This is a genomic window from Streptomyces sp. NPDC058683 (genome assembly GCF_042716195.1).
Taxonomy (GTDB): domain Bacteria; phylum Actinomycetota; class Actinomycetes; order Streptomycetales; family Streptomycetaceae; genus Streptomyces.
In genome coordinates this window covers 52750-107683 of the sequence record NZ_JBHXSK010000009.1, presented here as the reverse complement: position 1 = coordinate 107683, position 54934 = coordinate 52750, and the positions used below count along the sequence as shown (strand labels likewise).

At 71.5% G+C, this 54934-nt stretch carries 56 protein-coding genes (1 of these 56 cut by a window edge); 28 read left to right on the top strand and 28 right to left on the bottom strand.

Features of this window, described 5'->3' with window-relative positions; all coding sequences use genetic code 11:
* Positions 1–75, bottom strand: the beginning of a protein-coding gene (locus ACFWXC_RS11875) for a TetR/AcrR family transcriptional regulator (protein WP_384476927.1). The gene continues 507 nt to the left of window position 1, outside the view; only the first 75 of its 582 coding nucleotides appear in the window; its start codon is at positions 73–75; its stop codon lies off the left edge, out of view.
* 115 nt (positions 76–190) lie between these two features.
* On the opposite strand from ACFWXC_RS11875, the gene ACFWXC_RS11870 reads away from it, so the two are divergent.
* Positions 191–1387, top strand: coding sequence for an MFS transporter (locus ACFWXC_RS11870; RefSeq protein WP_384476924.1), 1197 nt, complete (start codon positions 191–193; stop codon positions 1385–1387).
* Positions 1388–1444: 57 nt separating this feature from the next.
* Here ACFWXC_RS11870 and ACFWXC_RS11865 read toward each other — a convergent pair whose 3' ends face one another.
* Positions 1445–2191, bottom strand: coding sequence for an AraC family transcriptional regulator (locus ACFWXC_RS11865; RefSeq protein ID WP_384476921.1), 747 nt, complete (start codon positions 2189–2191; stop codon positions 1445–1447).
* A 54-nt stretch (positions 2192–2245) separates the two neighbouring features.
* Here ACFWXC_RS11865 and ACFWXC_RS11860 point away from each other — a divergent pair, with 54 nt between their 5' ends.
* The 3 genes from ACFWXC_RS11860 to ACFWXC_RS11850 all read left to right on the top strand — a co-directional run bounded on the left by ACFWXC_RS11860 (position 2246) and on the right by ACFWXC_RS11850 (position 5448).
* Positions 2246–3472 carry an MFS transporter gene (locus tag ACFWXC_RS11860; RefSeq protein WP_384476918.1) on the top strand — a complete coding sequence of 409 codons (1227 nt, stop codon included), beginning with the start codon at positions 2246–2248 and terminating at the stop codon, positions 3470–3472.
* A 392-nt stretch (positions 3473–3864) separates the two neighbouring features.
* Entirely contained in the window at positions 3865–4629 is a 765-nt protein-coding gene (locus ACFWXC_RS11855) for an SDR family oxidoreductase (RefSeq protein ID WP_384476915.1), read from the top strand.
* A 228-nt stretch (positions 4630–4857) separates the two neighbouring features.
* The gene (locus tag ACFWXC_RS11850; protein ID WP_384476912.1) at positions 4858–5448 is read left to right on the top strand and encodes a hypothetical protein; all 591 of its coding nucleotides are present in this window, start codon (positions 4858–4860) and stop codon (positions 5446–5448) included.
* A gap of 265 nt (positions 5449–5713) precedes the next feature.
* Here ACFWXC_RS11850 and ACFWXC_RS11845 read toward each other — a convergent pair whose 3' ends face one another.
* The gene (locus tag ACFWXC_RS11845) at positions 5714–6799 is read right to left on the bottom strand and encodes a dipeptidase (RefSeq protein ID WP_384476909.1); all 1086 of its coding nucleotides are present in this window, start codon (positions 6797–6799) and stop codon (positions 5714–5716) included.
* Entirely contained in the window at positions 6796–8109 is a 1314-nt protein-coding gene (locus ACFWXC_RS11840) for an amidohydrolase family protein (protein WP_384476906.1), read from the bottom strand. Before ACFWXC_RS11840 ends, ACFWXC_RS11845 begins: the two co-directional genes overlap by 4 nt.
* Before the next feature lie 245 nt (positions 8110–8354).
* On the opposite strand from ACFWXC_RS11840, the gene ACFWXC_RS11835 reads away from it, so the two are divergent.
* The 4 genes from ACFWXC_RS11835 (at position 8355) to ACFWXC_RS11820 (ending at position 12514) form a co-directional block, all read left to right on the top strand.
* Positions 8355–9116: an IclR family transcriptional regulator gene (locus tag ACFWXC_RS11835; protein ID WP_384476903.1), complete on the top strand. Its 762-nt coding sequence runs from the start codon at positions 8355–8357 to the stop codon at positions 9114–9116.
* A gap of 5 nt (positions 9117–9121) precedes the next feature.
* Complete coding sequence (locus ACFWXC_RS11830) at positions 9122–10069, top strand: ornithine cyclodeaminase family protein (RefSeq protein ID WP_384477304.1); 948 nt, start codon at positions 9122–9124, stop codon at positions 10067–10069.
* A 255-nt stretch (positions 10070–10324) separates the two neighbouring features.
* On the top strand, positions 10325–10723 hold the full coding sequence (locus ACFWXC_RS11825) for a MarR family winged helix-turn-helix transcriptional regulator (RefSeq protein WP_384477301.1): 399 nt from the start codon (positions 10325–10327) through the stop codon (positions 10721–10723).
* 72 nt (positions 10724–10795) lie between these two features.
* A complete protein-coding gene (locus ACFWXC_RS11820; protein ID WP_384476900.1) occupies positions 10796–12514 on the top strand; it encodes an MFS transporter in 1719 nt (572 codons plus the stop codon).
* A gap of 146 nt (positions 12515–12660) precedes the next feature.
* On the opposite strand, the gene ACFWXC_RS11815 is transcribed toward ACFWXC_RS11820, so the two are convergent.
* On the bottom strand, positions 12661–13929 hold the full coding sequence (locus ACFWXC_RS11815) for an MFS transporter (protein ID WP_384476897.1): 1269 nt from the start codon (positions 13927–13929) through the stop codon (positions 12661–12663).
* A 274-nt stretch (positions 13930–14203) separates the two neighbouring features.
* Here ACFWXC_RS11815 and ACFWXC_RS11810 point away from each other — a divergent pair, with 274 nt between their 5' ends.
* Positions 14204–14812, top strand: coding sequence for a TetR/AcrR family transcriptional regulator (locus tag ACFWXC_RS11810; RefSeq protein WP_384476894.1), 609 nt, complete (start codon positions 14204–14206; stop codon positions 14810–14812).
* A 75-nt stretch (positions 14813–14887) separates the two neighbouring features.
* On the opposite strand, the gene ACFWXC_RS11805 is transcribed toward ACFWXC_RS11810, so the two are convergent.
* Both ACFWXC_RS11805 and ACFWXC_RS11800 read right to left on the bottom strand, forming a co-directional pair.
* On the bottom strand, positions 14888–15322 hold the full coding sequence (locus tag ACFWXC_RS11805; RefSeq protein ID WP_384476891.1) for a Fur family transcriptional regulator: 435 nt from the start codon (positions 15320–15322) through the stop codon (positions 14888–14890).
* 116 nt (positions 15323–15438) lie between these two features.
* Positions 15439–15645: a DUF2180 family protein gene (locus ACFWXC_RS11800; RefSeq protein ID WP_384476889.1), complete on the bottom strand. Its 207-nt coding sequence runs from the start codon at positions 15643–15645 to the stop codon at positions 15439–15441.
* 260 nt (positions 15646–15905) lie between these two features.
* Here ACFWXC_RS11800 and ACFWXC_RS11795 point away from each other — a divergent pair, with 260 nt between their 5' ends.
* The 6 genes from ACFWXC_RS11795 (at position 15906) to ACFWXC_RS11770 (ending at position 23354) form a co-directional block, all read left to right on the top strand.
* On the top strand, positions 15906–16625 hold the full coding sequence (locus ACFWXC_RS11795) for a GntR family transcriptional regulator (RefSeq protein WP_384476887.1): 720 nt from the start codon (positions 15906–15908) through the stop codon (positions 16623–16625).
* Positions 16622–17614: an ADP-ribosylglycohydrolase family protein gene (locus ACFWXC_RS11790; RefSeq protein WP_384476884.1), complete on the top strand. Its 993-nt coding sequence runs from the start codon at positions 16622–16624 to the stop codon at positions 17612–17614. The genes ACFWXC_RS11795 and ACFWXC_RS11790 overlap by 4 nt, the downstream gene beginning before the upstream one ends.
* Positions 17615–17710: 96 nt before the next feature.
* Positions 17711–19189, top strand: a complete 1479-nt coding sequence (locus tag ACFWXC_RS11785; protein WP_384476881.1) for a purine-cytosine permease family protein — start codon at positions 17711–17713, stop codon at positions 19187–19189.
* Positions 19186–20154 carry a PfkB family carbohydrate kinase gene (locus ACFWXC_RS11780; RefSeq protein WP_384476879.1) on the top strand — a complete coding sequence of 323 codons (969 nt, stop codon included), beginning with the start codon at positions 19186–19188 and terminating at the stop codon, positions 20152–20154. The genes ACFWXC_RS11785 and ACFWXC_RS11780 overlap by 4 nt, the downstream gene beginning before the upstream one ends.
* A 179-nt stretch (positions 20155–20333) precedes the next feature.
* The gene (locus ACFWXC_RS11775; protein ID WP_384477298.1) at positions 20334–21689 is read left to right on the top strand and encodes an RICIN domain-containing protein; all 1356 of its coding nucleotides are present in this window, start codon (positions 20334–20336) and stop codon (positions 21687–21689) included.
* 237 nt (positions 21690–21926) lie between these two features.
* Positions 21927–23354: an alkaline phosphatase family protein gene (locus ACFWXC_RS11770; protein ID WP_384476876.1), complete on the top strand. Its 1428-nt coding sequence runs from the start codon at positions 21927–21929 to the stop codon at positions 23352–23354.
* An 86-nt stretch (positions 23355–23440) separates the two neighbouring features.
* Here ACFWXC_RS11770 and ACFWXC_RS11765 read toward each other — a convergent pair whose 3' ends face one another.
* Together ACFWXC_RS11765 and ACFWXC_RS11760 are read right to left on the bottom strand one after the other, a co-directional pair.
* Entirely contained in the window at positions 23441–25348 is a 1908-nt protein-coding gene (locus ACFWXC_RS11765; protein WP_384476873.1) for an FHA domain-containing protein, read from the bottom strand.
* A 290-nt stretch (positions 25349–25638) separates the two neighbouring features.
* Positions 25639–27276, bottom strand: a complete 1638-nt coding sequence (locus ACFWXC_RS11760; RefSeq protein WP_384476870.1) for a purple acid phosphatase family protein — start codon at positions 27274–27276, stop codon at positions 25639–25641.
* Between the two features lie 202 nt (positions 27277–27478).
* Here ACFWXC_RS11760 and ACFWXC_RS11755 point away from each other — a divergent pair, with 202 nt between their 5' ends.
* Entirely contained in the window at positions 27479–27952 is a 474-nt protein-coding gene (locus ACFWXC_RS11755) for a carboxymuconolactone decarboxylase family protein (RefSeq protein ID WP_384476867.1), read from the top strand.
* Between the two features lie 82 nt (positions 27953–28034).
* Here the strand turns inward: ACFWXC_RS11755 and ACFWXC_RS11750 are convergent, their stop codons facing one another.
* Positions 28035–28481, bottom strand: a complete 447-nt coding sequence (locus ACFWXC_RS11750) for a cupin domain-containing protein (RefSeq protein WP_384476864.1) — start codon at positions 28479–28481, stop codon at positions 28035–28037.
* Positions 28482–28644: 163 nt separating this feature from the next.
* On the opposite strand from ACFWXC_RS11750, the gene ACFWXC_RS11745 reads away from it, so the two are divergent.
* Positions 28645–29547, top strand: coding sequence for an RNA polymerase sigma-70 factor (locus ACFWXC_RS11745; RefSeq protein WP_384476861.1), 903 nt, complete (start codon positions 28645–28647; stop codon positions 29545–29547).
* A gap of 138 nt (positions 29548–29685) precedes the next feature.
* The gene (locus tag ACFWXC_RS11740; protein ID WP_384476858.1) at positions 29686–30432 is read left to right on the top strand and encodes an SDR family oxidoreductase; all 747 of its coding nucleotides are present in this window, start codon (positions 29686–29688) and stop codon (positions 30430–30432) included.
* A gap of 197 nt (positions 30433–30629) precedes the next feature.
* On the opposite strand, the gene ACFWXC_RS11735 is transcribed toward ACFWXC_RS11740, so the two are convergent.
* Positions 30630–30971 carry a hypothetical protein gene (locus ACFWXC_RS11735; protein ID WP_384476855.1) on the bottom strand — a complete coding sequence of 114 codons (342 nt, stop codon included), beginning with the start codon at positions 30969–30971 and terminating at the stop codon, positions 30630–30632.
* Positions 30972–31308: 337 nt separating this feature from the next.
* On the opposite strand from ACFWXC_RS11735, the gene ACFWXC_RS11730 reads away from it, so the two are divergent.
* Positions 31309–31998 (top strand): alpha/beta fold hydrolase, encoded by a 690-nt coding sequence (locus ACFWXC_RS11730; RefSeq protein WP_384476852.1) that lies wholly within the window; start codon positions 31309–31311, stop codon positions 31996–31998.
* Positions 31999–32169: 171 nt separating this feature from the next.
* Here ACFWXC_RS11730 and paaE read toward each other — a convergent pair whose 3' ends face one another.
* From paaE to ACFWXC_RS11685, 9 genes are all read right to left on the bottom strand, one after another.
* The gene (gene paaE, locus ACFWXC_RS11725) at positions 32170–33270 is read right to left on the bottom strand and encodes a 1,2-phenylacetyl-CoA epoxidase subunit PaaE (RefSeq protein WP_384477295.1); all 1101 of its coding nucleotides are present in this window, start codon (positions 33268–33270) and stop codon (positions 32170–32172) included.
* 11 nt (positions 33271–33281) lie between these two features.
* A complete protein-coding gene (gene paaD / locus ACFWXC_RS11720) occupies positions 33282–33797 on the bottom strand; it encodes a 1,2-phenylacetyl-CoA epoxidase subunit PaaD (RefSeq protein WP_384476849.1) in 516 nt (171 codons plus the stop codon).
* Positions 33791–34621, bottom strand: coding sequence for a 1,2-phenylacetyl-CoA epoxidase subunit PaaC (gene paaC / locus ACFWXC_RS11715; protein ID WP_384476847.1), 831 nt, complete (start codon positions 34619–34621; stop codon positions 33791–33793). Before paaC ends, paaD begins: the two co-directional genes overlap by 7 nt.
* A gap of 9 nt (positions 34622–34630) precedes the next feature.
* Entirely contained in the window at positions 34631–34921 is a 291-nt protein-coding gene (gene paaB / locus ACFWXC_RS11710) for a 1,2-phenylacetyl-CoA epoxidase subunit PaaB (RefSeq protein ID WP_384476844.1), read from the bottom strand.
* Positions 34918–35889, bottom strand: coding sequence for a 1,2-phenylacetyl-CoA epoxidase subunit PaaA (gene paaA, locus ACFWXC_RS11705; protein WP_384476841.1), 972 nt, complete (start codon positions 35887–35889; stop codon positions 34918–34920). Before paaA ends, paaB begins: the two co-directional genes overlap by 4 nt.
* Positions 35890–36041: 152 nt before the next feature.
* Positions 36042–36893 (bottom strand): 3-hydroxyacyl-CoA dehydrogenase family protein, encoded by an 852-nt coding sequence (locus ACFWXC_RS11700; protein WP_384476838.1) that lies wholly within the window; start codon positions 36891–36893, stop codon positions 36042–36044.
* Positions 36890–37054, bottom strand: coding sequence for a hypothetical protein (locus tag ACFWXC_RS11695; protein ID WP_384476836.1), 165 nt, complete (start codon positions 37052–37054; stop codon positions 36890–36892). The genes ACFWXC_RS11700 and ACFWXC_RS11695 overlap by 4 nt, the downstream gene beginning before the upstream one ends.
* A complete protein-coding gene (locus ACFWXC_RS11690) occupies positions 37051–38271 on the bottom strand; it encodes a thiolase family protein (RefSeq protein WP_384476833.1) in 1221 nt (406 codons plus the stop codon). Before ACFWXC_RS11690 ends, ACFWXC_RS11695 begins: the two co-directional genes overlap by 4 nt.
* Positions 38271–38456 carry a hypothetical protein gene (locus tag ACFWXC_RS11685; RefSeq protein WP_384476831.1) on the bottom strand — a complete coding sequence of 62 codons (186 nt, stop codon included), beginning with the start codon at positions 38454–38456 and terminating at the stop codon, positions 38271–38273. Before ACFWXC_RS11685 ends, ACFWXC_RS11690 begins: the two co-directional genes overlap by 1 nt.
* 93 nt (positions 38457–38549) lie before the next feature.
* On the opposite strand from ACFWXC_RS11685, the gene paaI reads away from it, so the two are divergent.
* The 4 genes from paaI (at position 38550) to ACFWXC_RS11665 (ending at position 41582) form a co-directional block, all read left to right on the top strand.
* A complete protein-coding gene (paaI, locus tag ACFWXC_RS11680) occupies positions 38550–38978 on the top strand; it encodes a hydroxyphenylacetyl-CoA thioesterase PaaI (protein ID WP_384476828.1) in 429 nt (142 codons plus the stop codon).
* Entirely contained in the window at positions 38978–40324 is a 1347-nt protein-coding gene (paaK, locus tag ACFWXC_RS11675; RefSeq protein WP_384476826.1) for a phenylacetate--CoA ligase PaaK, read from the top strand. The genes paaI and paaK overlap by 1 nt, the downstream gene beginning before the upstream one ends.
* Before the next feature lie 42 nt (positions 40325–40366).
* On the top strand, positions 40367–40846 hold the full coding sequence (locus ACFWXC_RS11670; protein WP_384476823.1) for a GNAT family N-acetyltransferase: 480 nt from the start codon (positions 40367–40369) through the stop codon (positions 40844–40846).
* A 73-nt stretch (positions 40847–40919) separates the two neighbouring features.
* On the top strand, positions 40920–41582 hold the full coding sequence (locus ACFWXC_RS11665) for a DUF5701 family protein (protein WP_384476820.1): 663 nt from the start codon (positions 40920–40922) through the stop codon (positions 41580–41582).
* Positions 41583–41636: 54 nt separating this feature from the next.
* Here ACFWXC_RS11665 and ACFWXC_RS11660 read toward each other — a convergent pair whose 3' ends face one another.
* A complete protein-coding gene (locus tag ACFWXC_RS11660; protein ID WP_384476818.1) occupies positions 41637–42695 on the bottom strand; it encodes a glycoside hydrolase family 5 protein in 1059 nt (352 codons plus the stop codon).
* A 257-nt stretch (positions 42696–42952) separates the two neighbouring features.
* Between ACFWXC_RS11660 and ACFWXC_RS11655 the strand changes: the two genes are divergently transcribed.
* The gene (locus ACFWXC_RS11655) at positions 42953–44059 is read left to right on the top strand and encodes a LacI family DNA-binding transcriptional regulator (protein ID WP_384477293.1); all 1107 of its coding nucleotides are present in this window, start codon (positions 42953–42955) and stop codon (positions 44057–44059) included.
* Positions 44060–44137: 78 nt separating this feature from the next.
* Here the strand turns inward: ACFWXC_RS11655 and ACFWXC_RS11650 are convergent, their stop codons facing one another.
* Positions 44138–45703 carry an FAD-dependent monooxygenase gene (locus tag ACFWXC_RS11650; protein WP_384476815.1) on the bottom strand — a complete coding sequence of 522 codons (1566 nt, stop codon included), beginning with the start codon at positions 45701–45703 and terminating at the stop codon, positions 44138–44140.
* A gap of 71 nt (positions 45704–45774) precedes the next feature.
* The gene (locus ACFWXC_RS11645) at positions 45775–46425 is read right to left on the bottom strand and encodes an NADPH-dependent F420 reductase (protein ID WP_384476812.1); all 651 of its coding nucleotides are present in this window, start codon (positions 46423–46425) and stop codon (positions 45775–45777) included.
* A gap of 74 nt (positions 46426–46499) precedes the next feature.
* Between ACFWXC_RS11645 and ACFWXC_RS11640 the strand changes: the two genes are divergently transcribed.
* Complete coding sequence (locus ACFWXC_RS11640; RefSeq protein WP_384476810.1) at positions 46500–46868, top strand: winged helix-turn-helix transcriptional regulator; 369 nt, start codon at positions 46500–46502, stop codon at positions 46866–46868.
* 47 nt (positions 46869–46915) lie between these two features.
* Positions 46916–47872 (top strand): GlxA family transcriptional regulator, encoded by a 957-nt coding sequence (locus ACFWXC_RS11635; protein ID WP_384476807.1) that lies wholly within the window; start codon positions 46916–46918, stop codon positions 47870–47872.
* Between the two features lie 64 nt (positions 47873–47936).
* On the opposite strand, the gene ACFWXC_RS11630 is transcribed toward ACFWXC_RS11635, so the two are convergent.
* The 5 genes from ACFWXC_RS11630 to ACFWXC_RS11610 form a co-directional block, all read right to left on the bottom strand.
* Positions 47937–49802: an MFS transporter gene (locus ACFWXC_RS11630; protein ID WP_384477290.1), complete on the bottom strand. Its 1866-nt coding sequence runs from the start codon at positions 49800–49802 to the stop codon at positions 47937–47939.
* Positions 49803–49914: 112 nt separating this feature from the next.
* A complete protein-coding gene (locus tag ACFWXC_RS11625) occupies positions 49915–51120 on the bottom strand; it encodes an NAD(P)/FAD-dependent oxidoreductase (RefSeq protein WP_384476805.1) in 1206 nt (401 codons plus the stop codon).
* Positions 51117–51326, bottom strand: coding sequence for a ferredoxin (locus ACFWXC_RS11620; protein ID WP_384476802.1), 210 nt, complete (start codon positions 51324–51326; stop codon positions 51117–51119). Before ACFWXC_RS11620 ends, ACFWXC_RS11625 begins: the two co-directional genes overlap by 4 nt.
* Positions 51327–51361: 35 nt before the next feature.
* On the bottom strand, positions 51362–52603 hold the full coding sequence (locus tag ACFWXC_RS11615; protein WP_384476799.1) for a cytochrome P450: 1242 nt from the start codon (positions 52601–52603) through the stop codon (positions 51362–51364).
* A gap of 83 nt (positions 52604–52686) precedes the next feature.
* Positions 52687–53175, bottom strand: a complete 489-nt coding sequence (locus tag ACFWXC_RS11610) for a MarR family winged helix-turn-helix transcriptional regulator (RefSeq protein ID WP_384476796.1) — start codon at positions 53173–53175, stop codon at positions 52687–52689.
* Positions 53176–53354: 179 nt separating this feature from the next.
* Between ACFWXC_RS11610 and ACFWXC_RS11605 the strand changes: the two genes are divergently transcribed.
* Entirely contained in the window at positions 53355–53765 is a 411-nt protein-coding gene (locus tag ACFWXC_RS11605) for an ATP-binding protein (protein WP_384476793.1), read from the top strand.
* Between the two features lie 126 nt (positions 53766–53891).
* Entirely contained in the window at positions 53892–54887 is a 996-nt protein-coding gene (gene gap / locus ACFWXC_RS11600; protein WP_384476790.1) for a type I glyceraldehyde-3-phosphate dehydrogenase, read from the top strand.
* The last annotated feature ends 47 nt before the right edge of the window (positions 54888–54934 follow it).

Sequence of the window (54934 nt, the reverse complement as noted above, 5' to 3'; positions counted from 1 at the left end):
CACCTCGAGGGCCGCATCCAGAATGCGCTCCTTGCGTCCGGGGTCGTTCGGGATCTCGCGTCGTGTGCCGGTCACGCCCTCAATCTGCCATGGGTTGACCGGCACAGAGTGTGTACGGATGTACAGGCCAGTGTGTACATTCGTACAGACTCTTCCACGGACCCATCGGGCACATCTGGAGCCACCAGCCATGACCGCCGACCTCGCCCGGCGCCGTACCGCCGTCTTCGTCCTGTTCTTCGTGCCCGGCCTGACCATCTCCTCCTGGGTCACCCGCACCCCGGACGTGCGGGACATGCTCGGCGCCTCCACCGCGCAGATGGGTCTGATCCTGTTCGGGCTCTCGGTCGGCTCGATGGCCGGGATCCTGTGCTCGGGCGCGCTGGTGGCCCGCTGGGGTGCCCGGCTCGTCGTCCTCGCCGGGACGTCGGCGATCGCCGCCGGTGCCGCGCTGATCGGCATCGGGGCCGCCGCCGACGCGGACCTCGGCGTGGCCCTGGGCCTCGGGCTGTTCGGTCTCGGCATGGGTGGCGGCGAGGTGGCCCTCAACGTCGAGGGCGCGGAGGTGGAGCGGCTGCTCGGCCGCTCCACGATGCCCGCCATGCACGGCTTCTTCAGTCTCGGCACCGTGGTCGGCGCGGTCGCCGGCATGTGTCTGACCGCGGTCGGCTTCCCCGTGCTCGTCCATCTCGTCACGGTCGCAGGCGTGGTCCTGGCCGCACTCGCCCTGGTGATCCGGAGCGTCCCCTCCGAGGTGGGCCGGCGGACCGCCGCCGAGCGCCGCGAGCCGGGCACGGCACGGGCCGCGGTGTGGAAGGACCCCACACTGCTGCTCATCGGCTGTGTCATCCTCGCCCTCGCCATGGCCGAGGGCACCGCGAACGACTGGCTGCCGCTGGTCATGGTGGACGGTCACGGCTTCGACGCGGCGCTGGGCTCGGCCGTGTACGCCGTGTTCGCCGCCGCGATGACCGTCGGACGCTTCGCCGGCGGGCGGTTCGTCGACCGGTTCGGGCGGGCGGCCGCGCTGTGCGGGAGCGCGCTCGTCGGGGCCGCGGGACTGGCCCTGGTGATCTTCGTCGACAACCAGGCCGTAGCGGCCGCCGCCGCCGTCCTCTGGGGCCTCGGGGCGTCCCTCGGGTTCCCTGTCGCGCTCTCCGCGGCGGGCGATTCCGGCGCCGACTCCGCCGCCCGGGTCGCACTGGCGGCGACCGTCGGCTACGTCGCCTTCCTGGTGGGCCCGCCCTCCCTCGGTTACCTCGGTGAGCACTTCGGCCTGCGGCACGCCCTCATCCTGGTGCTCGCCCTGGTGGTGGCCGCCGTCTTCGCCACGCCGGCCGCCCGTTCGCCGCGGCAGGCACGGGAGGCGGAACCGGCGCGCGGGTGAGGCGCGCGGGTGAGGGCTGACACCGGCGAGGGCCGCCGATCCGCGGTCGGTCCGCCGTCACTGCGCCGTCGGATGGGAACCCGGGGTGTGGCCGAAGGCCCGCCGGAAAGCGTCGATGAACGCGCTGGCCGACGACCAGCCGCAGGCGTGGGCCACCGCCGTCACCGGGGTCCGGTCGGCGAGCAGGATCAGCGCGTGGTGGAGGCGCAGCTGGGTGCGCCACTGCGGGAAAGTCATTCCGAGGTCGCTGCGGAACAGCCGGGACAGGGTGCGGTCGCCGGCTCCGACGGCACGGCCGAGTTCCTTGAGCGTGCGGCCGTCGGCCGGGTCGGCCTGGAGGATCGCGCACACGTCGCGCAGCAGGGGTGCGGTGGGGGTGGGCAGGTGCAGTGGCTGTTGCGGTGAGGCCCGCAGCTGGTCGAGCAGGACGGCGCGCAGCCGGGCCCGTTCGGGGCTGTCGTCGTCCTCGCCGCGGGTGTAGGCGATGATCAGCTCGCGCAGCAGCGGGCCCACGGCGAGCACGGTCGGGGCGTCGAGCGCGAGGGGGTTCTCGGTGGCGGGCAGGCCGATGAAGTGCAGTTCGAGTTCGCCGTAGGCCCGGTGTGCGTGGACGGTGCCGGCCGGCACCCAGATGGCGCGGTTGCCGGGGGCGACCCAGGAGCCCGCGCTGGTCGTCACGGCCACCACGCCCCGGCCGGCGTAGGCGATCTGGTGGTCGTCGTGCCGGTGCGAGTCGATGGCGTGGCCGGCGGCCAGCCAGCGGGTGCGGGTCGGGGCGGTGGCCTCGTGGCGGATTTCCGTCATTGCTTGGCAGATTAGCGGAAGTGCGACAGGCCGTCGGGCTCGGAGCATGGCGGGGTGCGAAGGAATACATCGATCACTCTGCTGTCCGCCGGCCATGCCTGTGTCGACATCTACCAAGGTGCCGTGGCGGCACTGCTGCCGTTCTTCGTCTCCGAGCGCGGCTACTCCTACGCGGTCGCCTCCGGTGTCGTACTGGCGGCGTCCGTGCTCTCCTCGGTGGCGCAACCGCTGTTCGGGGTACTGACCGACCGCTGGCCGATGCCCTGGCTGCTGCCGGTCAGCACCCTGCTGGGCGGTGCCGGTGTCGCGCTGAGCGGGGTGAGCGGCTCCTACCTGCTCACCCTGGTGTTCATGGCGCTGTCCGGGATGGGGGTGGCCGCCTACCACCCCGAGTCCGCCCGGGTCGCCCGTATCGCCAGCCGCGGCAGCCACAACGCGATGGGGGTGTTCGCCACCGGCGGCAACATCGGCTTCGCGCTGGCCCCGCTGATGGTGGGCGCCGTCGTCGGCGCGGGCGGGCTGCGCTGGACACCGGTCCTCGTGATACCGGCGCTGGCCGGTACCGCGCTGTGTCTGCCGGTGCTGCGCACGTTCCGCGCCGACAAGGCCCTCGGCACCGCCGCGCCGGTGCCGGCCGGGAGCGACGACGTCCCGTCCTTCGTACGGCTGTCCCTGGCCGTAGTGTTCCGGTCGATCGCGTTCGTGGGTCTGAGCACCTTCATCTCGCTCTACGCCGAGCAGCGCACGGGCGGTGGCACCGCCGCCGGCACCGCGGCCCTGACGGTGCTCTACCTCGGGGGCGCGGTCGGTTCCGTGCTGGGCGGGTCCCTGGCGGGCCGCTGGAACCGGGTGACCGTCTCCCGCTGGTCCTACGTGCTGGCCGTGGTGGCCGTCGCGGGTGTGGTGTGGGTGCCCGGCCCGGCCCTCTACCTGTTCGTGGCGCTGACGTCGGTCGCCTTGTATGTGCCGTTCTCGCTCCAGGTGACACTCGGGCAGGACTACCTGCCCTCGCGGATCGGCACGGCCAGCGGGGTCACCCTCGGCCTCACCGTGAGCATCGGCGGCCTGGCCGGCCCCGCCCTCGGCAGCCTGGCCGACGCCACCTCCCTGCAGACCGCGCTGGCACCGCTGGTCCTGATGCCGGTGCTGAGCCGACTGCTGTTCGGCACCCTGCGCGAGCCCGGCGGGCCCCGGCCACGCGACACGACGCCGAGGACCGGTAACGGAGACGGCACCACCGCCGTCCCGACCGCACCGGGACACCGCTCACCGAATCCGTGAGCCGTGAGCCGTGAGCCGTGAGCCGTCGATCAGTCTGGAGGAAACGGCGGTTCTGATCGAGGTGCTCGAAGTTGCACGCCCACGACCACCCGTGCCGGATGTTGCCAGGCGAACTGATGGGGCAGCGGTCGCTGCAGACCACCCACCAGAGCCCTCTGAAACGGATGATGCGGCGCCACGAGGGGATTCCCCCTCACGCTGCGGGCCGGCGGCCATGGACGGCGCTGACCGGTCACTTGCCGCGCCTGACGTGGTGAGCGGTTTGTTCCACCGGTGATCGGATCGTTCAAGATGCGCGGTCCCTGCCGCGGTGACCTCATGGGGTACGGCATGGCCTTCGCGGTCCGTCGGAGCCGTGCCGTCCCCGTTCGAAACACCGCAGGAGGGCTGTCATGGTCAGTACCCCGGACAGGACACTCAATGGCAAGGTCGCCTTCGTCGGCGGCGCGTCCCGCAACCTCGGCGGGCTGATCAGCACCACTCTCGGCGCGGAGGGCGCCCTGGTCGCGGTGCACTACAACAGCGACTCCTCCCGGGCCAAGGCCGAGGACGTCGTCGAGCAGATCAGCAAGGGGCCGGGGAAGGCGTTCGCGGTCCAGGCCGATCTGACGAGGGTCGCCGAGGTGGAGCGGGTCTTCGACGAGGTCGTGAACCGGTTCGGCAGGCTCGACTACAGCATCAACACCGCCGGCATGGTGCTGAAGAAGCCGCTGACCGAGATCGCGGAGGAGGAGTACGACCGGATGTTCGCGGTCAACTCCAAGGCCGCGTTCTTCGTGATGCGCGAGGCCGCCCGCAGAATCGAGGACGGGGGCAAGATCATCACGATCGTCACCTCGCTGCTCGCCGCATACACGGGCCTCTACTCCACGTACGCGGGCAGCAAGGCGCCGGTCGAGCACTTCACCCGCGCCCTGTCGAAGGAGCTGTTCGGCCGGAACATCTCGGTCAACAACATCGCACCGGGTCCGATGGACACCTCGTTCTTCTACCCCGCCGAGGACGACGACTCCGTCGCCTACCACAAGTCGTCCGCGATGAACGGCGATCTCACCAAGCTCGAGGACATCGTCCCGTGGGTGCGGCACCTGCTGACCGACGGCTGGTGGGCCAACGGGCAGACGATCTTCCTCAACGGCGGCTACACCACTCGCTGACCCGGATCGGCCCGGGGGCTGCCACGTCATCTGGCCGCCCCGGGCCGTTCCCGTCCGCAGCACACCAGTTCATCCGGAGGCTCCCCAGGCCCACCGAGCTCACCGACCCTGCCGTGGCCGCGTCGGGTGTAGTTCCCTTCGGAGAAGGGCCGACCTGGAATGGACTCCCCCTGATCGCATGGCGGCCCTACGCTTGCCGCTCCAGCGCGATCTCCGGAGGTGTGCGCGATGTCCCGTCCGCTTGACGGGCATGTCACGGGCTCCCTGAGCCATCGGACCGGCTACGGCCCGGTGGGCGACAACATGGTGGAGTTCCGGTACCAGCTCTCGGGCGAGACGACCTTGATCCGCCCGGACGACGGCCAGGCGGCCGGCGTGGTCCGCATGCGCTGCCCGGCCTGCGACAAGGCCCTCACCTACCGGGTGTACAGCATCCGCACGACCCGTCGGCGGCAGGCGTTGTGGTGGGCGCTGACCGCGTTCGCCGTGGCACTGATCATCGGTGGGGTGGTGCTCGCGACCACACTTCCCGATGAGGGCGTGAGCGACGTCATGGTGCACATGGTGGTGTGGTCGGTCATCGGCGGGTTCGTCGCCGGGGTCGTTCTGATCCAACTGGCCTGGGGCGAGTTCGGGGTACGTGGGCACCGGACCGGATGGCCGATCATGGCGAAGCACAGGTTCGAGCTCGCCCCTTCCGACGACGACAAGCCCGCCCTGCATTGCGACCGGTGCGGACACCGTGAGGTGATGGAGAGCGACGGATACGACGCATACTCGGCCGCCAAAGCCCGCCTTCGACAGCACACTTGCATCTGACCCGGGCCGGATCGTCCTGGGTGCCCCTCGGGGACGCGTCGAGCTGGGGAAACGCCCTGTCAGGTGATGGTGGCGCGGTCGGTTCTCCACCGTGGGAGTGGAGGAGGCTGCGCTGGCAGAGGAATTGGAGGCGGGGGCGCGGCTACGGGTGACGCGCGAGACGGTGCAGATCACGGAAGCGCGGCCACAGCCGATCGAGAAGCACACCCGAGCCGCAGACTCCGAACTCCGCCGGCCCCACCCTGCCGGAGGTTGAGGAACGAGCTCAGGCTGTCCAGACGCGGTCGGCGTAGTCGAGGAAGTTGTGGCCGAGGATCTTCTCGATGCGTTCGGAGCGGTAGCCGCGTTTCTCCAGGAGGCGGATCAGGTCGCGGAACTGGTCCACGCCGCGCAGGTCCACGACGAAGGGGTAGGTGTCGGCCCGTTCGCCGGCCGCGCCGACGCCGGCCGCCCGGCGGGCGGCGACGTGTTCGGCGAGGGTCGCGCGATAGGCGTCGAGGTCATCCACGGCGGTGACGCTGCCGTCGGTGCCGATGCCGACGTGGTCCTCGCCGCAGACGTCGACCGCGTGCACGACGTGCTCGACGACGTCCGCGGCGGTGGCGTGCCCGGTCGGGTTGAGGAAGGGCATGAAGTAGATGCCGACGAAGCCGCCTCGGTCGGCGACCAGACGGAGTTCCTCGTCCGTCTTGTTGCGCGGCAGGTCGGTCAGGGCGCGGCAGCCGGTGTGGTTGATCGAGACGGGCTGCCGGGAGTGCCGGGCCGCGTCCAGGCAGGTGTTCTCCCCGCTGTGCGAGAGGTCGACCATCAGGTGGTGGTCGTTGAGCGCTTCGACGACACGATGGCCGAAGGGGGTCAGGCCGCGGTTGGCGGTGGCCATGGAGCCGTCGCCGAGGTGGTTGGCCTGGTTGTAGGTGAGCTGGACGACCCGTACGCCGGCCTCGGCGAAGCCGGCGACGCGGGTGTCGACGAGGGCGGGGTCCTCGCCGACGGCCACGGCGTTCTGGAAGCCGTAGATGACGCCGATCCGTCGCTCGCGGTGGGCGCGTCGGATGTCGTCGGTCGTACGGACCTTGATCAGGTCGGCCGGGTGGGCGTCGAGGATCCCGTCCCAGACGGCTATCTCGTCGAGCGTGTGCTCGTACGGCGGCAGGTCGCCCATGGTGTAGCCGAGGGTGATGTTGACGGCGGTCAGACCGGAGGCGTGGGCGTCGGCGATCGCCCGCGCGTCGACGGCGAGTTGACCGCTGGACGGGTTGAGCTGGGTGGCCACGGCTCGGGCGGCGGGAGTGTTGGGGTTGTCGAGCTGCCCCAGCGCGTTGACGATCATCGGGTGGGCGACGGCGGTCACTGGGCGTCCTTCTCGAAGTCGGCGCGGTCGAAGCGGCGGCCGCGTTTCACGGTGAGGGTGAGGGTGCGCAGGTTGGCGATGTCCCGGAGCGGATCCTCGTCCAGGACGGCGAAGTTGGCGAGCTTTCCGGCTTCGACGCTGCCCATGTCCGCCTCGGTGCCGGCGGCCCTGGCCCCGACCAGGGTCGCCGAGCGCAGGACGTCGGCGGCGGGGATGCCGCAACGGTCGACGAGGAAGGCGAGTTCGCCGTAGAGGGCCGGGAAGGGGTCGTCGGGGTCGGTCTCGTGGTCGGTGCCGGTGCAGAGGTCGACTCCGGCCCGGTGTGCCTGGGCGGTGACGGCGGCGGCCAACTCGGCGTTGCGGCGGGCCCGTTCCGCGGATTCGGCGGTGTCTCCCCGGAGTTCGTCGCTGGTCCACATGGACGCGGTGGCGTCGAGGACGGTGCCGCGGCGGCGCATCTCGGTGAAGAGGGCGGCCAGTTCCGGGGCGTCGCCCGTGGTGAAACGGTCGTGGTCGACGCGGGGTTTGGTCTTGTAGCTGCTCAGCGGCTCGGTGGGGTCCTCGAAGGCGAGCAGGGTGACATGGGAGACGCTGTCCACACCCGCGGCGACGACCTCGCCGGGAGCGGCCGGGAAGACGGTGGCGTGTGCCCAGACGGCGATGCCCTGACGGTGCGCCTCGGCGGTGACGGCGGCGACGGTCGCGGCGTCCAGGTCGGCGTAGACCTTGATCGCGGCGGCGTGGGTGCCACGGGCCAGAGCGACGGCGATCGTCAGGTCGGTGTCCGGGGTGACGGCCTGCATCCAGGGGACGGCACCGGGTACGGCGCCCCGGGAGACCTCGTGGGTGCGCGGGTCGTCGAAGAAGGACGGCCCGGCCATGAGCGCCGCGTAGCGGATGTCAGGGCCGGGGATCTCGCCGACCAGGGTGGCCCGGGCGAGGTCGCCGATGTGCCGCAGGTCGTCGGCCATGTCACGGACGGCGGTGACCCCGCTGTGCACCAGGCGCCGGAGCACGGCCTCGGCGACGGGCCGGTCGGGCGGGGTGGCCAGGTGCTGGTGGGTGTCGATCAGGCCGGGGACGACGAACCGCCCGTCGAGGTCGACACGGGGTGCGTCGGCCGCGAGCGGGGGCAACGGGTCGCCGTCACCGGTGACGGTGTGGATCCGGGCGCCGTCCGTGACGATCGTGGTGTTCGGGCGGGACCGGTCGCCGGTGCCGTCGAAGAGGGTGGCACCGCGGTAGACCGTGAGGGTTCCGCGGGGCGGTGCGGCCCAGGGGGTCGGGGCGCCCGGGGGCAGGTCGGTCATGGTCACCTTCGGTCCGGGAAACAGCACGTTGTTACGCTGTAGGTAACAGCTGTATCGTGTAATGAAAACGCAGGTACTGTACTCCGCGGTCGGCGGATCGCCGCAAGGACCCGAACCGGACAGGACGCGGGACGGGACGCCGGGCAGGACCCTGGACGGGACGCCGGAGAGGCCACCGCACAGGACGCGGATCAGGACACCCCGGTCCGTGGCCGCACCGTGGACGAGAGGGAAGAACCGCTGTCATGCCCGTCGCACCCCGTACCGCGACACCGCCCCGGTCGGCCGTGGACAAGGCGCTCGACCTGGTCGAGGCCGTCTCGCGCGCACCGCACCCGGTGCGGCTGACCGATCTGGCCGCCGAGGTGGGCCTGCACCGCGCCACCGCCTACCGGATCCTGCTGGACCTGGTCCGCCGGGGCTGGGTGCTGCGGGCCGGGGACCGCTATCTGCCCGGCGCCGCGGTGCTGCGGATGTCCGCCTCGGCCGCGGGCAACTCGCTGACCGCACTGGCCCGTCCGGTGCTGGAACGGCTGTCCGCCGCGACCTCGATGATGGTCAACCTCCAGGTGCTGGAGGAGGGCGGCGCCCGGGTGATCGACGTGGTCAGGCCCGAACGGCTCGCCATGATCAGCCATTTGCGGGGCGAGCTGCTGCCGGTACGGCGGTTCGCCGGGCCGCTGGCCCTGGTCGCCGCGCTCGAACCGGAGGCGAGGAAACGGTGGTTGGACGGGCTGCCGGAGGACGCCGAGGACGTGGCGCGGGAGTTGGCCGAGGTGGAGCGGACCGGTGTCGCCGTGGAGCACGGCCGTAACGACAAGCTGGTCGCGTCCGTGAGCCGGGCGGTGGTGCCTGCTCCGGGTGCTCCGGTGTGCGCGCTGACGGTCGTGGGACCGGATGCCGAGTTCGACGGGCCGGAACTGGCTTCCGTGGAGCGGGAGTTGCGCGCGGCCACGGACGAACTGGTGACGGCCCTCATCGCCGACACGCCCGGGGCCGGCCGGTGAGCGGGATGCTGGTGCTGGACCGTCGGCAGACGGCTGCCGCGCTGCGACCAGACGCCGTGCTCGACGCGGTGGCCCGGGCGCTCGTGGCAGTCGCCCACGACGAGGTCTCCGCCCCGCCCCGCATCGCCGCCCTGACGCCGGCCGGCCTGCTCGGCGCGATGCCCGGTTACGTCCCGGGGCTCGGGCTGGCCGCGAAGCTGGTGACCGTGACCGCGGATCCCGGCCACCTCGGACGCGGTTTCCACCGGGGGCTGGTGGCGCTGTTCGACGAGCACGACGGGCGGCCGCTGGCACTGGTGGACGGCGAGTCGCTGACCGAGGTCCGCACGGCGGCGTCCGCCACGCAGAGCGCGCTGGCCCTGGCCGCCCGCCCCGGTCTCGGCCGGGTGGCGGTGGTGGGGACGGGCGCCCAGGCGCGCGCCCAGCTGGCCCTGCTCGCGGCGGTGCGGCCGGAGGCCGAGGTGACGGTGGCAGGCCGTGATCCGCAGCGGGCCGGTGCGGCAGCCGAGTCGTATCCCGGCGCGCGGGTCGCCGCCGGTATCGAGGACGCGGTACGCGAGGCCGATGTGGTGTTCTGCTGCACCGGCGCCACCACTCCCGTGATCCGCCGTGAGTGGCTCGCTCCCGGCGTCCATGTCTCGTCGGTCGGCGGCTCCCAGGGGCCCGAACTGGATCCCGGCACCGTAGGGGACGCGGCCCTGTTCACCGAGTGGACCGGTGCGGCCACCGCACCGCCACCGGCGGGCGCCCATGAGCTCCAGGACCTCTCCCCCGGCCGGACGGTGACCCTCCTCGGGTCCGTCCTGGCCGGCGACCACCCGGGGCGGGACGGTGACGCCGACGCCCTCACCGTCTTCAAGTCCACCGGTCACGCGGCGCTCGACGTGGCGGCGGTCCGGGTGGCCTACGACGTGGCGCTCGAACAGGGGTGGGGAGTGCGCGTGGATCTGTGACGGGCGGGGCCGCTCGCAACGGCAGCCGCCGGCCGGGGAAGTGACACCGTCCCATCCGCGGACTCGGCCGGCACCGCCCGTCCCGGCAGGAGTTCCCCCCGACCCGGGCGCTCCCCGGCAATCCTCCGATCCAGACCCTTTGTTTCACCGTACATCTAGATGCATAGTTCCGTTATGGAGAACCGGGTCGAAGATCGGGGCGCCTCCGGCGGGCCGGCGGGTGCGGAGGGCCCCGCGGGTTCGGCGGAGCAGTTGATGATCGCCGTGGAGCAGCTGGTGCGCCATGTGCGGCACAGCGTCACCGCCGGCGGTCTGAGCACCGCCGCCTCCGCCACGCTGGCCCGGCTGGGCCGGGAGGGTCCGCTGCGGCTGACCGAACTGGCCCGAGCCGAAGGCGTCTCGCAGCCGGGGATGACCCAGCTCGTCGGCCGGCTGGAGCGCGCGGGACTGGTGGCGCGCAACGCCGACCGCACCGACGGCCAAGGCGTCCTCGTGGAGATCACCGGCCTCGACGTCTTCCGGCAGCGGCGCGCCGAACGCTCCCACGCCCTCCAGGAACTGGTCCAGGAGCTGACCGAGCCCGAACAGCGGGCCGTGCGGCTCGCCCTGCCCGCCCTGGCCCGTGCGATCGAGGAAGGCCGGGCCCGCGGCTGACCCCTCCTTGCCCCTCCTTGCCCATCCCCGAGGGGCTGTCCCGTCCGTCCGCATCCGGAGAGAGGACCGTTGATGAGTACTCCGCACCCGAGAACCGCGAGCCCGTTCAGGCAGCCGAAGGCCGTGTGGGCCGTGGCGTTCGCCTGTGTGATCTCGTTCATGGGCATCGGCCTGGTGGACCCGATCCTGCCCGCCCTGGCCCAGAGTCTGCACGCCTCCCCCAGTCAGGTCTCGCTGCTGTTCAGCAGCTATCTGATCGTGACCGCGGTCGCGATGCTGATCGTCGGCTGGGTGTCCAGCAGGATAGGCGCCAAGCGCACCCTGGTCGCCGGGCTCGCGATCATCGTGGTGTTCGCCGCGCTCGCCGGCGCCTCCGGCTCGATCGACGGTATCGTCGGTTTCCGCGCCGGGTGGGGACTCGGCAACGCCCTGTTCATCGCCACCTCGCTGGCCGTCATCGTCGCCTCGGCGAGCGGCGGATTCGGCGGCGCGATCATCCTCTACGAGACCGCCCTGGGCCTCGGCATAGCCGTCGGCCCCCTGCTGGGCGGCGAGTTGGGGGCCATCAGCTGGCGGGGTCCCTTCTTCGGCGTGGCCGTTCTGATGGCGATCGCGCTCGTCGCGACGCTGGCGTTCGTGCCGTCGCTGCCCAAGCCGGAACGCCGTACCTCACCGCTGGCGCCGATCGCGGCGCTGCGCCACCGCGGTCTGCTGACCATGGGCATCATGGCCCTGCTGTACAACTGGGGCTTCTTCACGATGCTCGGCTACGCGCCCTACCCGATGGAACTGGACGCCCATCAGCTGGGGCTCGTCTTCACCGGCTGGGGCCTGCTGGTGGCCGCGTTCAGCGTCTTCTTCGCGCCGCGTCTACAGGCCCGGTTCGGCACCGCGCCGGTGCTGTACGCCAACCTCGTCGGCCTCGGCGCGGTGATGGCCGTCATCGCCGCCGGGGTCGACACGCCGACGGTCGTGATCGTCGCCGTCATCGTCAGCGGCATCTTCATCGGCGTCAACAACACCCTCACCACGCAGGCGGTGATGGTGGTCTCGCCGGTGGAACGTCCGGTGGCCTCCTCCTCGTACGGCTTCCTGCGGTTCATCGGCGGCGGCCTGGCCCCGTACGTCGCCGGCAGGCTCGCGGACGCCACCGACCTGAGCGTGCCGTTCTATCTGGGCGCCGGCACCTTCCTGCTGGCGATTCCGGTCCTGGCCAGCGGGCACCGGCTGCTGCGCGAGGCGGAGACCCGCCTCGGCGGGGAGCCGGTCGTCCCGACCCTCACCCCCGTCGGGCGGCGGGTTCCGGCCGGCACGGGTCCGGTCGTCGTGGCGGTGGGCAACCACGAACGGGCCGCCACCATCGTCGACGCGGCCGCCCGGCTCGCGCGGGACACCGCCAGCCCGCTGGAGGTGGTGCACGTCCAGCAGACCGCCGTCGTCGAGGAGCAGGCGGCGGACACCGAGACCGCCGAGGAGGCCCGGGCCGCCGTGACCGCCCATCTGGACCGGCTCGCCGCCCAGGGGTTCGCCGCCACCGGCCAGGTCCTCGACAGCGTCGGTGATCACGCCGCCGCGGGGCGGGTGCTGGCCCGGCACGCCGCCGAGGTCCATGCGCGTGCCATCGCCGTCGGGCGTTCGCCGCGCGGTCCGCTCGCCCAGTTCGCCGACGGCAGTCTCACCACCGCGCTCGCGCACGCCGCGACCTGCACGGTCGTCCTCGTCGACCCGGCCGACGCGCCCCTGCAGCTGACGGCGTCCACCCTCGCGGAACTGCGCGACACCCCGGCCTGATCAGGCGATCCGGCCGGCCCGGCCCATCGGGACCTGACCTCCCGGCCTGCCCCAGTCCCCCATGAGTGCCTCACCGCAGGGGCCGCGCCTCCGGCTCCGGTCCGGTCGGCACCGCCCGTGGGTGCCCGGTAGCACGGGCCGGTGGGTCAGGTCGCGGGGCGGTGGTCCTCGACAGCACGCTCCGGGCCGATCTCAGAGGTGGCCGAAGCGGTGGCCACGGACACGTGGCCCGCCTCGCCGCCGCCCTGGGAGGTGATCACCTTCGAGGGACGGTTGCCGCGGTCCAGGATGCCGCCGGTGACGGCCAGCGCCAGGCCTGCCATCGCGAGGGCCGCACCGACCAGGTTGGGGGCCGCCCAGCCCCAGCCCGCCGAGATGACCACGCCGCCGAGCCAGGCACCGGCCGCGTTGGCCATGTTGAAGGCGGAGTGGTTGGAGGCGGCCGCCATCGTCGGGGCGTCCTTCGCGTTCATCATCAGCAGCATCTGGACGGGTGTGGTGATGAGCGCGCCCATCGCGCCGATGAAGGTGACCGTCACCAGCGCCGGCACCGTGCTGTGGACGGTGAAGTAGAACGTCACCAGAGCGGCCGCCAGCAGGATGATCCCGGCGTACAGCGTCGGGCGCAGGGCCCGGTCGGTGAGGGGACCCGCCGCCAGGGTGCCGAGGGTCATGCCGACGCCGTAGAGGGCGAGGACCACGGTCGTCGAGGAGTCGGAGATGCCGGTCAGGTGCGTCAGCATGGGGACGAGGTAGCTGTAGACGGCGAAGAAGCCGCCGAACCCGACGACGGCGGTGGCCAGGCCGATGAACACCTGCCGGTTGCCCATCGCCCGCAGTTCCCGCCGGATGCCCGCCTGCGGGCCGCGCGGCTGGTGGGGTACGAGGAGGGCGAGCGCGGCGAGCGCGACGAGGCCGATGACGGCGACCCCGCAGTAGGCGTACCGCCAGCCCAGATGCTGGCCGAGGGCGGTACCGGCGGGCACGCCGACGATGTTGGCGATGGTGAGCCCGAGGAACACGCTGGAGACGGCGCGTGCGGCGCGCTCCGGGGCCACCAGCCGGGAGGCGACGACGGCGCCCACGCCGAACAGCGCGCCGTGCGGCAGTCCGGCCAGGAAGCGGGCGGCGAAGAGCAGGCCGAAGTTCGGGGCGAGCGCGGACGCCGTGTTGCCCACCACGAACAGTCCGGTCAGCAGGAGCAGCAGTCGCTTGTGGGACACCCGTGCGCCGATGCCCGTCAGCACGGGGGCGCCGACGACCACGCCGAGGGCGTAGGCCGAGACGAGGTTGCCGGCGTGCGGCACCGACACACCGACCCCGTCCGCGATCTGGGGCAGCAGGCCCATGGTGGCGAACTCGGTGGTGCCTATTCCGAACGTGACGACGGCAAGGGCCAGTAGAGCCAATGGCATGGTGGGTGAGCGAACCTTTCGGGGACGGTGGTCCGGGGACGGGGAGCGGAACGGGACCGGGAGCTGTCTTCGGCCTCCGGGGCCCGTCGCGCCGAGCACCCTTGCCCAGCACACCCCAAGAACGTTGCAGCGAGCTGGACCGGGTGTGCATTCCGCGATCGGCTCAAACAGCAGGGTGACCTGCGTCACCACGGCCTGCGGGGTCGGTTCGGTCGTCTTTTTGGCCTGGATGCGCTGATCAGAATCCGTAGCATGGTCGTGCTATGAAGGACGGGTGCCGAAGATCGTGGATCCCGAGCAGCGTCGCCGCGAAGTGGCGGAGGCCGTCTTCCGGGTCGTGGCCCGCGGCGGCATCCAGGCGGCCACCCTCCAGCACGTGGCCGCGGAGGCGGGGCTCGCCGTCGGCTCCGTACGGCACTACTTCGACAGCCACGCCGAGCTGCTCTGCGTCGCGGCCCGCGAGATGGTGCACCGCGTGGAGGCTCGGGTGCTGACGCGGCTGGAAGAGCAGAGCCACGGTGAGGATCCCCGCCGTTTCGTGGAGGCGATCGCGAGCGAGTTCCTGCCGCTCGACCCGGCGCGCGCCGACGAGACGGCGGTCTGGCTGGAGTTCTCGGTGGCCGCGCGTACGCACCCCGCCCTGGCCGCGATCGCCACCGAACTCCACGACGGACTGCGGGACATCAGCGGCCGGCTGCTGCGCCGGCTGGATGTGGCCGACCCGGTGGCGACGGAACACCTCGCCGCCGTCCTCGACGGCCTCGCCCTCAACGCGGCGCTCCACCCCGACCGTCTTGACCCGGACACGGTCCGCGCGGTCCTGCGACACCATGTGACGCAGCTGCCCGGCGCCCGGCGGGACGGAGCCGCGGACGCGCCCTGAACAGGGGCCGCCCGCAGGCCCGTCGGCGTCAGTCGCGGTCCGGGCGGACGGCGCGTCCGGCCACCGGCGGCCGCTTCAGACGCCGATGGCCTTCTGGCACTCCGCACACAGTCCCCACCAGGTGATCTCGGCCTCGTCGACGGCGAAGCCCAGGTCCTTCTCGGGCGTGAGACAGGGCGCCGCGCCCACACTGCAGTCGACGTCCTCGATCCGACCGCAGCGGCGGCAGACGAGGTGATGGTGGTTGTCGCCGACCCGCAGCTCGTACCGGGCAGGTGAGCCGGCGGGCTCGATACAGCGGACGAGCTCCGCCTTCGCCAGGTCTTCCAGGACGTTGTACAGGCCCTGCCGGGAGAGTCCGCCGGCCGCGGCCGGGTCCGCGCCGATGCGCGCCTCGAGGTCCGCCGCGGTGGAGTGCGGATGACCCTGCAGCGCGGTCAGCACCGCCCGGCGCTGGGCCGTGCTGCGCAGCCCCTTGCGCTTGAGCAGGTCACCCACCAGCTGCTCCATGGTCACTCTCCTCCGCAGATCCGGGCGGCGCTTCCGCGCGGGCACAGTGCCGGCGCGGCCCACGATACAACCCAGAGTTGACTCGGTCAGATCTGGGCGGACGCCCCTAGGAGCCCCTAGGAGGCTTCCGCCGTGCGGCAGGAGCCACAGACGAGACGCCGGGCGGGGCGGACGCTCGTCATGGGGATCACGCCGATCGGCCGCTGGACGGTCGTCCGCAGGATCCGCGAGTGGTCGGCACAGGTGAAGAGTCCGCAGCGGGTACAGGCGCCGATCCCGGTGGTGTCGTTACGCCCGTCCTGGGCGCAGTCGTAACAGTGCATGGTGCTTCCCGAAGAGAACTGGCCCACTCGCCTTGCGAAGTGGGGTGCGTGGTTTCCGCATCCCGCCGACGCCGCACTGCGCACCCTCGGGCAGTTGGAAGGCGTTTCCGGCCGGGATGGCCATGTGCCGCGACGAGCGTTCGCTCCCTGGGCACACGTCGAACATAGCCCGCCAGTTTTGACAGAGTCAAGTCTAGAGTGAGAAGAGAAATCGTCCGGGGGGTCTGGACCGCCCGCACTTGTTCACCTACTGTCTAGACATGCCTGGACAGGTTCACAAGCACCATCGCATCGCCCGCGTCCTCGCCGACGAGATCCGCGCCGGGGTCCATGCCGACGGCAGCCGGCTCCCCGGGGAGCACGCGCTCACCGAGCGGTTCGGCGTCAGCCGGACCACCCTTCGGCAGGCTCTTCAGGTTCTCGGCGACGAGGGCCTCATCGCCACCCACGCGGGGATCGGCTCGTTCGTCACCTTCGACGGGACGCCGATCGACAACCGCCTCGGCTGGACCCGGTCCCTGGCCGAACAGGGCACCGAACTCACCACCGAGATCCTCCGCTTCGAGGAGGTCGCCGATCCGGAGCTGGCCGCGCGGCTGGGGCTCACGTCGCACGCGTTCATCGCCCTGGACCGGGTCAGACGGCTGCCCGACGGGCCGGGCGTGTCGCTGGAACGCAGCCGGGTGCCGGCCAGCGGGAGCCTGGCCGGGCTGCCCGAGCGCGGTCTCGACGGCGGTTCGCTCAGCCGGGCGCTGATCGCGGCGGGCCGGATCACCGACTCCGGCGAGGGAGTCGTCTCGGTGCGCGGGCTGGCGGCGGACGAGGCGGTCGTACTGCACCGCTCCCCCGGTGAGTCCTTCCTCCGCCTGGACCAGGTGTACCGGGCCGCCGACGGCTCGGTCGTCGAGCAGGTCAGCAGTCTGCTCGATCCCGCCCACTTCGAACTGCACGTCCGCTCGGGCCATGGAGGCCGCTCGTGACCGACCGACTCGACCGCGCCCTGGGCGCCTTCTACGGACTCGCCCTCGGTGACGCCCTCGGCATGCCCACCCAGGTGATGTCCCGGGAGGACGTCGTCCGGGTCTACGGCACCCTCACCGGCTTCGAGGCCGCCCGGCCCGACAATCCGGTGAGCGCGGGCATGCCCGCCGGGTCCGTCACCGACGACACCGAACAGGCCGTCATCGTCGCCCGGCTCATCGACGAGGGCCACGGGCGGATCGATCCGCTGCGCCTGGCCCATGAACTGCTCGACTGGGAGAAGGAGATGAAGGCCAAGGGGTCCTTCGATCTCCTCGGTCCGTCCACCAAGGCCGCGCTGGACGCGGTGGCGCGTGGGGTCTCCCCCCAGGAGGCGGGCCGCAACGGCACGACGAACGGCGCCGCGATGCGCGTCACCCCGGTAGGGATCGCCTTCGCCGCCGAGCCGCTCGACACGTTCGTCGACCGGGTCGTGGAGTCCTGCCAGGTCACCCATGACACGACGATCGGCATCGCGGGCGCGGCCGCCGTGGCCGCCGCCGTCAGCACCGGAGTGGGCGGCGGCTCGCTCGATAAGGCCGTCACCGCCGCCGTGACCGCCGCCCGCGCCGGTGCGCGGCGCGGGCACTGGATCGCCGGAGCGGACATCGCCGCCCGGATCGAGTGGGCCTGGGAGCTGGTTCGGGACCTCCCGGAGGCCGAGGCCCTGGACCGTGTGGTCGCGCTCGTCGGCACCAGCGTGGCGAGCCAGGAGTCGGTGCCCGCCGCCTTCGCGGTGCTCGCCCTGGCCGACGGCGATCCCTGGCGGACCGCGCTGCTAGCCGCCAACCTCGGCGGCGACAGCGACACCATCGGCGCGATCGCCGGGGCGGTGGCCGGTTCGGTCGCCGGGCTCTCCGCGCTGCCCGCCGAGGCCGTACGGACCCTTCGAACCGTCAACTCCCTCGAACTGGAGCCTCTGACGGCCCGTCTGCTCACCTTCCGCTGATTCATCCGCCCTCACCAGGGGAGCGCGTCCCGTGCGCCGCCCTGGATCACGACACCGCCCGTCCTTCCGCACCGCACCCTGCAAGGAGGTTCCGTCATGGCCGTTTCGAAGACGAACGATCGCGTCGGTGCCATCGAGACCCGCGGGATCGAACCGGTCCCCGACAGTGAGCGCCACGGCCACGCCGGCCAGATGTTCTGGACCTGGTTCGCCGCCAACATCAGCATCCTCGGACTGCCGCTCGGCGCCACCCTGGTGGCCTTCCGCGGCCTGGACATCTGGCAGTCGGTGCTCGTCGCCGTCCTCGGCTCGTTCGGCTCCTTCGCCCTGGTGGGCGCCCTGAGCCTGGCGGGCAAGAAGGGCGGCGCCCCGGCTCTGACCCTGTCCCGCGCGGTCTTCGGGCAGCGCGGCAACGCGGGTCCGACCCTGATCACCTGGCTGAGCCGGGTCGGCTGGGAGACCATCTCCACGACCACCGCGGCCTACGCCCTGCTGGCCCTGCTCGACACGGCGTTCGGCATCCGACGGAACACCGTGCTCACCCTTGTCTGCCTCCTGGTCTTCATCGCCTGCACGCTGCTGATCAGCGGCCTCGGCCATGCCACCATCATGTGGATCAACAAGTGGGCCACGGTCGTCTTCGGCCTCCTCAACCTCATCGTGATGGGCTTCCTGATCTCGACCGTCGACTGGAGCAAGGTTCTCGACGCCCCGGCGGGGCCGGCCAGCGCGGTGGTCGCCGGCGTGGGGTTCATCGCCTCCGGAACCGGCATCGGCTGGGCCAACGCCGGTGCGGACTACGCCCGTTACCTGCCCCGCGCGATCCCGGGCCGGCGGCTCGTGGTGGCCTCGGCCTTCGGCGCGGGCATCCCGCTCGTGCTGCTGATCTCGCTCGGCTCGCTGCTCTCCGCGGGCGACCGGACGCTGGCCACCGCCTCCGACCCGGTCGCGGCGATCAACGCGATGCTGCCGACCTGGATGGCGATCCCGTACCTCGTCGCGGCCTTCGGCGGACTGCTGATGTCGAACCACCTCTCCACGTACTCCGCGGGGCTCACGATGATCACCCTCGGCCTGCGGGTGCCGCGCGCCTACGCCGTCGGCATCGACGTCGTGGTCATGTTCGCCGGCGGTATCTACTTCATGCTGATCGCCGACGACTTCTACGGCCCGTTCTCGACCTTCCTGACGCTGCTGGCCGTGCCCATCTCGGCCTGGATCGGTGTGGTCGCGGTGGACTCGCTGCGCGGCCGAACCTACGACCCGCAGGCCCTGATGGACACCACCCGCTCCAGCGCGTACTGGTACACGGGCGGCCTGCGCCTGCCCGCCGTGCTCGGCTGGGCCCTCGCCATCGTGGCCGGCCTGCTCTTCACCAAGGCGTCCACCAGCGCGGCCGACGTCTGGTTCGCGGGCCCGCTCTCCGACACCTGGTTCGGCGTCAACGGCCTCGGCTGGGCCGTCTCGATGGCCGTCGCCGCCGGGGTGTACGCACTCTTCGGCCGACGCGACACCCCGGTCCCCGCCGGCGGCGGCGAACCCGCCTCCGCGCGCCTCCAGGGAGCCGGACGATGACCGGCCGGGTGGTCCTCGCCGGGAACGTGATCGCCGATCTGGTGATCGAGGTGCCCGCGCTGCCGGAACGCGGCGGCGACGTCATCGGCACCCGGACCGAGACGACCGCCGGCGGCGGCTTCAACATGCTGGTCGCGGCCCGCCGTCTGGGCACGGAGGCCGTCTACGCCGGTCTGCACGGCACCGGACCGCACGGCGACCTGGTCCGCGCGGCGCTGGCCGCCGAGGGCATCGGGACGCTGCTGCCCGCCCGCACGGACCGCGACACCGGCTTCACGGTGGCCCTGGTCGACTCCGGCGGCGAACGCACCTTCGTGACCAGCTTCGGGGCCGAAGCAACCCTGGCCCCGGCCGACACGGCCGCCGTCGCGGCATACCTGCGCCCCGGTGACCTTCTCCAGCTCTCCGGTTACGGGCTGGCCCTGCCGGGCAACGGCCCGCTGCTGTCCGGCCTCACCGCCGCGCTGCCCGCCGGGATCACTCTCTGCCTCGATCCGGGGCCTCTGGTCGCCGACATCCCCGAGAGCGTCCTCGCCCCCGTCCTCGCACGGACCGACTGGCTCAGCGCCAACGCCCGCGAGGCGCGTCTCATGACCGGGCACGAGGACCCCCGCTCCGCGGCGGCGGCTCTTCGGCAAGGACTGGCACCGGGGGCCGGTGTGCTCGTACGGGCCGACAAGGACGGCTGCTGGCTGGCCGCCCCCGGTCAGCCGCCCGCGCACGTACCGGGGTTCCCGGTCACGGCGGTCGACAGCAACGGCGCGGGCGACGCCCACGTCGGTGCGTTCCTCGCCCTGCTCGGCCAGGGGCTCGACCCGCTGACGGCGGCACGCGGCGCCAACGCGGCGGCGGCCTACGCGGTGACCCGGCGCGGCCCGGCCACGGCGCCCGGCCGGGCGGAGCTGGCCGCGTTCCTGGCCGGCGACCCCCTCGCCGAGGCGATCTCCGGCACCGGGGACCGCTGAGACGCGGCGGCGCATCCTGACGGTACCGGCCGGCGACGAGGTGGCTGACATATCGTCATATCCCGTTGCGGGGCAAGGAATTCAATCAGGACCACTGGCGCAGCACACGTCCCACCAGATATCTCATGCCTCTGACAGCGTTGGCATCTCGTGTCAGAGTGAAGGGAAATCCCGTGCGACTGCGCCCCCTGCGCGTCCTGTGTTGTTCCGCCGTCCTCGCCCTGTCGGCACCGGCCCTGCTGCCGGGCACCGCCTCGGCAGCCGTCCCCACCGCCTCGGTCTACCTGCAGAACTTCGTCACCGGCCGCAACGCGGCCGACAGCGGTGGCACCGTGGCGGCCCACAACCCCAAGGGCAACGAAGACCACCAGCAGTGGACGGCCGTCGCGGTCGGCGGCGGCTATCAGCTCCAGAACGCCGACGAGTCCGGCACCTGCCTCGGACGCAGCGGCACCGCCGCGGTGACCGCCGCCTGCGGCGCGGACGGCACCACCTGGAGCATCACGGCCGGCGCCGACAGCACGTACACCGTCGCCGCCCCCGGCACCTCGCAGTACCTCACCGGCTCCGCCTCGGACTCCGGCGCCGTACAGCTCGGCTCCGGGGGCGACCTCGCCCGCTGGTACCTCACCCCGGTCTCCTACGCCACCACGGCGATGCCCTCCGCCGACACCCGCACCCTGGACCAGGTCACCTTCCTGACCGCGCACAACGCCTTCGCCAACGGCTCCGACGGCAACTTCGCCTCGTTCCCCGTCAACCTGTTCCCCAACCAGAACTACGGCATCAGCCGGCAGCTGTCCGACGGCGTGCGCGGCTTCATGCTCGACGACTACACGGTCTCCGGCCAGGCCGTGCTCTGCCACAACAGCTGCGACGGCGTGAGCAACCCCGTCCCGCTCGCCACCGACCTCCAGCGCATGGTCGACTTCCTCAAGGCCAACCCCGGCCAGTTCGCCACCGTCTTCCTGGAGGACTACGCCTCCTCCGACGTCCTGAAGTCGTCCCTGGCCTCGGTCAACGGCCTCTCCGACGTGCTGTACCGGCCGGACCAGGAAGGCGTGGCCGCCAAGGGCTGGCCCACGATGGCCGACCTCGCCGCCCGCGGCAAGCAGCTGCTGATCTTCAGCGACCGGACCCGGGCGAGCGACACCGCCAACGGCTGGACCACCCGCGACACCTTCGGCGTCATGTACCAGCGCGAATGGACCGTGGAGAACTACTGGTCCATGGGCGGCGGCCTCGGTGACTCCGACTGGTCCTGCTACAGCCGCTGGGGCACCGACAGACCCCTCACCACCGACTCGGCGGCCTTCCACCCGCTCTTCGTCATGAACCACTTCCGGGACTACCCGATCAGCTCCACCGCCGCCACCGACAACGGCAAGCTCCTCAACCGCGCCCAGAACTTCTGCACCCCCGCCGCCCGCAAGAAGCCCAACTATCTCGCCGTGGACCGTTACGACACCGGGTCACCGACCCCGCTCACGACCGTGGGCTCCCTCAACACCTACATCCTCACGCCGGGCCAGTGACCCGACTCATGTAGCGGCCACCGTTCTTCAACGGTCGGCAACACCCGTGCGACGAAGGGGTGTTGTAGGTAAACGCCTGGCCAACTCCTTCCGTGCGTTGGCCCGGAGTTCATCAGCCGCCCCTGATGCACCCCACCTCCTGGAGCCCACAGTGAACGGCGGCCCGTCCTCACGGCCGGGCCTGCCGTCACTCCCGCAAAGGTTCTCGCCCCCCGAGGACCTGAGAATGGAGCATCCATGGCCGAGTTGACCCGTCGCAGACTCCTGGGCTCCGCCGCCGGCGCGCTCGGCGGCGCCGCGGCCCTCTCCCTGCTGCCGCCCAGTGTCCAGCAGGCCGTCGCCGCCGGACCGCCGAAGAACAGCTCCCTGCACGACATCGAACACGTCGTCATGCTGATGCAGGAGAACCGCTCGTTCGACCACTACTTCGGCACTCTCTCCGGTGTCCGCGGCTTCGCCGACCCGCACGCGCTGAAGCTGGCCAACGGGCGGTCCGTCTTCTACCAGCCCGACGCCGTCAACCCCAAGGGCTACCTGCTGCCCTTCCACCTCGACACGCACACGTCGAGCGCCCAGGCCATCCCGTCCACCAGTCACGCCTGGTCGGTGCAGCACCAGGCCTGGAACAACGGCAAGATGGACCAGTGGCTGCCCGCCCACCGCAAGGCCGACGGCGTCAACGGCCCGTATGTGATGGGCTACTACACCCGCAAGGACATCCCCTTCCAGTTCGCCCTCGCGGAGACCTTCACCATCTGCGACAACTACTTCTGCTCCGTCTTCGGCCCCACCTGGCCCAACCGGCTGATGTGGATGACCGGGAGCATCGACCCGGGCGGCACCCAGGGCGGCCCGATCATCAGCAACGTCGCGCCCACTCCGTACCGCTGGACCACCTACGCCGAGCGCCTCCAGGCGGCCGGCGTCAGCTGGAAGGTGTACCAGGAGGAGGACGACTACGGCACGAACATGCTGGAGCAGTTCGCGACGTTCAAGAACGCGCAGCCCGGCTCCGACCTGTACGAGCGGGGCGTACGCCCGCAGCCGCACGGCACCTTCGAGGACGACGCCCGCAACGACCGCCTGCCGACGGTGTCGTGGATCTGCCCCACGAGCTACCAGTCGGAGCACCCGAACTACCTGCCGGCCGCCGGCGCCGACTACGTGGCGTCCAAGATCGAGGCGATCGCCTCGAACCCCAAGGTGTGGCGCAAGACCGCGTTCATCCTGAACTACGACGAGAACGACGGCCTGTTCGACCACGTGGTCCCGCCGACCCCGCCCGCGGGCACCAAGGACGAGTTCATCCAGGGCCTGCCGATCGGCGGCGGCTTCCGGGTCCCCGCCATCATCGTCTCCCCCTGGACGGTGGGCGGCTGGGTCGCCACCGAGGCCTTCGACCACACCTCCGCCCTGCAGTTCCTCGAACGCTTCACCGGTGTCGAGGAGTCGAACGTCAGCGACTGGCGCCGTGCGACCTTCGGCGACCTCACCTCCGCCTTCCGGTTCCGCGACGCCCGTCCGCGCCCGCCCCGCCTCCCCCACAACACGGCCGAGCAGCTGGCGAAGGCGAAGAAGGAGGTCGCCACCCTCCCCAAGCCCACGCTCCCGCAGGCCGACCAGAGCTACCCGCACCAGGAGAAGGGCCACCGCCCCCACACCTGACCGCCATCGCACCCCGCCGCCGTGGTCGGCGGCGGGGTGCCAGGCGAACGGGCCGTCCGTTCGGCGCGCGCCGAACGGAGTACGTTCTACGGCTTGGCGGCCGGCTCCAGTGCGCCCACCGCCGCGGCGGCCGCGGACGAGTCCTCGCCGTAGAAGATGTCGATGTCGACCTCTTCGCCGCCCATCGTCAGCGTGTCCCAGGCGCCGCTCAGGACGAGCATGCGCAACGTGGCGGGCTGCAGGGTGCGCAGGCGCTCCAGGATCGCCTCGTCGTCCGGCATTCCCTCCAGCCGGAGGGCCAGACGCGCACGGATGGCCTGCATACGCTCCAGCAGCGTCTTGGTGTCCGCCTCACGGTCGGGCTCGTCGGGGATCCCGTCGATGCCGTGGCCGATGATGTCCTTGATGGCCCAGGTGACACCCTGGTCGTCGGTGGTGACCATCGCCTTCCAGGCCCGGCTCTTGTGCCGGTACTGGAGCATCGACATGGCCGCCTCGTGCCGCAGGAAGTCCGCGTCCCGGAACGGCCGCCCGTGCCACGCCCCGTTGAGGGACCGGGCCAGCGAGATCGCCGAAGCCAGACCGCTGTTCAGGCCGCGGCCCGGCCAGAAGTGGATGGCGTTGGCCGCGTCCCCGAGGAGGAAGCCGTAGGTGCCCGGGGAGTTGGCGGTGGGCGGCAGCAACTCGGCGGAGAAGCGCGGGCGTTGCACCATGTCGAGGCGGAAGCTGGTGACCGCCGACAGGTCGTCGGACTCGACTCCGAACAGCGCCAGCCCCTCGCGCACCCGGCGCCACAGCGGTGAGCCCTTGACCAGCGCGGGCAGGAACAGCGTGCCGTGCGTCGCGCACTGGAAGTCGCCATGCTCGTCGCGGTCCATCAGGCACGGCCGGGAGGCGATGCACTCCTCGAAGACACGGCGGACCGGGTCGAGTCCGATGACCTCCGCGGCCTCGGCGTCGGTCAGCCGCATGTTGAGGAAGCCCTCGCCGCGCAGCGAGTTGAGGAGGAAGCGGTTCTGGGCGACGGTCAGCAGCACCGCCATGGGGTCGGTCAGGCCGGACTTCACCCGCAGGCCGAGGACGACGTCCTGCAGGTGGCGGCCGTCGAGGGAGTAGATCGACTCGTCGGCCTTGCCGAAGCGGGCGGCGAAGCGGTCCCGGGTGCGCGAGCGGCCGCCGTCGCAGATCGCCAGCACATGCTGGGTGGCGAGCGCCTCCTGCTGTTCCTCCGCGGTGAACCGGGCGGGTATCAGCCGGATCCGGTCCCGCTTCTCGTTCGCCAGCTCCAGCAGCCGGTCCTCGATGTAGGCGATGCGCATGTTGCGCGGGTGGTTGTCGCCGACCGAGTCCGGACCGGAGGGCCACATCTCGGTGAAGTGCTCCGGTTCGAAGAGGCGCTCCCGGACCTCCTCCGGCCAGGCGAGGTACTGGCGGCTCTGCACGGTCACCACCTGCAGACGCCGTACGTTGCCCTCGTCCGGGCCCTTCCAGACGACGTTCCGGCCCTGCTTGCGCCACCTGCCGTCGTAGACGGTGACCTGCACCTGGGGGCCGAGGAAGTGCTCGAGGAGCAGGGCCAAGGACAGGCCGACCGGGCCACCGCCGGCCACGGTGACGCGCAGGACGGGCCCGCTTTCGCTCTCCTGGGCGCCGTGCGTCACGGAGCGCGGGAGGGAGAGCGCCATCATCGTCTCCATGGCGTCCGCCACCTCGAAGCGGAACTCCTGGTCACCGAGGGAGATCTCGTCACCGGGCTGCAGCAGCCGGGACTCGACTTCCTCCCCGTTGACCAGAGTGCCGTTGCTGCTCTCCAGGTCACGCAGTACGTAACCCTTGTCCTCGTCGAAGACGATCTCCGCATGGAAGCGGGAGACGCTGAGGCTGGAGATGACGACGGTGTTCTCCGAGTTGCGCCCGAAGGTGACGCGGGTGTCCAGGACCGGGATGCGCTCCCCCGCCAGCAGACCTTCGAGTCCGACCAGCACCGGTGCCACGGCACTTCCTTCCACAAGCTTGTCATGTTGTTGAACCGGGACACCGATCATGCGCTACAGCGCGGCAGTTCCCAAAGCGGCGTGCGGGTCTGTCCGCCAATCGCCCCCCACCGGGGAGCATATACTTGCTTAGCCAAGTATTTCCAGTGCGCGCTTCGGTACAATCCCTGCCGATCTGGCGGGAGTTCGTCGGTTTTCGGCCAGTGTGGAAGCCGCCGCAGGAAAGCCGCGAACGGGCCGGGCGGATGCCGCCCGGCCCGCGTTTCCCTGCCGGCCCGTCAGGCTCAGGGTCAGTGGCCATGGCCGTCGGAGCGCTTGCGGTGCAGGGTGAAGTTCTCGAAGACGGACAGTTCGCCGTTCGGCTTGTTCACGTTGTAGTACGTGACGTGCATCCGGGTGGTGTCACCAGGGTGCCTGCCGGGGTCGACGGTGAAGGCGGCGAAGCCGTAGGGGTGTTCGGTGTCCCGGACGCCGATCCAGACCGCCTCCTCCTTGGTGTAGGTGGAGGTGCGCTTGCCGTTGAAGCCGGGGGTCGCCGACACGGACGTGATCACCTTGCCGGTGCCGTCCTTGAAGAAGCTCTGGTTGGTGGTGCCGGAGACTCCGCCGCCGCCGAGGATCATGTGCACGGTGCCGAGGCCGGTGTCGATGTCGTCGGTGGCCGTCGAGACCGGGTTGGGGGTCAGCGTCTCGGTTCCGCCGACCACTCCGCGGACGGCCAGGGAACGCTCGTAGTTGTGCTCGTGGCCGCACAGCACCAGATCCACGCCGTACCGGTCGAAGAGGGAGCCGTACTTCTGGCGCAGGCCCAGGTCGGCGCCGTTCGCGTCCGTGGAGCTGACCATGACCTGGTGCATGGCGACGACCACCCAGTCGATGTCGCTCGACGACCGGGCCGCCTTCAACTCTTTCTCCAGGAAGGAGAGTTGACGTCCCCCGGAATAGCCGTTGATGTAGACGTCGCCGCCGTCCTGGAGGCAGTTGTCGTCGTTCTGCAGCACGATCACCCGGACGGAGCCGGTCATGAACGCGTAGTAGAGACCCGCGAGTTCGGCGTCGGTCTCGGTGGACGGAAGGGAGAAGTAGGCCTGGTAGGCACCGAGCCCGATCGGACCGTTGGCCTTCTCGATCTCATGGTTGCCGGCCGCCGGCATCCAGGGGCGGAAACGGGCCGAGCGGGTGTTGTTGGTGAAGAAGTTGTTCCAGGTACGCACCCGGTCGACGTCCAGGTTGGCATAGCACAGGTCGCCGTTGAGCAGGTGGAAGAGCGGGGCGACCTGCTCGATGCCGGTGACGATGTCCTTCGACGCGGGAGTGGAGTTCGCGTCGAGCCCCACCGTGCCGTTCGCCGCCCAGGTCACCTGCGGAGCGGACTGGTCGCCGAAGCTGGTGAAGGTGACCGGCCGGCGGCCCTGCGGAGCCGTGCGGAACGTCCCGCTGTCGGGGGTCGCCCCCTCGTGCGTGGCGAGGTAGAGGTAGTCCATGTCCGGGGTGAGCCCCTTCAGCAGGGCGTGGTGGACGTAGACGGTGCGGTTGGAGGTGCCGTCGACGTAGGTGACGGTCTGGGCCTTCTTGCTGGATCCGAAGCCGTGCTCAAGGGTGCCGTAGCGCACGACGGGCTTGGTCACCGGACGGTCCGTGATCCACGACACCGTCATCCGGGTGCGCGGGTCCGCGCCGAAGGTCAGGTGCAGGCCCTGGACCGGAGGCGCTCCGGAGGAGTCCGCGGTGAGGTGGAAGGCCGGTGCGGCGAGCGGTGCGGCCTGTGCCGTACCCGCGCCGAGCAGCCCGGTCGCGGCGGCGCCCGCCCCCGCGGTCCCCAGCAGGCCCAGCGCGTGCCGCCGGCTGAACCCCTCCGAACCTCCCTCCGGATCCCCCGCCGATCTGCCCTCTGACCCAGCCCAACTGCCGCCACATGAACACCACATGGCCACCTGGCCGTCACACGTCAGGCATAAGGCCGCCAAGACCGACACATGCCGTCGTCTTTACCGGCAGCCGCCCTGGCCTTGACCAATCCGCCAATCCTGGACCCATCGGGTGAGACCCACATCACACAGGACTTCCTGTCACACATGGCCGGCCGCTCCGGTCATTGGTGTGTATCCGCTACACGGCAAGGAGATCATCGTGGAATCGCGTCTCGACTACTTCGGCCACCCGCTCGCGGGGAAGGTGCTGAGGCACATCAACTCGGCCGGCAAGGCCGTCTCGGACTCGACGCTGCCCACCGCGGTCCAGGAGCTGGTGAAGATCCGCGCGAGCCAGATCAACGGCTGCGGTTTCTGCACCGACATGCACACCAAGGACGCCGCCGCCGCCGGGGAGACCACGCAGCGCCTCAACCTGGTCGCCGCCTGGCGTGAGGCGACGGTGTTCACCGAGGCGGAGCGCGCCGCGCTGGAGCTGACGGAACAGGGCACCCGGATCGCCGACGCGGCCGGGGGCGTCTCCGACGAGGTGTGGGGCAACGCCGCCAAGCACTTCGACGAGGAACAGCTCGTCGCCCTGATCTCCCTGATCGCCGTCATCAACGCCTACAACCGCATCAACGTCATCAACCAGCAGCCCGCCGGGGACTACCAGCCCGGCCAGTTCGGGTGACCGACGCCCGCCACCGGGGGCCGGCCGCGCCTTCTCCTCGCTGCGGAGGGGAAGGCGAAGGCGCGGCCGGTCCACCGTCCCGTCAGTCCGTGGTGGGACGCGGGGCGCGCAGGTGGGCCCGCTCGGCCAGTTCGCTCTCGTCGACCAGCTCCAGCATGGGCTTGCCCGCTGCGCACATCATGGTCACGACGAACCGGGTCCGCGCATCCGAGAGAGCGTTGCCGTCCTGGTAATGGATCACATCACCACCCGGCTCCCAGAACGTCCCGCCGGCTTCGACCACCCGCTCGGACTCGCCCTCCAGCTCGAACCGGACGGCGCCCTCGAGGACGTACCCGAACGCGGGTCCCGAGTGGCGGTGCGGCGGCGTTCCCGGGTCTCCGGGCTCCCACTCGACATAGATGGTCATCGCCGAGGCCCCCTCGGGGACGGTGATCGGTGCGGCGTCCTGCAACACCGTCACCGCCGTCTTCCACCCCTCCGGACGGGGCTGCCCGCCGGGCCCGTGCGCTGCGTTCCTGTCCGACATGGTCTGGCACCTCCATGGATTCGTCGTCCCTCGGTACCGGCCTTCGCCACCGATGACCGGGTACACGGTGGATCTCTGCAACGGTGGGAACGGTTTATACCGTTCCGTGCCGTTCTGCGCGGTGCCAGCTTGTAGCATGATGATCCAACTCTGGAGGACATCGATGCGCGGCGGTGAGAACGGGGACTCGGGCTCCCTCGACCAGGCGACGAAGGACTTCCTCGGGGCGCGTCCCCAGCTCTTCGGTATCGCCTATCGGTTGGTCGGCAGCGCCGTGGAAGCGGAGGACATCGTCCAGGAGGCGTGGGTGCGGTGGCAGAACACCGACCGTGCCGGCATCCGCGAGCCGGCCGCGTTCCTGGCCACGGTCACCACCCGGCTGGCGATCAACTTCACCCAGTCCGCCAGGGTGCGTCGAGAGTCGTACGTCGGCCCCTGGCTTCCCGAGCCCGTCAACACGAGCTTGGACCCGCAGCTGGGCGCGGAACGCGCGGAGGCCCTCGACATGGCGGTTCTCCTCCTCCTGGAGAAGCTGAACCCCGTGGAGCGGGCCGCGTACGTGCTGCGGGAGGCGTTCGACTACACGTACGGGCGGATCGCGGACATCGTGGAGACGAGCGAGGCCAACGCGCGCCAGCTGGTGAGCCGTGCCCGCAGGCGTCTGGCGGCGGAGCGCCGGGAACCGGTGGACTCCACCGAGCACCGGCGTTTCCTGGAGGTGTTCCTCGCGGCGGCGCAGAACGGCCGTCTGTCGGTGCTCGAAAAGGTCCTCACCGAGGACGTGGTCAGCTACTCCGACGGCGGCGGTATCCGCGGGGCGTCCAAGATCCCGGTCCTGGGGCTCCCGCATGTCTCCCGGTACCTGGTCGCCTTCGCGCCGCGGTTCTGGCCCCAGGCGGACGTTCGCTGGGTCGAGGCCAACGGCCGGCCGGCCGTCCTGATCTCGGCCGACGGGCACGCGGTGGCGCTGCTGTCCGTCGACGTGTCGGCACGCGGCATCGAACGCATCATGTGGGTGATGAACCCGGCCAAGCTGGCCCCCTACGTGGCGTCGCTGGACGGCTGAGTCCCTCGCCCAACAGGCCGCACCCGGACGCGGCATCGGATGATTTTCCTCGTTCTCCCGGACGGGCTGTCACAGGCGGAGGAGCTGCCCGGTCTCTTCTGGTGCAGACACCAGAAAATCTCCGAGAGGAATTCCGTCATGAAGGTCGTCGTGATCGGTGGCACCGGGCTCATCGGCTCGAAGCTGGTCGGCAGGCTAGGTGAGCACGGGCACGAGGCGGTCGCGGCCGCGCCCAGCACCGGCGTCAACACCCTCACCGGCGAGGGACTGGCCGAGGTCCTCCAGGGCGCCTCGGTCGTGGTCGACGTGTCCAATTCGCCCTCGTTCGAGGACCGGGCCGTCCTGGACTTCTTCCGCACCTCCACGGCCAACCTCCTCCAGGCGGAGGCCGACGCCGGCGTGCGGCACCATGTGGCACTGTCCGTGGTGGGCACCGACCGGCTCCAGGAGAGCGGATACTTCCGGGCCAAGAAGGCCCAGGAGGATCTGATCAAGGCGTCCGGCATCCCGTACTCGATCGTCCACGCGACCCAGTTCTTCGAGTTCGCGAAGGGGCTGGCCGACGGGGTCACCGAGGGCGACACCGTGCGCCTGCCGGACGCCAGGATCCAGCCCCTCGTCTCCGACGACGTGGCCGCGGCCGTGGCCCGCGCCACGGTCGGCGCGCCGGTCAACGGCGTGGTGGAGGTCGGCGGCCCCGAGGCGTTCCAGCTCGAGGAGTTCATCCGGATGGCGCTGGACGCGACGAACGACCCCCGCAAGGTCGTCACGGACCCGGAGGCGCGGTACTGGGGTGCCGAGCTGCGGGAGGACACGCTCCTGCCCGGTCCGGACGCGAGCCTCGGCGAGGTCAGGTTCACGGACTGGCTCGCGGGGCAGCGCTAGGCGTCGACGGGTGGCGGCTCCCGTGAGGAGGAGGACGGGGGCCGCTTCCCGGCCGCCGAGCGCACTCGAGAACTCCGGGGCGTGCGCTAGCCGGCTGTATGGGGGCCCGTGCTCACCGGCTGTGTTCCGGTATTCCTGCTCGTGCCGAGTCGGACGGTGCCTTCCCCGTCAGGCCGGGACCGGCCGAGACCTGGGGCTTACGACGCGCCGACCAGCACCACGGTGACGCACAGCGCCATCGCCGCGGTGATCAGGATCATCGCGGTCAGCGTCCCGCGCAGCCAGTGTCCGAAGCGGGCGCGATGCCGCTGTTCCACCACGTCGATGCTCGCGGCGATGTGCTCCGTCACCATGCGGGCCACATAGCTCTGTTCCGCGAGATACCAGCGTTCGATGTCCGTCCTCTGGTCCTGCGTCAGTCCCGGCTCCTGCGCGGTGAAGTCCGCGACCCGCTGACGTGCCGCTCGCAGATGGGCCTGCCGGTAGAGGAAGTCCTGGATGTCGGTCAGGCCGCGCGCGGCCTCCTCGTTCGTGTCCATGGTGTGCTCCCCAGGTGAGGCGGCGGCTGTCCGGCCGGTCACTGTGGTACGGGCGCGGTGTACGCGCGTCAGCGCCGGGGAGGAGAGCAGCGCGCACGAACGGTCGGGCCGGAACTGGTCGGGCCGGCGATCTCGCGAACGCCGCGCAGAGAGCTGGAGCAGGCAACGTGAACGACCAGCGTGGCAACATCCGCGTGAAGCCGCAAGGGCACCGGCACAGCGGGCGGCCGGCGTGGTCCCCACGAAGAACTACGTCAATTGAAGGAGTCGGTCCCGGCGGTGGCCGTCTAGCTTTCTTCGCGTGGCCGCGACGGTCGGCCACGCCGAGGGAGAAGCCATGAGCGCGGAATCGCGGAACGTCGTTCTCGTCCACGGAGGCTTCGTGGACGGATCCGGCTGGCAGGGGATCTACGACGTCCTCAAGCGGGACGGGTACAACGTCAGCATCGTCCAGAACCCGACGTTGTCGCTGGAGGGGGACGTCGCGGCGACGCGGATGGTCCTCGACGCGCAGGACGGCCCGGTCGTCCTCGTGGGCCACTCCTACGGTGGTGCCGTGATCTCCGAGGCGGGCAGTCACCCGAAGGTCGCGGCGCTCGTCTACATCGCCGCGTTCGCGCCCGACAAGGGTGAGTCGGTGAGCACGCTCATCGCCGACCCGCCGCCCGGCGCTCCCGTGCCGCCGATCCTGCCGCCCAGGGACGGCTTCCTGTTCCTGGACCGCGAGAAGTTCGCGGACTCCTTCGCCGCCGACGTGCCCGCCGAACTGGCGGCGTTCATGGCCGACTCGCAGGTCCCGTGGGGCCTCGACGCCCTCAACGGCGCCGTGTCGGAGCCGGCCTGGCGGGTGAAGCCCAGCTGGTACCTCGTCGCCACCGACGACCGTATGATCCCGCCGCCGGCGCAGCGGGCGATGTCGGAGCGTGCGGGCTCGACGGTCGTCGAGGTTCCCGGCAGCCACTCCGTGTACGTGTCACGGCCGGACGCGGTGGCCGACCTGATCAAGCAGGCCGCCGCCGGTCACTGACCCCGCGGCGTCCGGCGTGCGGCCGGGATCCGGGCAGCCCCTGCGATCCCGGCCGCACACCGTATGCCCGGGGTGGCGCCGCGGCGCAGGGTGCGGACGCCGTAGGGAGACGCGCAGGGCCGGTGCCGCCGGCACCGGCCGGCTCCCGCAGGCACTCCTGGTCCCGGTCGGTCAGCTGTCGTAGTCGACCGTCAGTTTCTCGGAGACCGGGTACGTCTGGCAGGTCAGCACATAGCCGGCTTCCACCTCGGCCGGTTCGAGGGCGTAGTTGCGGCGCATGTCCGCTTCGCCGTCCGTGATCCGTGCACGGCAGGTGCCGCAGACGCCGCCCTTGCAGGCGAAGGGGAGGTCCGGGCGGATGCGGGCGGCGGAGTCGAGGAGTGCGGTGCCGCGCGGAAGCAGGGTGGTGGTGGAGCGGCCGTCCAGGGTGACGGTGACCTCGCTGGCCGGACCCGTCGCCGCCGCCTCCTCGTGGCGGAGGGGTTCGATCGGCTCGTCGGCGTAGAAGAGTTCCTGGTGGATCCGCCCGGCGGGGACGCCCAGCCCGGCCAGGACCTGCTGGGCGTCGAGCACCATGCCGTGCGGGCCGCACAGCCACCAGTGATCGGCGGCGGGGACGTCGATCAGTCCCGAGACGAGGGCGGCCAGACGGTCGCCGTCCAGGCGACCGGAGAGGATCTCGGCTTCGCGGGGCTCGCGGGACAGGACGTGGGCGAGGTGGAAGCGGGTGCGGTACTCGTCCTTCAGGTCGGCCAGTTCGTCGGCGAACATCACCGTGTCGGTGCGCCGGTTGCCGTAGAACAGCGTGACCCTGGAGCGGTCGTCGGCCGCCAGGACCGACTCGGCGATGGACATCATGGGGGTGATGCCCGAGCCGGCCGCAATCAGCACATGGTGGCCGGGCACCGTGAGGTCGGGGGTGAAGGCTCCGGTCGGGGCCATCACCTGCACGGTGTCGCCGGGCCGTACCTCGTGGACCAGCCAGGAGGAGAAGAGGCCGCCGGGCACCTCCCGGACGCCGATGCGGGGCGGTGCGCCGGCGGGCGAGCAGATCGAGTAGGAGCGCCGCTCGTCGCGGCCGTCGATCTCGCGGCGCAGGGTGAGCGACTGGCCGGGGCCGAAGGCGAACTCCTCCGCCAGGGCGGCGGGGACGTCGAAGGTGACCGCGACGGCGTCCTCGCACAGGCGCTGGACGGCGGCGACGCGCAGGGGATGGAAGGCTGGGCGGCGCCGGCGTGCTGTCGTCGCGGGGGCACCGGCGGTCGGTGCCATCAGCTCTGCCATCAGATCTCCTTGACGTACTCGAACGGCTCGCGGCAGGCCAGGCACCGCCACAGCGCCTTGCAGGAGGTGGCCGCGAAGCGGGAGGTCTCCTCGGTGTCGGCCGATCCGCAGCGCGGGCACGTGACCGTGCGCCGGGTCGGTGACAGGTTCAGCGGGACGGGACCGGTGGGGTGCCGCGGCGCCGCCCCGGGCGGGGCGATGCCGTGTGCGGCGAGCTTGCGGCGCCCTTCGGGGGTGATCCAGTCGCTCGTCCACGGCGGGTCGAGGACCGTACGGATCTCGACGCGGTCGAAACCGGCGTCCCGCAGGCGCGCGGCGACCCCGGCCCGCATCTCGGCCATGGCGGGGCAGCCCGAATAGGTGGGGGTGAGGCCGGCGACCACCGTGCCGTCGCCCTCGACCGTCACGGTCCGCAGCACACCGAGGTCGGCCAGGGTGAGCATGGGAAGTTCGGGGTCGGGGACCTGTTCGGCGATCTGCCGGGCCCGCCGGACGTCGGACAGGAGGGTCACCATGTCGCCTCCGGGTGCGCGCGGGCCACGCTCTGCAGCTCGGCCAGGAGCGGGGCGAGGTGTGCGGTGTGTCCGCCGTGCCGGCCGTGACCGGGCAGGGCCGTGGTGTGCGGCACGGGGAGTCCGGCCGCGTCGAGGACCTGCTGGAGATCGGCGAGGACCGCCTCGCGCACGTCCTGCGCGGCGAACAGTTCCTCCCAGTAGGGAGCCTGCGATTCCAGGGCGGTCAGCATGCGCGCGTGGGACTCCTCCGTGCCGTCGCCCAGGCGTACGACCCATTCGGCGGCGTACTGCCGGTGGTAGGTCAGCTCCTTCACGCCCTTGGCGGCGATCGCGGAGAGCACCGGGTCGGGTGCGGCGGCCAGTTCGGTGAAGTGGGCGAGGCGCCAGCTGGCGAAGACCAGCAGCCGCAGGACGGAGAAGGCGAAGTCGCCGTTGGGGAGTTCGGCGAGGCGTACGTTGCGGAAGTCGCCGGCGTCGCGGAAGTAGGCGTAGGCGTCCTCCGTACGGCCGGTGCCGTCCGTCTGGCCGCAGCGCGCGTACAGCAGCCGTGCCTGGCCGAGCAGGTCGAGCCCGATGTTGGCCAGCGCCACCTCCTCCTCCAGCTCGGGCGCCCGGGTGACCCATTCGGCGAGCCGCTGGGCCAGGACCAGGGCGTCGTCGCCGAGCGCCAGGCACTGGGCGGCCAGTGCGGCGGCGTCGACGCCCTCGGGTACGGCGGTGTCGACGCCGTACAGCGGGTCTTCGAAGCCGGTGCCGAAGGCCCAGCGGGCGTCGCCGTCGTCGTGGCCCTCGGCCAGCGACAGGTAGACGTGGTCGTCGCTCATCACCGGCTCCTAGATGTGCGGGACATCGTCGGGGATGTCGTAGAAGGTCGGGTGCCGGTAGACCTTGTCGGCGCTGGGGGCGAAGAAGGGGTCCTTCTCGTCCCGGCTGGAGGCGGCGATGTGGTCCGAGCGCACGGCCCAGATGCTGACGCCCTCGTTGCGCCGGGTGTACAGATCGCGGGCGTGGGTGAGGGCCATCTCGTCGTCCGCGGCGTGCAGCGATCCGACGTGGACGTGGTTGAGGCCGCGCTTGCCGCGGACGAACACCTCGTACAGGGGCCAGTTCTCCGAGTCGCTCATGCGACTGCCTCCTTACGTGCCCGGGCAGCCTGCTTGGCGGCGTGCGCGACGGCGGCCGCACGCACCCAGGCGCCCTCCTCGTGGGCCTCGCGCCTGCGCTGCATCCGCTGTGCGTTGCACGGGCCGTTGCCGCTGATGACTTCCTTGAGTTCGGAGAAGTCGGGGGTGCCGAAGTCGTGGCGGCCGCGCTCCTCGTTCCAGCGCAGTTCGGGGTCGGGCAGGGTGACGCCGAGCTTGGCCGCCTGGGGCACGGTCATGTCGACGAAGCGCTGGCGCAGTTCGTCGTTGCTGTGCCGCTTGATCTTCCAGGCCATCGACTGCGCGGAGTTGGGCGAGTCGTCGTCGGGCGGTCCGAACATCATCAGGGACGGCCACCACCAGCGGTCCACCGCGTCCTGCACCATCTCCCGCTGGGCGTCGGTGCCGCGCATCATGGTCATCAGCAGCTCGTAGCCCTGCCGTTGGTGGAAGGACTCCTCCTTGCAGATCCGCACCATCGCGCGGGCGTAGGGCCCGTACGAGCTGCGGCACAGGGGGACCTGGTTGCAGATGGCCGCGCCGTCGACGAACCAGCCGATGACCCCGACGTCCGCGAAGCTGGGCGTGGGGTAGTTGAAGATCGACGAGTACTTCTGGCGGCCTTCGAGGAGGCGCTGGGTGAGCTCCGCCCGGTCGATGCCCAGGGTCTCGGCGGCGGAGTACAGGTACAGGCCGTGGCCGGCCTCGTCCTGGACCTTGGCGAACAGGATCGCCTTGCGGCGCAGCGAGGGCGCCCGGGTGATCCACTCGCCTTCCGGCTGCATGCCGATGATCTCCGAGTGCGCGTGCTGGGCGATCTGCCGGACCAGAGTCCTACGGTAGCCCTCCGGCATCCAGTCGCGCGGTTCGATCCGCTGGTCGCGCGAGATCGTCGTCTCGAAATGGGACTCCAGGTCGTGCTCGGCGTCCCTTCCGGCCGCTTCAGTCATCTCCACCCACTCCCTACCGACCATTCGTTCGGTTCATCATAAGGTATGCACTCCCTGATCTGGCAAGGGCCGCACCGGATCGGCGTCCGGCAGAAGACGGCCGCCGTCCCGCCCGGGGACGGCATGCGCGGCGATACGGCGGCCCGCGCCGGTCACCAGATGTAGAAGCCCTGGCCCGTCTTCTGTCCGAGTTCGCCGCGGGCCACCTTGTCGCGCAGCAGTCGCGGCGGGGCGAAGCGGTCACCGAGGGTGGCATGGAGGTGTTCGGCGATGGCGAGCCGGACGTCGAGTCCGACCAGGTCGGTCAGGCGCAGTGGCCCCATGGGGTGCTTGTAGCCGAGACGCATCGCGTCGTCGATGGCCTCGGGGGCGGCGACGCCCTCCTCGACCATGCGGATCGCCTCAAGACCCAGGGCCAGGCCGAGCCGGCTGCTGGCGAACCCGGGCGAGTCCTTGACGACGACGTCCTGCTTGCCCAGCGCCCTGGTCCACTCCAGAGCGGCCCGGACGGTGTGTTCGGCGGTGTCGGGGGCGACGACGATCTCGACCAGCGCGGAGGCGGGCACCGGGTTGAAGAAGTGCATTCCGAGGAACCGGTCCGGCCGCTTGAGGACGGCGGCGAGGTCGGTGACCGACAGCGAGCTGGTGTTGGTGGCCAGGACGGTCGTGTCGCCCACGGCCTCCTCGGCGGCCTTCAGGAGGCGGGCCTTGAGCGCCGCGTCCTCCGGTACCGCTTCCACGACCAGTTCGGTCCCCGGCGGCAGGGCGTCCACCGTGGGTACGACGGTCACCCGGCCGGCCACCCGCTCCGCGGGCTCGCTCAGACGGCCGCGCTCCCCGGCCCGCCGCAGACTGCCGCCGATCCGCTCCAGCGCCGCGGCGGCGGCCTCCTCTCCACTCTCCACCACGGTCACGGCGGAACCGGCGGTGGCGAAGGACTGGGCGATCCCCGCGCCCATCCGGCCGCCGCCGATGACCGCGACGGTGTCGGGTGCCGATGTCATGCGGGACTCCTCTGTCCAAGAGAACGTGTCATGCGGTCCTCGCCGAGCATGCGGCCGCTGATGCCGGCGCGGGCCTCGGGGCGGTTGCGGGCGACGACGACCCGGTCGGCCCGCCCCGCCACCACCCGCGTGTCGTACGCGGATGACAGAGAGGTGGTCACACCCGCTCCACCAGCAGCGCGACGCCCTGGCCCACGCCCACGCAGAGCGTGGCCAGGCCGCGGCGGCCGTTCTCCCGTTCGAGTCGGCCGAGGAGGGTCAGCAGGATGCGGGCGCCGGAGCAGCCGAGCGGATGCCCGAGGGCGATGGCGCCGCCGTCGGCGTTGACCTTGCCCTCGTCGAGCTTGAGACGGCGGATGACGGCCAGGGCCTGCACGGCGAACGCCTCGTTGAGTTCCACGGCGTCCAGGTCGCCGGTCCCCCAGCCGGCCCGGGCCAGCGCCTTCTCGGTGGCGGGGACCGGGCCCAGCCCCATCAGGTTGGGCTGCACGCCCGCGGAGGCCGAGGCGACGATCCGGGCCCTGGGGGTGAGTCCGTAGCGCTCCACCGCCTCGGCGCCGGCCACCATCAGGGCCGCCGCGCCGTCGGACAGCGGGGAGGACGAGCCGGCGGTGACGACGCCGTCCTCGCGGAAGACGGTCCGCAGGGAGCCCAGCTTCTCCAGGGTGGTGGCGGGGCGGGGGCCCTCGTCGCGGGTCACCTCGCCGTCGCGCACGGGGACGGGGACGATCTCGCGGTCGAAGCGGCCCGCCTCCTGGGCGGCCACGGCCCGCTGGTGGCTGCGCAGGGCGAAGGCGTCGGACTCGGCGCGGGTGATGCCGTCCAGGGCCGCAACCTCCTCCGCGGTCTCGCCCATGGACAGCGTGACCTTCGCCGTCTCCGGTCCGGCGTCCTGCGGGACGACCCGGTCGGCGGCGGTGAAGCGCGGGTTGGTGAACCGCCAGCCCAGAGCGGTGTCGTGCACCTGCCCCGGCTTGGCCCACGGGGTGCCGGGCTTCTCCATCACCCAGGGCGCCCGGGTCATCGACTCCACTCCCCCGGCGACCACCAGGTCCGTCTCTCCGGCCCGGATCGACTGGGCCGCCGAGGCCACCGCCGTCAGGCCGGACGCGCACAGGCGGTTGACGGTGTAGCCGGGCACGGTGTGCGGCAGCCCGGCGAGCAGCACCGCCATCCGGGCCACGTCCCGGTTGTCCTCGCCCGCCTGGTTGGCGGCTCCGAGAATGACCTCGTCCACGGCCTCGCCGGGCACTCCGGCACGCCGGACGGCTTCGGCGACGACGAGGGCGGCGAGGTCGTCGGGGCGTACGCCGGCCAGGGCACCGCCGTAGCGGCCCTGCGGGGTGCGGGCCCCGTCGATCAGGTAGACGTCCGGCATCAGGCGGCCTCCTCGGCTGCGGTGGGGACGGAGCGGCGCGACCGCAGGGCGGCGAAGACGAGGGAGACGGGCCCGAACCACTCGCGGGACCGGTGGCCGCGGCTCGTGACGGCGTCCGCCGCACGCCCGGTCAGCGGGCGGTGACGCGCGAAGTGGCCGGGTCCCTCAGGGGTCTTGCGCGGCATGCGGTGCACCTCTTGACATGCGGAGGGCTTGCTGGATTACTTGACCACACCGCACGCTAACCGAATGTTCGGTCGGTCCACAAGGTGGTGGAAATGACGACCCGGGTACCGGATACGACGCCTGGCCCCGTCGAGACGATGTTCGCCGCGGACGAGGCGTCACGAGGGCTCGGCATCGAGCTGCTCGAGTACGGCGAAGGGACCGCCGTACTACGGATGACCGTGACGTCCTCCCAGGTCAACGGGCACCGGATCGCCCACGGCGGCTATCTCTTCCTCCTTGCCGACACGGCGTTCGCCTGTGCCTGCAACAGCCACGGCCCCGTGACCGTCGCCGCCGGCGCCGACATCGACTTCATCGCGCCCGCGTACGAAGGTGATGTGCTGGTGGCCACGGCGCGGGAGCGCGTTCGGTTCGGCCGCAGCGGTGTCTACGACGTGAGCGTTGTGCGCGGAGACGAAGTGATCGCGGAGTTCCGCGGGCGCAGTCGCACCCTCCGCGCGCGGATTGAGGAGCCGTGATGAGCAGCGAAGTGATCGCGCCCGAGCCGAGGGCCACCCGCCGGGGAGAGCCGCTTCCCGAGGCACTCCTGGACGACGCCGAGCGGATGTCCCGCGAGGAGCTGACGGCGCTCCAGCTCACCCGGCTGCGCGCGACGCTGCGGCACGCCTACGACAACGTGGAGCTGTACCGCAAGAAGTTCGACGCGGCCGGCGTGCGGCCCGAGGACTGCCACACCCTCGCGGACCTCGCCCGCTTCCCCTTCACGACCAAGGCGGACCTGCGGGACACCTATCCCTTCGGCATGTTCGCCGTCCCGATGTCCGAGGTGCGGCGCGTACACGCCTCCAGCGGCACCACCGGCCGCCCTACCGTGGTCGGCTACACCGACAACGACCTGTCCATGTGGGCGGACGTCGTCGCCCGCTCCATCCGGGCCGCCGGCGGCCGGCCCGGGCACAAGGTGCACATCTCCTACGGCTACGGCCTGTTCACCGGCGGCCTGGGGGCCCACTACGGCGCCGAACGCGCCGGCTGCACCGTGATCCCCGCCTCCGGTGGCATGACCGCACGCCAGGTGCAGATCATCCAGGACTTCCGTCCCGAGATCATCATGGTCACGCCCTCCTACATGCTGACCCTGCTCGACGAGTTCGAGCGTCAGGGCATCGATCCCCGCTCCACCTCCCTTGAGGTCGGCATCTTCGGCGCCGAGCCCTGGACGGAGGAGATGCGTCGTGAGATCGAGGAGCGCCTGGACATCCACGCGGTCGACATATACGGACTGTCCGAGGTCATCGGCCCGGGTGTCGCCCAGGAGTGCGTGGAGACCAAGGACGGGCTGCACGTGTGGGAGGACCACTTCCTCCCCGAGGTCGTGGACCCGCTGACCGACGAGGTGCTGGCCGAGGGCGAGAGCGGCGAGCTGGTCTTCACCTCGCTCACCAAGGAAGCGCTGCCCATCGTCCGTTACCGCACCCGGGACCTGACGCGGCTGCTGCCGGGCACCGCGCGTCCCGGAATGCGCCGGATCGAGAAGATCACCGGCCGCTGCGACGACATGATCATTCTGCGTGGGGTCAACGTCTTCCCCAGCCAGGTGGAGGAGATCGTGCTGCGGACGCCCGGCGTGGCCCCGCACTTCCAGATCCAGATCACCCAGCGGGGCCGGATGGACCACATGACCGTCCGCGTGGAGGCGCGGCCCGACGCCGGTGCCGCCGACCGCGAGGCCGCCACGAAGGCGATCGTCCAGGGTATCAAGGACGGCGTCGGGGTCACCGTGGAGGTCGCCGTCGTCGACCCGGAGACCCTGGAGCGCTCGGTCGGCAAGCTCCGCCGGGTCAAGGACCTGCGCAAGGGCTAATACGCTGGCGGGCGCACCGCCGGGGTGCCTACTCTCCTGCGCATGCCCGAGCTGCACCTGCTCCGTCCGGACCACGCCCCGGCGCTCCTCGCCTTCGAGCAGGAGAACCGTGCCTATTTCGCGGCGACCATCCCCGACCGCGGTGACGACTACTTCGCCCGGTTCGAGGAGCGGCACCGCGCGCTGCTGGCCGAACAGGAGGCCGGGACCTGCTACTTCCACCTGCTGGTCGGGGAGGCGGGCGAGGTGCTGGGGCGGTTCAACCTGGTCGACGTGGCGGACGGGGGCGCCGACCTCGGCTACCGGATGGCACAGCGGGCCGCGGGACGGGGACTGGCCACCTCGGCCGTGCGGGAGATCTGCGGCCTCGCCGCCACCCGGTACGGACTGACCGACCTGCGGGCCGCGACCACTCTCGACAACGCCGCGTCCCGGGCCGTACTCGCCCGTGTCGGCTTCACCGTCACCGGCGAGACACGACTCTCCGGCCGCCCCGGTCTGACGTATCTGCGCCGTCTGTAGGGATGCGCGGGAACATTCCGGCGGGCCGCCTCGTTGCCTCGGGGCCGATCCCGTCCCCGACCCCGGGAGCATCGTGCCCGAATCCGCGTCCGTCACCGCCACCGCACTCCCCGCACTCCCGTCCCTCGGCACGCAGGCCGAGCGGCTCATCGAGTCGGGGGCGCACGAGATCGCCGGACTGTCCGCGGCCGAGGTCCGCGCCGTCGCCTCGGCTCCTGCCGAGGACGATGCCCTGCTCGCCGTCCACCCGGAGCACGCCCCCGCCTCCGCGCTCGCGCCGCTGCTGCGGCACGGCGGCAGGCCGGGGTTCGTCGTCACCGACATGACCGATGCCGACCTCTTCGCCCCGCTCGACACGATCACGCTGCCCGACGCCCCGCTCTACGTCCTCACCGGCCTCGACCGGGGCGACGGGATGGCGAACCGGAGCCCTGACGAGGCGCTGCCCGCGCTCACCGCGCAGGACCGCACGCCGCTGCTGCTCAGCGAGGGCATCCACTGGGTGCTGCAACAGCCCGCGGTCCTGGAGCGCAACCACTGCTTCATGACGATCGGTTCGCGGCTGCGCAAGGCCAACGGGGCGCTGGACTCCCGCACTCCGGCTATCTGGATCAGCAACGGCACCGGACGGGACGGCCGTGAGCGCCGCGACGCGCCGAAGGTGGGGTGGTGCTGGGCGGGCAACCGGCATACCTGGCTGGGCTTCGCCTCGGCGGCGGGCCGCCGGGGCCGGTAGGTCGCGCCGCCGGGCCGCGGTGCTCGTCACGCACCGCGGCCCTCCCGGAACCGGTCAGCCGCTCACGGGCCTGCCGCGGCCCCACGCCCAGGCGAGGCGGTCGGCGCCGGACTGGTTCGTGGTGGCCAGCCAGGGGCGGGACGCGTCGCCGATCAGCTTCTGGATCGAGTAGGTGTCGTCGGTGCGCAGGCCGGGCCAGTACACCGAGCCCATGCCGAGCTTGCGGAACAGGTCCGTGTCGGCCTGGATGAAGTTGACGGAGTTGTCGTCGGGCGTCGGCACGTTGTAGTCGAGGCCCGTGGTCATCGGGGCGCCGAACTCGTCGGCGACGGTCCTCCCCGCGCAGTCGCCGAGACGTTCCTTCAGGTCGGCCGCCCACTGGTCGTAGGTGGCGTAGCTCTTCCAGAAGCCGTAGTGGTGCAGGGAGAGGTAGGTGCCCTTCAGGCGTGGGTCGGCGCAGACGGTGGTGACGTGGTCGTTGTAGCCGGCGCCGCTGACGAAGACCCGGTCGTGCGGGACGGACGGGTAGGTCGCCAGCCACTTGGCGGCGAGGTCGGCCCACTCGGCGTCGGTGTAGCCGTGCGGCTCGTTCATCGGCTCGAAGTAGACGTGCGGGTCGTGCCGGTAGGCCTTCACGACGGTGTTCCACATCGGCCAGTAGGTGGCCTCGTCGTCGATGAAGCCGTCCTTGTTCGCGCCGGTGCCCTCCCAGTAGGAGACGATCACCTTGAAGCCCTGCGCCGAGGCCGCGTCGACGACCCCGCGGTACGACTTCCAGTAGGAGCCGTTCACCGTGTACGGGTTGATGGGCAGCCGTACCGTGTTGGCCCCGAGGTTGGCCCGGAACGCCGCGATCACCCGGGTCGCCTTGGCGTAGGTCTGCGCGTAGGTGTCGGAGAGCGACAGGCCGGAGAGGACCACCGGGTCGTCGGCGTAGTTGTCGCGCGGGTCGGCCCAGTTGACGCCCTTGAACTGGCTGGTGCCGTGGCCCGGGACGGCGGCGGAGGCGGGGCTGCCGGTGAGGGTCGTGGCGCCGACCGCGGCGATCGCGACCGCCGCGAGGGCGGCACGGGTGCGGGGGGCGACTCGGGTGCTGGCGGGGGTCTTGCGCATCAACGTGCCCTTTCGGAAGACGGCGGCTCGGCACAGGGGAACGTGGGCCCGGCCGCGTGTTCACGTAAACATCCACGCGGCGTGTTTACGTGAACATCTCCTGCGGGGCGGTGCGACGGGATCTCCGTCCGAGCTGGCCACACGGCGATGTTTACGTAAACTCGAAAGCGTCGGAATCGTGGCATCCGCTCCTGCGGCCGTCAAGGTTTCCCGCTCCGTAACATCGGTTGGGCAAAGGAGACTTGCGCGGTGAGGCGATGGACCTGAACGAGGCGGAGCAGCCGGTGCCACCGGCCGGGGGCGGGGCCCGGCGGGGCGGGTCCGGGGTGCCGGGCGGGCGCCGTAAGCAGCGTGTCTCCATGGCCGATGTCGCCAAGCTGGCCGGTGTCTCCTCGCAGACGGTCTCGCGGGTCTCCAACGGCCATACCGGGGTCATCAGTTCCACCCGGGAGCAGGTCCTCGCCGCCATGCGGGAGCTGGGCTACCGGCCCAACAGCGCCGCCCGCGCCCTGCGTTACGGGCAGTTCCACACGATCGGCGTGATCCTGTTCAGCCTGGCGTCCACGGGCAACAGCCGTACCGTGGAGGCGATAGCCACGCATGCCGCCGCGGAGGGTTACGCGATCACCTTGATCCCCATCGACGTGGCTACGCAGGACAACGTGCTGGGGGCCTTCACGCGGATGGGCGAGCTGGCGGTGGACGCCGTCATCGTCATCATGGAGATCCATCTGCTCGACACCAGCACGGTCCAACTGCCGCCCGGCGTCCATGTCGTGGTCGTGGACTCGGACGCCGGGGACCGCTACAGCGTGGTCGACACCGACCAGGCCGACGGCGCCCGGAAGGCCGTACGGCATCTGCTGGAGCTGGGCCACCGGACCGTCTGGCATGTGACCGGTCCCGGGACGTCGTACGCGGGCCAGCGCCGCACCCAGGCCTGGCGGGCCGAACTGGAGGCGGCGGGGCGCCCGGTTCCGGCGCCTCTGCACGGCGACTGGTCGGCCGAGTCCGGTTACGCGGCCGGAGTCGCGCTCGCCCGGGAGCCGGAGTGCACCGCGGTGTTCGCGTCCAACGACCAGATGGCCCTGGGCCTGCTGCGCGCCTTCCACGAGCAAGGGCGGTCCGTGCCCGCCGACGTGAGTGTCGTCGGGTTCGACGACACGCCCGACGCGGCCTTCTTCATCCCGCCCCTCACCACCGTCCACCAGGACTTCGCCGAGGTCGGCCGCCGCTGCGTCGAGGGCGTCCTGCGCCAGATCCGCACCCGGGACGACTCCCGTCCCGGCACCGATCTCGTCCCGGCCCGTCTGGTGGTCAGGGACAGTACCGCTCCCCCGCGCAGTTCGCCGGGCCGCGGATAGCGCGCCCTCGCACCGGCTCCCGGGCCGGCGTGTCCGCGCGGGCGATGCGGTGGGCGTCCGTCGCCGGGGGTTTCCCGATCACCCGGCCGGCGCGTGCGACGTGACGGCGGTCAGGGCGTGCCGCAGGGCGGAGTCGTCCGGTGGGGGTTCGTCCCAGCGGGCGGCGACATGGCCGTCCGGGCGGACGAGGAGTGCTCCGCCGTGCGGGCTCAGCCGGTAGCGGTCGGCGGGTTCGCGGGGCAGCGCCTCGACGCGCAACGGCCAGGGGGCGACGGCCTGTCGCTGCCAGCGGGCCGGGGCCGGGGTCAGCAGCGTGAACCACGCGCCGAGCGTGTCGAGCGTGGAGCGGTCGGGGGCGAGCCAGTGATGGGGCAGGCGGTGGCCCGGTTCCGCGGTGGGGACGTACTCGGTGCCGGCGGGCTCGGGAGGCGGGTCGGCGGGGCCGGTGAGCACGGCCTGGGAACGGTAGGTCGCGCCGAGCACCAGGCCGAGCTGCGCGAAGTACCGTTCCGACCAGGGCAGTTCGACCGGCGCCGGGACGCCGTCGCGGAGCTGCTCGTTGCGCAGGTTCTGCACCTGGATCAGCAGCCGGGTGTTCCCGACCGCCTGGCGGAGGGTCTCGCGGGCCACCGGTTGCCGCTCTGTCCCGTACGTTCCCACCAGGGACGGCCCGGCCCAGCCGTGGAGCACCCCGGCCAGTTTCCAGCACAGGTTGTGCACGTCGGCGACACCGGCGTTCATGCCCAGGCCGCCGATCGGGGGGACCGCGTGCGCGGCGTCACCGGCCAGCAGGATCCGGCCCCGTACGAAGCTCTCGGCGAGGGTCGCGGTCATCGGCCAGTGCTGGACCCGCACCACATCGGCCCGTACGTCGGCGCCGGGACCGAGGGCCCGCGAGACGAGGACGGCCCAGTCGGCGCGGTCGGCGGCGTCGGGCGTGGCACCGAACCAGGCCCAGCCGCCCTCGGGGTAGAGCGGGGTGAAGGTGCCGTAGGCGGTGAAGTAGACCCCGGCGGGCTGGTGCGCGCACCAGTGGTCCAGGTCGGCGTCGAAGACGACGGTGGTGAAGCTGCCGAGCGCTCCGGGGCCGGTGGTGCCGATGCCCAGCCGCTCGCGGACGGTGGAGTTCGCGCCGTCGGCGGCGAGCACGTAGCGGGCGCGGACGCGGGTCTCCTCCCCGTGTTCGGCGTCGGCGAGGACGGCGAGGACGCCGTCCTCCTCCTCTTCCAGGTCGACCAGCTCGGTCCCGAATCGCACCTCTCCCCCGGCCGCGGCGAGCAGGGTGGGCTCCAGCCGGTCCTGCGAGGTGACCGCCCCGACGACCGGGCTCTCCGGGACCGGCGCGTGGATCCCGACCATCACGGCGGTGGCGAAGTCGGCGTCGTACAGGGTGTCGCGGAAGCGGACGCGGCCGTACTCGGGGGCGAACGCGCCGGCGGTGATCCCGGCGGCGATCCCGAGCTGACGGAAGATCTCCATGGAACGGACGTTGATGAGGCGGGACCGGGGGAAGGGCGACAGCTCCCGGTGTTTCTCGACGAGCAGGGTCGGCACGCCCCAGCGGTCCAGCAGCGCACGGGCGGTGAGGCCGACCGGTCCACCGCCGACGATCAGTACCGGCACCTCGACGTCCACTGCGGGCATGACTCCATCATTCGGCCCGGGCCCTTGGCGGCAAACGCCGCCCGTGCGCGTACACCCGAACGGGTCACCGGTCAGGGCCGGGGGCCGGCCGCATAGGCCAGCGGCGGCGCCATGGCCTGGACGTCCGCTCCCGCTCCGACCCACAGGGCGATGAACAGCGCCGCGGTCGCTTCCAGGAGCCCCGCCCGTTCGAGTCCGCCCGCGGCCAGGGGCTCGCACCCCGCGTCCCGCACCAGCCGTCGGACCCGCGCGAGAGCCGCCTCGTCGTCCCCGCACACCGGAACGGCCAGCGGCCGCCCGTCGAAGACAGGTGGCCGCATCCGCCACACATCCTCGTGACACAGGTTGAACGCCTTGACCACATGGGCTCCCGGCGCCGCCCCGGCCAGTTGCCGCGCGGCCGAGGGGCCGCCCTCGGTCAGCAGCCGGAAGCCCGCCCCGACCGGGTTGGAACAGTCGATCAGCACCTTCCCGTCGAGGGCCGCCCGCAGCTCCCGCGCGACCTGCGCCCCCGCGCCGAAGGGCAGCGCGGCCAGCACCACCGGACCGGACTCGGCCGCCGCCCGGAGACCGGCGGCCCGCGCTCCGCCCCCGAGGCGCGTCGCGAGCCGCTGCGCCCTGCCGATGTCCCGTCCCCCGATGGTCACCTCGTGCCCGGCCCGCACCCAGTGGCCGGCGAGTGCGTCCGCCATGTTGCCCGTGCTCAGTACGCCGATCCGCATCACACGCTCCCCTGCCGCGGCTGTTTCGTTCGTCCGTGCCGACGTTACGGAGCCCGTAGGGCACCATCTGGTACGTGACGACCGACGCCGTTCTCGCCGACTGCCGCGCCCGCCTGGCGTTCGACCTGCTCTCCCACACCTGGAACGCCGTGGTGCTCTGGGCGCTGCGGGACGGGCCGAGACGTCCGGTCGAACTGCGGGAGCGGATCGGGGGCATCAGCTCCAAGGTGCTCACCGAGACCCTGCGGCGCCTTCAGTTCAACGGGCTGGTGGCGCGGCGGGCCCTCCCCGGGGCGCCACCGCGCGTCGAGTACGCGCTGACGGACCTGGGGCGGTCGTTGCTCGGCCCCATCGACGCCGTCGGGGCGTGGGCCTTCGAGCACGGCGACGAGGTCATGGCCGCGCAGGAGGCCGGCTGCGCCGAGGTCGAGCACAAGAGCTGAGAGTCGGCGCCGCCGGGCGTCGGCCGTCTCCTCGTACCCTGTCTGACGTGCCTCCCACCCGTCTGCATCGTGTCGCCGTCCTCGTGCTGGAGGGGGCGAAGCCCCTGGACGTCGGTATCCCGGCGCAGGTGTTCACGACCCGGGCGAGCATGCCGTACGAGGTGCGGGTGTGCGGGGCTGCGCCCGGTCTGGTCACCGGCGGCGACGGGCTGTCGTACCACGTCGCGCACGGACTCGACACGCTGGAGTGGGCGGAGATCGTCTTTGTGCCCGGCTACCGGTTCCCCGACCGGGAGGACCCGCCGCGGGCGGTCGTCGAGGCGCTGCTCGCGGCGCACCGGCGGGGTGCGCGGCTGGCCGCCATCTCGACGGGGGCCTTCGCGCTCGCCGCGACCGGGCTGCTCGACGGCCGGCGCGCCACGACGCACTGGCACTACACACGGTCGCTCGCGGAGAGGCATCCGCTCGTAAAGGTCGACGAGAACGTGCTCTTCGTCGACGAGGGCAGCGTGCTGACGTCGGCCGGTGCCGCCTCGGGCATCGACCTGTGCCTGCACATCCTGCGCGGTGACCTCGGGGTGGCCGCGTCTAACCACGCGGCCCGGCGGCTGGTCGCGGCCCCCTACCGCAGCGGCGGCCAGGCGCAGTACGTGCCGCGCAGTGTCCCCGAGCCGCTCGGTGAGCGGTTCGCGGTGACCCGCGAGTGGGCGCTGCACCGGCTCGGCGAGCCGCTCACCCTCGACGCACTCGCCCGGCATGCGGGGGTCTCGGCGCGTACCTTCTCGCGGCGCTTCGTGGCGGACACCGGGTACACGCCGATGCAGTGGGTGATGCGCGCCCGGATCGACCTGGCCCGGGAACTGCTGGAGCGCTCGGAGCGGAGCGTCGAGCAGATCGCCGGCGACGTCGGTCTGGGTACCGGGGCGAATCTGCGGCTGCACTTCCAGCGCATTCTCGGTACGACCCCGAGCGACTACCGGCGCACTTTCACCAAGGGCGAGTAGCGGCCGCACAGGACGGCGCCGGGCGAGCACGTGCTCACGCTCGACCGGCAGGACGTCGACACCGTCAACCGGTGCCCTGGCCCTCGTCCTTCGCGCCTCGGTCGCGTTCGGCGCTCTCACGGACGCAGCAGTCGCCGTGCTCGGCAGGGATCCGTTCGAGGCCGGGGGCGGGAGGTCGCACGGCTCCCGGCCGTTCGTGCGACACCGGACCGAACTGCTCGGCCACCACGCCCCGCGATGCCCCGGCCTGCCGGGCGGCGCAGGCTGCCGCTCGTGTGATCCCGGTGCGTGCACGGATCAGCGAAGCGGCCGCGGCGACGACGGCCATGGCGATGGCCAGGGTGAAGACGACGACCAGGCCGTCGTGGAAGGGCCGCGCGATCAGGTGGGGGAAGAACTCCCGCCCGGTCAGAAGGGCGGCGTCGGCCGCCGGCAGGTGACCGAGGAGGGCCGGGCCGAGGAGCTGCCGGACGGGGTTGTAGCCGAGGAAGGCGGCGAACAGGACCTCGACCGGCGGCAGCGAGGCGACGTGGTGAGCGGCCGGGGCGGGCACGTTCCGGGCGGTGAGGCCGGAGGTGAGGGTGTGCGGCAGCGACCCGGCGAGTCCGGCGACCATCAGGGAGAAGAAGATCCCCAAGGACAGCACCATGCCGGCGTTCTGGAACGTGGCACGCATCCCGGAGGCGGCGCCCCGGGCGTCCGGCGGGACGCTGGACATGATGATCGAGGTGTTCGGCGCCGCGAACAGCCCGTTGCCCAGGCCGTTGAGGAAGATCAGGGCGGCGAAGAGGCCGTAGGAGAAGTCCGTGGGCAGCAGCAGGAGCCCGGCGAAGGAGGCGGCCGTCACGGCGCAGCCGGCGGCGGCGAACGGCCTGGCCCCGAATCTGTCCGACAGCGCTCCGGACACCGGCCCGGCGGCCAGGAAGCCGACGGTGAGGGGCAGCAGGTAGAGGCCGGCCAGCAGCGGGGTGTCGGCGTAGTCGTGGCCGTGCAGCGGCAGCCAGATGCCCTGCAGCCAGATGATGAGCATGAACTGCAGGCCGCCGCGGGCGATCGCGCCGAGCAGCGTGGCGGCGTTGCCGCCGGCGAAGGAGGCGTTGCGGAACAGCCGCAGCGGGAACATCGGTTCGCCGACCTTGGTCTCCATGACGCAGAAGACGGCCAGCATGAGCGCGCCCCCGATGAGACCGGCGAGCACCCAGGGGTCGGTCCAGCCCATCGTGTGGCCGCCGTACGGCTGGATGCCGTACGTGATGGCGGCCAGCAGCGCGGTGAGCCCGGCGGCGAAGGTGAGGTTGCCCCACCAGTCGATCCGCCCGGGAGTGCGGATGCCCGTCTCGTGAAGTGACTTGTACGCCCATACGGTGCCGATCAGCCCGATGGGCACGTTGACCCAGAAGACGGAGCGCCAGTCCCACTGCACGAGCACACCGCCGAGGACCAGTCCGATGAACGAGCCGGAGATACCGGCGACCATGTTCACGCCGAGCGCCATGCCGCGCTGCCGGTCGGGGAAGGCGTCGGTGAGGATGGCGGTCGAGTTGGCCATCAGCATCGAACCGCCGACGGCCTGCACGATCCGCCATCCGATCAGCCACAGCGCCCCGGCCGAGCCCTGGAACGGGTCGACGGAGAGGATCACCGAGGTGACGGTGAAGATGACGAATCCGAGGTTGTAGACGCGGACCCGGCCCCGCATGTCGCCGAGCCGGCCCAGGGCCACGACCAGCACAGCGGTGACGAGCAGGTAGCCCATCAGCATCCACAGCAGGTAGTTGACGTTGCCCGGCCGCAGCGGGTCGAGGTGGATGCCGGTGAAGATGCCCGGCAGTGAGATCAGCACGATCGAGGTGTTGATGCTCGCGATCAGGACGCCGAGCGTGGTGTTGGTCAGCGCCACCCATTTGTAGCGGGGGTGGTCGGCGCCGATCCAGGTACGGCGACCGCGGGCCCGGACGCCGGGGGCGCTGCCTGGGGGGCGGGGACTCGGGTCGGTGGTCACCGGCACTCCTCCCTCGTCGCTTCCGATGAGGAACCGGCGGTCAGTTCGCGATGGCCGGGCTGCGCGCGGGGGCAGCCGGGAACGCTGCCCACGGCGTGCGGTCGACGACCAGGCGGCGCAGCGTGCGCACCTGGTGCGGGGCGTTCCAGCCCAGTACGCCGACCACCCTCCCCTGGTGCCCGTAGGCGGCGGCGAAGTGGCCGTCCGACGGATCGCCGTGGACGAACCGCAGCTCCGCACCCGGCGGGAAGATGCCGTACGCCTGGATCCTGGTGTCGTACTGGTCGGTCCAGAAGTAGGGCACGGGAGCGTACGGCGTGGCGTCGCCGAGCAGGTTGCCGGCCGCGGCCATGGCCTGTTCGGTGGCGTTCATCCGGTGCTCGAGGCGCATGCGGGTGTCGAAGTGCGGGTTGGGCCAGGAGGCGACGTCGCCGGCGGCGTAGATGCCGGGTGCGGCCCGGCAGTACGCGTCGCACTCCACTCCGTCTCCCAGGCGCAGGCCCGAACCCGCCAGCCAGCCGGTCGCGGGCGTGGCGCCGAGGGCCAGGACGACCACGTCGGCCGGCAGCGTGGTGCCGTCGCCGAGTTTCACTCCGGTCACCCGGCCGCCGGCGCCGCGCAGTCGGCGGACCGGCACCCCACAGCGCAGTCGCGTTCCGTAGTCACGGTGCAGGTCGGCGACGAGTGCGCCGATACGGTCCCCGAACGGGCGCCGCACCGGGACCGGCTCCGGCTCGACCACGGTCACCTCCAGGCCCATGGTCCGGGCCGCCGCGGCGACCTCGGTGCCGAGGAATCCGGCCCCGACCACGACCAACCGGGGCCCGGCCCGCAGCGCGGCGCGCAGGGCGACCGCGTCGTCGAGGGTGCGCAGGACGTGGACTCCGGCCAGGTCGCTGTCGGGCATGCGCCGGGGGGCCACACCGGTGGCGATGACCAGCGCGTCGAAGCCGACGCTCGCGCCGTCGGCCAGGCGCACCCGGCGGCGCCGGACGTCGAGGGCGGTGGCGCGCTGTCCGAGTCGCAGGTCGGCCCGCAGCCGGGCGAGATCCGGCAGCGAGCGCAGGGTGGCCCGTTCGGGCTCCCAGGCCCCGGTCAGGATCTGCTTGGACAGCGGCGGCCGGTCGTACGGCGGGCGGGACTCCTCACCGATCAGCGTGAGGGTGCCGCCCCAGCCTCGGCGGCGGATGGCCTCGGCCGCGGTCAGTCCTGCGGCGGAGGCTCCCACGACGGCGATGCGCTTCACTGTGCGTCCCCCTGTTCCTCCAGCCAGATCGCCTGGGCCGGACAGAGGGCGGCGGCCTGCCGGACGTCGTCCTCGACGCCCTCGGGCGGGGTCGCGGCGAGCAGGACGACGATGCCGTCCTCCTCGCGCTGGTCGAACACCTCCGGTGCGCTGAGCACGCACTGGCCGGAAGCCACGCACTTGTTCTGGTCGATGATCACCTTCATGGGATTCTCCTTTCCTGTACGGCGGTCGGCCGCGGTCACCAGGTGACGGGCAGCTCGTAGACGCCGTAGACGTTCCCGTCGTGCTTGAACGGGATCCGGTCGAGATCCACCGCGAGCCGCAGCGTGGGGATCCGGCGGTAGAGGGTGCTGTAGACGACCTGCAGCTCCACCCGGGCCAGCGGCTGGCCCAGGCACTGGTGGACGCCGAAGCCGAAGGCCACGTGGTGGCGGGGGTTGCGGTCGATGTCCAGCCGGTCGGGGGCGGGGAAGGCGGCGGGATCGCGGTTGGCGACGTCGTTGGCGAGGACGACGCCCTCGCCGGCGCGGATGGTCACGCCGCCGGCCTCGATGTCCTCCAGGGCCACCCGGCGGCGTCCGCTGTGCACGATGGTGAGGTAGCGCAGGAGTTCCTCGACCGCCGAGGCGACCGTCTTCGGGTCGTCGCTCTCGCGCAGCCGGGCCAGCTCGCCGGGGTTCTGCAGCAGCGCCAGGGTGCCGAGCGCGATCATGTTGGCGGTGGTCTCGTGCCCGGCGATCAGCAGCAGCATTCCCGTACCGGCCGCTTCGGCCCTGGGGAGTTCACCGGTCCTGACCCGCTCGGCCAGCGTGGAGAGCAGGTCGTCGGCCGGGTGGGCCAGCTTGACGCCGATCAACCGGTCCAGGTAGTCCATCAGCTCCCGGGTGGCCACCCGTGACTGTTCCACGGTGGTGGTGCGCCTGATCAGGATCTTGCTGTTGGCCTGGAAGAAGTCGTGGTCGGCATAGGGCACGCCGAGCAGCTCGCAGATCACCAGTGACGGCACCGGCAACGCGAACTCCTGGACCAGGTCCGCCGGTTTGGGCCCGGCGAGCATGGTGTCGATCAGACCGTCGACGATCTTCTGGACGACCGGCCGCAGCGCCTCCACCCGCTTGATGGAGAAGGTCGCGGTCACCATCCGGCGAAGCCGGGCGTGGTCCGGGTCGTCCATGGAGATGAACGTCCGCGCCAGCTGCCGGCGCTCCTTCATGGCAGGGCTCTGATGGGGGAAGTGCGGGCAGGTGCTGTCCGAGCTGATCCGGGGATCGGCCAGCAGCGCCCGTACGTCCTCGTAGCGCGTGATCAGCCACGGGGTACTGCCGTCCCACAGCCGGACCCTGCTGATCGGGTCCCGGTCCTGCAGGGCACGCAGGGTCGGCGGCGGGTCGAACGGGCAGCCGGCCGCCCGGGGCATCGGGTAGTCCGGCACGTCCGTCGGCAATACGTCGGTGCCAGGTGCCGAGTAGTTGGTGCTCATGGGTTCTCCGCCCTCTCCGGAAAGGTGGTTCGGGAGGCAGGTCCTGCCTGCGGGAGGAGACATCGAGGAACGGGCCCGGAGGTTCAGGCGGTCGCCGGTCCGCCGCCGTCCTTGGCGGCGGTCCGCGGATCGGTCCCGAGCATGCGCCGGATGATGGGCATGATCGTGTGGACGGCCACTCCCAGCACCTGCACGTCGTGCTCGGGCAACCTGGCCAGCAGTTCGGCGACCCGGGCGTCTCCCACCCGGCGGTGCTCGGCGAGGAGTTCACGCCCGGCGTCCGTGATGGCGACGAGGCGGACCCGCCCGTCCTCGGGATCACTGATCCGCGATGCCAGACCCTGGGCTTCCAGCCGCTGCACCAGCACGGTCATCGACGGCTGGGTCACCCTCTCCGCCGCGGCCAGCGTGGTCAGCCGGACCGGGCCTTCGCGGCCGAGCCTGCCGAGCGTGGCAGCGGTGGTCAGGCTCATGCCCTGCCAGGTGGACATGAGGTACCGGACCAACCCGGTGGTCAGCTCGTGCAACGCCGCCGCCACCTGCTGGGCTCCTTCTTCGGATGTCTCATCCATACCCATATTCATAACATGATCTATATACAACGTCTATATAGATTGCGTAGTAAATGTCCATATTTTGAACGACCCACTATAGACATGAAACCAGGACATACCAGAATATATATAGACAAACTATATAGACAGTGCTATAGATAGTGACGAGCCCTTCGGGGCGCCGGACGGAGAAGGTGATGACTGTGACCCGCGCCCGCACCCCAGCCCTCGCCTGGCCCCTGACCCACCATCCGGAGGCCGCCGGCGAGGCCCGTCAGATCACCAAGGAGGTACTCGCCCGCTGGCAGGTCGCCAACGAGCCGGCCGACTCGGTGCTGCTGACCGTCTCCGAACTCGTCACCAACGCCGTGGAGCACGCCGAGCCGCCACTGAACCTCAGGCTGAGCCATGACCTGCGCACCCACCGCGTGCACATCGAGGTCTCCGACGGAGGCCCCGCCGCCACGGACGGTGACTGGGCGGCCGGCTGCACCCCCGAAGAACACGGCCGCGGCCTGGAGATCATCGGCTTCCTCACCACCGCACACGGCAACCGCCTGGAACGGGGCCACGCGATCCACTGGGCCGACGTGTGCGCCGCCGCCTGATCGCGACCTCCTCCGCCGCGACGGAGTGACCGACGTGGCGGGATCCTTTTGAACCATGGCGATCTCGCCGCTGTCGTGGGTGGGTACGGCCAGCGAACCTGGTGGCATAGCGAAGGGACACCACTTATGACTCGCATCGCCATCAACGGATTCGGCCGCATCGGACGCAATGTGCTGCGCGCGCTGCTGGAGCGGGACAGCGACCTGGAGGTCGTCGCCGTCAACGACCTCACGGAGCCCACCGCTCTCGCGCGGCTGCTGGCCTTCGACTCGACGGCAGGGCGCCTCGGCCGCCCGGTGACCGTGGACGGGGACGTCCTCGTCGTCGACGGCCGACGTATCAAGGTACTCGCCGAGCGCGAACCGGCGCAGTTGCCGTGGGCCGAACTCGGCGTGGACATCGTGCTGGAGTCGACCGGCCGCTTCACGTCGGCGAAGGCCGCCCGCGCCCACCTCGACGCGGGCGCGAGGAAGGTCCTGGTCAGCGCGCCGTCGGACGGTGCCGACGTCACGCTCGCGTACGGCGTGAACACCGGCGCGTACGACCCGGACACGCACACGATCGTCTCCAATGCCTCGTGCACGACCAACGCGCTCGCGCCGCTGGCCGCCGTGCTCGACGAACTCGCCGGTATCGAGCACGGGTTCATGACCACGGTGCACGCCTACACCCAGGAGCAGAACCTCCAGGACGGCCCGCACCGCGACCCCCGTCGTGCCCGCGCCGCCGGTGTCAACATCGTGCCGACCACGACCGGCGCCGCCAAGGCGATCGGCCTGGTGCTGCCGAACCTCGAGGGCAGGCTGTCCGGCGACTCGATCCGGGTGCCGGTGCCGGTGGGCTCGATCGTCGAGCTCAACACGACGGTCGCCCGTGACGTGACACGCGACGACGTGCTGGCGGCGTACCGTGCCGCCGCGGACGGGCCCCTCGCCGGCGTCCTCGAATACTCGGACGACGCCCTGGTCTCCTCGGACATCACGGGCAACCCGGCCTCGGCGATCTTCGACTCGGCCCTCACCCGCGTCGACGGCCGCCACGTCAAGGTGGTCGCCTGGTACGACAACGAGTGGGGCTTCTCGAACCGGGTGATCGACACCCTCGAACTGCTCGCGCGCTAGCGGGCCGGGGGGGGGGGGGCGGGGGGCACTGGGGTTGGAGGCGGAGG

Excerpts from the sequence above, each read along its gene's own strand:
- ACFWXC_RS11840 (WP_384476906.1), bottom strand. The coding sequence starts at position 8,109 with ATGACCGACCTGCCCCCGGGCGCCCCGACCCCCTGGGCCGCACCGCCC.
- paaE (WP_384477295.1), bottom strand. The coding sequence starts at position 33,270 with ATGGCACCGACCGCCGGTGCCCCCGCGACGACAGCACGCCGGCGCCGC.
- ACFWXC_RS11670 (WP_384476823.1), top strand. The coding sequence starts at position 40,367 with ATGCCCGAGCTGCACCTGCTCCGTCCGGACCACGCCCCGGCGCTCCTC.
- ACFWXC_RS11740 (WP_384476858.1), top strand. The coding sequence starts at position 29,686 with ATGAAGGTCGTCGTGATCGGTGGCACCGGGCTCATCGGCTCGAAGCTG.
- ACFWXC_RS11780 (WP_384476879.1), top strand. The coding sequence starts at position 19,186 with ATGACCGGCCGGGTGGTCCTCGCCGGGAACGTGATCGCCGATCTGGTG.
- ACFWXC_RS11805 (WP_384476891.1), bottom strand. The coding sequence starts at position 15,322 with ATGGAGCAGCTGGTGGGTGACCTGCTCAAGCGCAAGGGGCTGCGCAGC.
- ACFWXC_RS11655 (WP_384477293.1), top strand. The coding sequence starts at position 42,953 with ATGGACCTGAACGAGGCGGAGCAGCCGGTGCCACCGGCCGGGGGCGGG.
- paaI (WP_384476828.1), top strand. The coding sequence starts at position 38,550 with ATGACGACCCGGGTACCGGATACGACGCCTGGCCCCGTCGAGACGATG.
- ACFWXC_RS11615 (WP_384476799.1), bottom strand. The coding sequence starts at position 52,603 with ATGAGCACCAACTACTCGGCACCTGGCACCGACGTATTGCCGACGGAC.
- ACFWXC_RS11730 (WP_384476852.1), top strand. The coding sequence starts at position 31,309 with ATGAGCGCGGAATCGCGGAACGTCGTTCTCGTCCACGGAGGCTTCGTG.
- ACFWXC_RS11645 (WP_384476812.1), bottom strand. The coding sequence starts at position 46,425 with ATGCGGATCGGCGTACTGAGCACGGGCAACATGGCGGACGCACTCGCC.
- ACFWXC_RS11690 (WP_384476833.1), bottom strand. The coding sequence starts at position 38,271 with ATGCCGGACGTCTACCTGATCGACGGGGCCCGCACCCCGCAGGGCCGC.
- paaC (WP_384476847.1), bottom strand. The coding sequence starts at position 34,621 with ATGAGCGACGACCACGTCTACCTGTCGCTGGCCGAGGGCCACGACGAC.
- ACFWXC_RS11830 (WP_384477304.1), top strand. The coding sequence starts at position 9,122 with ATGCTGGTGCTGGACCGTCGGCAGACGGCTGCCGCGCTGCGACCAGAC.
- paaB (WP_384476844.1), bottom strand. The coding sequence starts at position 34,921 with ATGAGCGACTCGGAGAACTGGCCCCTGTACGAGGTGTTCGTCCGCGGC.
- ACFWXC_RS11865 (WP_384476921.1), bottom strand. The coding sequence starts at position 2,191 with ATGACGGAAATCCGCCACGAGGCCACCGCCCCGACCCGCACCCGCTGG.
- ACFWXC_RS11735 (WP_384476855.1), bottom strand. The coding sequence starts at position 30,971 with ATGGACACGAACGAGGAGGCCGCGCGCGGCCTGACCGACATCCAGGAC.
- ACFWXC_RS11760 (WP_384476870.1), bottom strand. The coding sequence starts at position 27,276 with ATGTGGTGTTCATGTGGCGGCAGTTGGGCTGGGTCAGAGGGCAGATCG.
- ACFWXC_RS11770 (WP_384476876.1), top strand. The coding sequence starts at position 21,927 with ATGGCCGAGTTGACCCGTCGCAGACTCCTGGGCTCCGCCGCCGGCGCG.
- ACFWXC_RS11870 (WP_384476924.1), top strand. The coding sequence starts at position 191 with ATGACCGCCGACCTCGCCCGGCGCCGTACCGCCGTCTTCGTCCTGTTC.
- ACFWXC_RS11850 (WP_384476912.1), top strand. The coding sequence starts at position 4,858 with ATGTCCCGTCCGCTTGACGGGCATGTCACGGGCTCCCTGAGCCATCGG.
- ACFWXC_RS11610 (WP_384476796.1), bottom strand. The coding sequence starts at position 53,175 with ATGGATGAGACATCCGAAGAAGGAGCCCAGCAGGTGGCGGCGGCGTTG.
- ACFWXC_RS11620 (WP_384476802.1), bottom strand. The coding sequence starts at position 51,326 with ATGAAGGTGATCATCGACCAGAACAAGTGCGTGGCTTCCGGCCAGTGC.
- paaD (WP_384476849.1), bottom strand. The coding sequence starts at position 33,797 with ATGGTGACCCTCCTGTCCGACGTCCGGCGGGCCCGGCAGATCGCCGAA.
- ACFWXC_RS11660 (WP_384476818.1), bottom strand. The coding sequence starts at position 42,695 with ATGCGCAAGACCCCCGCCAGCACCCGAGTCGCCCCCCGCACCCGTGCC.
- paaA (WP_384476841.1), bottom strand. The coding sequence starts at position 35,889 with ATGACTGAAGCGGCCGGAAGGGACGCCGAGCACGACCTGGAGTCCCAT.
- ACFWXC_RS11815 (WP_384476897.1), bottom strand. The coding sequence starts at position 13,929 with ATGCCATTGGCTCTACTGGCCCTTGCCGTCGTCACGTTCGGAATAGGC.
- ACFWXC_RS11820 (WP_384476900.1), top strand. The coding sequence starts at position 10,796 with ATGAGTACTCCGCACCCGAGAACCGCGAGCCCGTTCAGGCAGCCGAAG.
- ACFWXC_RS11750 (WP_384476864.1), bottom strand. The coding sequence starts at position 28,481 with ATGTCGGACAGGAACGCAGCGCACGGGCCCGGCGGGCAGCCCCGTCCG.
- ACFWXC_RS11650 (WP_384476815.1), bottom strand. The coding sequence starts at position 45,703 with ATGCCCGCAGTGGACGTCGAGGTGCCGGTACTGATCGTCGGCGGTGGA.
- gap (WP_384476790.1), top strand. The coding sequence starts at position 53,892 with ATGACTCGCATCGCCATCAACGGATTCGGCCGCATCGGACGCAATGTG.
- ACFWXC_RS11825 (WP_384477301.1), top strand. The coding sequence starts at position 10,325 with ATGATCGCCGTGGAGCAGCTGGTGCGCCATGTGCGGCACAGCGTCACC.
- ACFWXC_RS11745 (WP_384476861.1), top strand. The coding sequence starts at position 28,645 with ATGCGCGGCGGTGAGAACGGGGACTCGGGCTCCCTCGACCAGGCGACG.
- ACFWXC_RS11605 (WP_384476793.1), top strand. The coding sequence starts at position 53,355 with ATGACTGTGACCCGCGCCCGCACCCCAGCCCTCGCCTGGCCCCTGACC.
- ACFWXC_RS11855 (WP_384476915.1), top strand. The coding sequence starts at position 3,865 with ATGGTCAGTACCCCGGACAGGACACTCAATGGCAAGGTCGCCTTCGTC.
- ACFWXC_RS11685 (WP_384476831.1), bottom strand. The coding sequence starts at position 38,456 with ATGCCGCGCAAGACCCCTGAGGGACCCGGCCACTTCGCGCGTCACCGC.
- ACFWXC_RS11835 (WP_384476903.1), top strand. The coding sequence starts at position 8,355 with ATGCCCGTCGCACCCCGTACCGCGACACCGCCCCGGTCGGCCGTGGAC.
- ACFWXC_RS11795 (WP_384476887.1), top strand. The coding sequence starts at position 15,906 with ATGCCTGGACAGGTTCACAAGCACCATCGCATCGCCCGCGTCCTCGCC.
- ACFWXC_RS11800 (WP_384476889.1), bottom strand. The coding sequence starts at position 15,645 with ATGCACTGTTACGACTGCGCCCAGGACGGGCGTAACGACACCACCGGG.
- ACFWXC_RS11785 (WP_384476881.1), top strand. The coding sequence starts at position 17,711 with ATGGCCGTTTCGAAGACGAACGATCGCGTCGGTGCCATCGAGACCCGC.
- ACFWXC_RS11700 (WP_384476838.1), bottom strand. The coding sequence starts at position 36,893 with ATGACATCGGCACCCGACACCGTCGCGGTCATCGGCGGCGGCCGGATG.
- paaK (WP_384476826.1), top strand. The coding sequence starts at position 38,978 with ATGAGCAGCGAAGTGATCGCGCCCGAGCCGAGGGCCACCCGCCGGGGA.